Source organism: uncultured Erythrobacter sp. (genome assembly GCF_947492365.1).
Taxonomy (GTDB): domain Bacteria; phylum Pseudomonadota; class Alphaproteobacteria; order Sphingomonadales; family Sphingomonadaceae; genus Erythrobacter.
On record NZ_CANLMB010000002.1, the window covers coordinates 619,715 to 677,385 of the forward strand.

At 60.0% G+C, this 57,671-nt stretch carries 48 protein-coding genes and 1 tRNA gene (2 of these 49 running past the window's edge); 29 read left to right on the top strand and 20 right to left on the bottom strand.

What is annotated here, in order from left to right; translation table 11 throughout:
• A protein-coding gene (locus tag Q0887_RS14260; protein WP_299196536.1) for a TonB-dependent receptor crosses the window boundary here: on the top strand, positions 1–441 show its final stretch. Its footprint begins 3,027 nt before the window's first position; the window shows 441 of its 3,468 coding nt (coding positions 3,028–3,468); its start codon lies off the left edge, out of view; its stop codon occupies positions 439–441.
• 90 nt (positions 442–531) lie between these two features.
• Here Q0887_RS14260 and Q0887_RS14265 read toward each other — a convergent pair whose 3' ends face one another.
• Positions 532–3,804 carry an ATP-binding protein gene (locus Q0887_RS14265; RefSeq protein ID WP_299196537.1) on the bottom strand — a complete coding sequence of 1,091 codons (3,273 nt, stop codon included), beginning with the start codon at positions 3,802–3,804 and terminating at the stop codon, positions 532–534.
• A 119-nt stretch (positions 3,805–3,923) separates the two neighbouring features.
• On the opposite strand from Q0887_RS14265, the gene Q0887_RS14270 reads away from it, so the two are divergent.
• From Q0887_RS14270 to Q0887_RS14280, 3 genes are all read left to right on the top strand, one after another.
• Positions 3,924–4,643, top strand: a complete 720-nt coding sequence (locus tag Q0887_RS14270; RefSeq protein WP_299196539.1) for a hypothetical protein — start codon at positions 3,924–3,926, stop codon at positions 4,641–4,643.
• 92 nt (positions 4,644–4,735) lie between these two features.
• Positions 4,736–5,776 carry a sugar phosphate nucleotidyltransferase gene (locus Q0887_RS14275; RefSeq protein WP_299196540.1) on the top strand — a complete coding sequence of 347 codons (1,041 nt, stop codon included), beginning with the start codon at positions 4,736–4,738 and terminating at the stop codon, positions 5,774–5,776.
• Positions 5,773–6,582 (top strand): class I mannose-6-phosphate isomerase, encoded by an 810-nt coding sequence (locus tag Q0887_RS14280; protein WP_299196541.1) that lies wholly within the window; start codon positions 5,773–5,775, stop codon positions 6,580–6,582. The genes Q0887_RS14275 and Q0887_RS14280 overlap by 4 nt, the downstream gene beginning before the upstream one ends.
• 11 nt (positions 6,583–6,593) lie before the next feature.
• Here Q0887_RS14280 and Q0887_RS14285 read toward each other — a convergent pair whose 3' ends face one another.
• The 3 genes from Q0887_RS14285 to Q0887_RS14295 are packed head-to-tail and all read right to left on the bottom strand — an operon-like array spanning position 6,594 to position 8,976.
• A complete protein-coding gene (locus tag Q0887_RS14285) occupies positions 6,594–6,896 on the bottom strand; it encodes a polyhydroxyalkanoic acid system family protein (RefSeq protein ID WP_299196542.1) in 303 nt (100 codons plus the stop codon).
• An 11-nt stretch (positions 6,897–6,907) separates the two neighbouring features.
• Positions 6,908–7,732 carry a hypothetical protein gene (locus Q0887_RS14290; protein WP_299196543.1) on the bottom strand — a complete coding sequence of 275 codons (825 nt, stop codon included), beginning with the start codon at positions 7,730–7,732 and terminating at the stop codon, positions 6,908–6,910.
• Positions 7,732–8,976, bottom strand: a complete 1,245-nt coding sequence (locus Q0887_RS14295; RefSeq protein WP_299196545.1) for a toxic anion resistance protein — start codon at positions 8,974–8,976, stop codon at positions 7,732–7,734. Before Q0887_RS14295 ends, Q0887_RS14290 begins: the two co-directional genes overlap by 1 nt.
• Positions 8,977–9,211: 235 nt before the next feature.
• Here Q0887_RS14295 and Q0887_RS14300 point away from each other — a divergent pair, with 235 nt between their 5' ends.
• A complete protein-coding gene (locus Q0887_RS14300; RefSeq protein ID WP_299196546.1) occupies positions 9,212–10,777 on the top strand; it encodes a DUF389 domain-containing protein in 1,566 nt (521 codons plus the stop codon).
• Positions 10,778–10,807: 30 nt separating this feature from the next.
• Here the strand turns inward: Q0887_RS14300 and Q0887_RS14305 are convergent, their stop codons facing one another.
• Positions 10,808–11,320: a hypothetical protein gene (locus Q0887_RS14305; protein WP_299196547.1), complete on the bottom strand. Its 513-nt coding sequence runs from the start codon at positions 11,318–11,320 to the stop codon at positions 10,808–10,810.
• A 182-nt stretch (positions 11,321–11,502) separates the two neighbouring features.
• Here Q0887_RS14305 and Q0887_RS14310 point away from each other — a divergent pair, with 182 nt between their 5' ends.
• On the top strand, positions 11,503–12,396 hold the full coding sequence (locus Q0887_RS14310; RefSeq protein WP_299196549.1) for a hypothetical protein: 894 nt from the start codon (positions 11,503–11,505) through the stop codon (positions 12,394–12,396).
• 3 nt (positions 12,397–12,399) lie between these two features.
• On the opposite strand, the gene Q0887_RS14315 is transcribed toward Q0887_RS14310, so the two are convergent.
• Positions 12,400–14,166 carry a fatty acyl-AMP ligase gene (locus tag Q0887_RS14315; RefSeq protein ID WP_299196550.1) on the bottom strand — a complete coding sequence of 589 codons (1,767 nt, stop codon included), beginning with the start codon at positions 14,164–14,166 and terminating at the stop codon, positions 12,400–12,402.
• Positions 14,167–14,342: 176 nt separating this feature from the next.
• Here Q0887_RS14315 and Q0887_RS14320 point away from each other — a divergent pair, with 176 nt between their 5' ends.
• The 4 genes from Q0887_RS14320 to Q0887_RS14335 all read left to right on the top strand — a co-directional run bounded on the left by Q0887_RS14320 (position 14,343) and on the right by Q0887_RS14335 (position 16,726).
• Positions 14,343–14,957 carry a RecX family transcriptional regulator gene (locus Q0887_RS14320; protein ID WP_299196552.1) on the top strand — a complete coding sequence of 205 codons (615 nt, stop codon included), beginning with the start codon at positions 14,343–14,345 and terminating at the stop codon, positions 14,955–14,957.
• Positions 14,941–15,474, top strand: a complete 534-nt coding sequence (locus Q0887_RS14325) for a DUF192 domain-containing protein (RefSeq protein ID WP_299196554.1) — start codon at positions 14,941–14,943, stop codon at positions 15,472–15,474. The genes Q0887_RS14320 and Q0887_RS14325 overlap by 17 nt, the downstream gene beginning before the upstream one ends.
• 296 nt (positions 15,475–15,770) lie before the next feature.
• Positions 15,771–16,202: an NADH:ubiquinone oxidoreductase subunit NDUFA12 gene (locus tag Q0887_RS14330; protein WP_299196555.1), complete on the top strand. Its 432-nt coding sequence runs from the start codon at positions 15,771–15,773 to the stop codon at positions 16,200–16,202.
• Positions 16,203–16,213: 11 nt separating this feature from the next.
• On the top strand, positions 16,214–16,726 hold the full coding sequence (locus Q0887_RS14335) for a DUF2155 domain-containing protein (RefSeq protein ID WP_299196557.1): 513 nt from the start codon (positions 16,214–16,216) through the stop codon (positions 16,724–16,726).
• Here Q0887_RS14335 and aat read toward each other — a convergent pair.
• Positions 16,675–17,391: a leucyl/phenylalanyl-tRNA--protein transferase gene (aat, locus tag Q0887_RS14340; RefSeq protein WP_299196558.1), complete on the bottom strand. Its 717-nt coding sequence runs from the start codon at positions 17,389–17,391 to the stop codon at positions 16,675–16,677. The two genes, Q0887_RS14335 and aat, sit on opposite strands and share 52 nt — an antisense overlap.
• Before the next feature lie 170 nt (positions 17,392–17,561).
• Here aat and Q0887_RS14345 point away from each other — a divergent pair.
• The 3 genes from Q0887_RS14345 to Q0887_RS14355 all read left to right on the top strand — a co-directional run bounded on the left by Q0887_RS14345 (position 17,562) and on the right by Q0887_RS14355 (position 18,202).
• Positions 17,562–17,637 (top strand) — tRNA-Trp (locus Q0887_RS14345).
• Positions 17,638–17,764: 127 nt separating this feature from the next.
• Complete coding sequence (locus Q0887_RS14350) at positions 17,765–17,914, top strand: hypothetical protein (protein WP_299196559.1); 150 nt, start codon at positions 17,765–17,767, stop codon at positions 17,912–17,914.
• Between the two features lie 138 nt (positions 17,915–18,052).
• Positions 18,053–18,202, top strand: coding sequence for a hypothetical protein (locus Q0887_RS14355; RefSeq protein ID WP_299196561.1), 150 nt, complete (start codon positions 18,053–18,055; stop codon positions 18,200–18,202).
• Positions 18,203–18,259: 57 nt separating this feature from the next.
• On the opposite strand, the gene Q0887_RS14360 is transcribed toward Q0887_RS14355, so the two are convergent.
• Positions 18,260–19,777 carry an amino acid carrier protein gene (locus Q0887_RS14360; protein WP_299196562.1) on the bottom strand — a complete coding sequence of 506 codons (1,518 nt, stop codon included), beginning with the start codon at positions 19,775–19,777 and terminating at the stop codon, positions 18,260–18,262.
• Positions 19,778–20,025: 248 nt separating this feature from the next.
• On the opposite strand from Q0887_RS14360, the gene secE reads away from it, so the two are divergent.
• The 5 genes from secE (at position 20,026) to rplA (ending at position 24,045) form a co-directional block, all read left to right on the top strand.
• Positions 20,026–20,262: a preprotein translocase subunit SecE gene (gene secE / locus Q0887_RS14365; protein ID WP_299196563.1), complete on the top strand. Its 237-nt coding sequence runs from the start codon at positions 20,026–20,028 to the stop codon at positions 20,260–20,262.
• 56 nt (positions 20,263–20,318) lie between these two features.
• On the top strand, positions 20,319–20,855 hold the full coding sequence (nusG, locus tag Q0887_RS14370) for a transcription termination/antitermination protein NusG (protein ID WP_299196564.1): 537 nt from the start codon (positions 20,319–20,321) through the stop codon (positions 20,853–20,855).
• Positions 20,856–21,047: 192 nt separating this feature from the next.
• On the top strand, positions 21,048–22,637 hold the full coding sequence (locus tag Q0887_RS14375) for a hypothetical protein (protein WP_299196565.1): 1,590 nt from the start codon (positions 21,048–21,050) through the stop codon (positions 22,635–22,637).
• 279 nt (positions 22,638–22,916) lie between these two features.
• On the top strand, positions 22,917–23,348 hold the full coding sequence (gene rplK / locus Q0887_RS14380; protein WP_299196566.1) for a 50S ribosomal protein L11: 432 nt from the start codon (positions 22,917–22,919) through the stop codon (positions 23,346–23,348).
• A 4-nt stretch (positions 23,349–23,352) separates the two neighbouring features.
• The gene (gene rplA, locus Q0887_RS14385) at positions 23,353–24,045 is read left to right on the top strand and encodes a 50S ribosomal protein L1 (protein ID WP_299196567.1); all 693 of its coding nucleotides are present in this window, start codon (positions 23,353–23,355) and stop codon (positions 24,043–24,045) included.
• A 452-nt stretch (positions 24,046–24,497) separates the two neighbouring features.
• Here the strand turns inward: rplA and Q0887_RS14390 are convergent, their stop codons facing one another.
• Positions 24,498–25,262, bottom strand: coding sequence for a competence/damage-inducible protein A (locus Q0887_RS14390; protein ID WP_299196569.1), 765 nt, complete (start codon positions 25,260–25,262; stop codon positions 24,498–24,500).
• A 203-nt stretch (positions 25,263–25,465) separates the two neighbouring features.
• Positions 25,466–26,974 (bottom strand): NAD(P)/FAD-dependent oxidoreductase, encoded by a 1,509-nt coding sequence (locus Q0887_RS14395; protein WP_299196571.1) that lies wholly within the window; start codon positions 26,972–26,974, stop codon positions 25,466–25,468.
• 141 nt (positions 26,975–27,115) lie between these two features.
• Here Q0887_RS14395 and Q0887_RS14400 point away from each other — a divergent pair, with 141 nt between their 5' ends.
• Together Q0887_RS14400 and Q0887_RS14405 are read left to right on the top strand one after the other, a co-directional pair.
• Complete coding sequence (locus tag Q0887_RS14400; protein WP_299196574.1) at positions 27,116–29,146, top strand: TonB-dependent receptor; 2,031 nt, start codon at positions 27,116–27,118, stop codon at positions 29,144–29,146.
• Between the two features lie 206 nt (positions 29,147–29,352).
• Entirely contained in the window at positions 29,353–31,875 is a 2,523-nt protein-coding gene (locus tag Q0887_RS14405) for a TonB-dependent receptor (protein ID WP_299196576.1), read from the top strand.
• A 308-nt stretch (positions 31,876–32,183) separates the two neighbouring features.
• Here Q0887_RS14405 and Q0887_RS14410 read toward each other — a convergent pair whose 3' ends face one another.
• Positions 32,184–33,347, bottom strand: a complete 1,164-nt coding sequence (locus Q0887_RS14410; RefSeq protein WP_299196578.1) for an acyl-CoA dehydrogenase family protein — start codon at positions 33,345–33,347, stop codon at positions 32,184–32,186.
• A 1-nt stretch (position 33,348) separates the two neighbouring features.
• Positions 33,349–34,116: a crotonase/enoyl-CoA hydratase family protein gene (locus Q0887_RS14415; protein WP_299196580.1), complete on the bottom strand. Its 768-nt coding sequence runs from the start codon at positions 34,114–34,116 to the stop codon at positions 33,349–33,351.
• A gap of 144 nt (positions 34,117–34,260) precedes the next feature.
• Here Q0887_RS14415 and Q0887_RS14420 point away from each other — a divergent pair, with 144 nt between their 5' ends.
• Together Q0887_RS14420 and Q0887_RS14425 are read left to right on the top strand one after the other, a co-directional pair.
• On the top strand, positions 34,261–35,529 hold the full coding sequence (locus tag Q0887_RS14420; RefSeq protein ID WP_299196582.1) for an acetyl-CoA C-acetyltransferase: 1,269 nt from the start codon (positions 34,261–34,263) through the stop codon (positions 35,527–35,529).
• A complete protein-coding gene (locus tag Q0887_RS14425) occupies positions 35,522–37,066 on the top strand; it encodes an acetyl-CoA acetyltransferase (protein ID WP_299196583.1) in 1,545 nt (514 codons plus the stop codon). Before Q0887_RS14420 ends, Q0887_RS14425 begins: the two co-directional genes overlap by 8 nt.
• Here Q0887_RS14425 and Q0887_RS14430 read toward each other — a convergent pair.
• Entirely contained in the window at positions 37,063–37,680 is a 618-nt protein-coding gene (locus Q0887_RS14430; RefSeq protein WP_299196584.1) for a carboxymuconolactone decarboxylase family protein, read from the bottom strand. The two genes, Q0887_RS14425 and Q0887_RS14430, sit on opposite strands and share 4 nt — an antisense overlap.
• Before the next feature lies 1 nt (position 37,681).
• On the bottom strand, positions 37,682–38,206 hold the full coding sequence (locus Q0887_RS14435; protein WP_299196585.1) for a VOC family protein: 525 nt from the start codon (positions 38,204–38,206) through the stop codon (positions 37,682–37,684).
• Positions 38,207–38,380: 174 nt separating this feature from the next.
• Here Q0887_RS14435 and hppD point away from each other — a divergent pair, with 174 nt between their 5' ends.
• Positions 38,381–39,502: a 4-hydroxyphenylpyruvate dioxygenase gene (gene hppD / locus Q0887_RS14440; RefSeq protein WP_299196586.1), complete on the top strand. Its 1,122-nt coding sequence runs from the start codon at positions 38,381–38,383 to the stop codon at positions 39,500–39,502.
• Positions 39,499–40,071 carry a VOC family protein gene (locus Q0887_RS14445; protein WP_299196588.1) on the top strand — a complete coding sequence of 191 codons (573 nt, stop codon included), beginning with the start codon at positions 39,499–39,501 and terminating at the stop codon, positions 40,069–40,071. Before hppD ends, Q0887_RS14445 begins: the two co-directional genes overlap by 4 nt.
• A gap of 79 nt (positions 40,072–40,150) precedes the next feature.
• Here the strand turns inward: Q0887_RS14445 and Q0887_RS14450 are convergent, their stop codons facing one another.
• Positions 40,151–43,444, bottom strand: a complete 3,294-nt coding sequence (locus tag Q0887_RS14450) for a TonB-dependent receptor (RefSeq protein ID WP_299196589.1) — start codon at positions 43,442–43,444, stop codon at positions 40,151–40,153.
• Between the two features lie 262 nt (positions 43,445–43,706).
• Between Q0887_RS14450 and Q0887_RS14455 the strand changes: the two genes are divergently transcribed.
• A complete protein-coding gene (locus Q0887_RS14455) occupies positions 43,707–46,331 on the top strand; it encodes a M14 family metallopeptidase (RefSeq protein WP_299196590.1) in 2,625 nt (874 codons plus the stop codon).
• Between the two features lie 7 nt (positions 46,332–46,338).
• Here Q0887_RS14455 and Q0887_RS14460 read toward each other — a convergent pair whose 3' ends face one another.
• The 5 genes from Q0887_RS14460 to Q0887_RS14480 all read right to left on the bottom strand — a co-directional run bounded on the left by Q0887_RS14460 (position 46,339) and on the right by Q0887_RS14480 (position 53,943).
• Positions 46,339–47,790 carry a DUF1501 domain-containing protein gene (locus tag Q0887_RS14460; protein WP_299196592.1) on the bottom strand — a complete coding sequence of 484 codons (1,452 nt, stop codon included), beginning with the start codon at positions 47,788–47,790 and terminating at the stop codon, positions 46,339–46,341.
• A gap of 10 nt (positions 47,791–47,800) precedes the next feature.
• Positions 47,801–49,657, bottom strand: coding sequence for a DUF1800 family protein (locus Q0887_RS14465; RefSeq protein ID WP_299196593.1), 1,857 nt, complete (start codon positions 49,655–49,657; stop codon positions 47,801–47,803).
• Positions 49,658–49,814: 157 nt separating this feature from the next.
• Positions 49,815–50,210: a response regulator gene (locus Q0887_RS14470; RefSeq protein WP_299196594.1), complete on the bottom strand. Its 396-nt coding sequence runs from the start codon at positions 50,208–50,210 to the stop codon at positions 49,815–49,817.
• Positions 50,211–50,223: 13 nt separating this feature from the next.
• Complete coding sequence (locus Q0887_RS14475; RefSeq protein ID WP_363317685.1) at positions 50,224–52,722, bottom strand: PAS domain-containing protein; 2,499 nt, start codon at positions 52,720–52,722, stop codon at positions 50,224–50,226.
• A gap of 459 nt (positions 52,723–53,181) precedes the next feature.
• Entirely contained in the window at positions 53,182–53,943 is a 762-nt protein-coding gene (locus Q0887_RS14480) for an AraC family transcriptional regulator (RefSeq protein WP_299196596.1), read from the bottom strand.
• Positions 53,944–54,079: 136 nt separating this feature from the next.
• Here Q0887_RS14480 and Q0887_RS14485 point away from each other — a divergent pair, with 136 nt between their 5' ends.
• The 4 genes in view from Q0887_RS14485 to Q0887_RS14500 are tightly spaced (at most 37 nt apart) and all read left to right on the top strand, a layout consistent with a single transcriptional unit that may run on beyond the window.
• Positions 54,080–54,991, top strand: a complete 912-nt coding sequence (locus Q0887_RS14485; RefSeq protein ID WP_299196786.1) for a dihydrodipicolinate synthase family protein — start codon at positions 54,080–54,082, stop codon at positions 54,989–54,991.
• 15 nt (positions 54,992–55,006) lie between these two features.
• Positions 55,007–55,936 (top strand): proline racemase family protein, encoded by a 930-nt coding sequence (locus tag Q0887_RS14490; RefSeq protein WP_299196598.1) that lies wholly within the window; start codon positions 55,007–55,009, stop codon positions 55,934–55,936.
• Positions 55,936–57,195, top strand: coding sequence for an FAD-dependent oxidoreductase (locus tag Q0887_RS14495; protein ID WP_299196600.1), 1,260 nt, complete (start codon positions 55,936–55,938; stop codon positions 57,193–57,195). The genes Q0887_RS14490 and Q0887_RS14495 overlap by 1 nt, the downstream gene beginning before the upstream one ends.
• Positions 57,196–57,232: 37 nt before the next feature.
• A protein-coding gene (locus Q0887_RS14500; protein WP_299196602.1) for an aldehyde dehydrogenase family protein crosses the window boundary here: on the top strand, positions 57,233–57,671 show its 5' portion. The gene runs 998 nt beyond the window's last position; only the first 439 of its 1,437 coding nucleotides appear in the window; the start codon lies at positions 57,233–57,235; the stop codon falls past the right edge of the window.

Here is a 57,671-nt window from a genome sequence, read left to right on the forward strand (position 1 = left end):
TTGTCGCCTAGCAGCGATCCTGCGGCGGTCACTGCTTTGCTTGCTGCTCTTAATGACGGCACCGGCATTGTCAGCAACCTGAACTGCAAGTTCACGCCGGGCCAGACGGTCGAGCGTAACCAGTGCCGTAATGGCTGGTCGTTCGATATGGACATGCGGTTCAGCCAGGAACTTCCGTTCATCGGCAGCCTTACCGGCATCACCGAAGACCGGATCGAACTGTTCGTCGACTTCGACAACTTCCTGAACCTGCTCGACGCTGGCTGGAACTCCCAGCGCGCGCTGGGCGGCTTTGACGGCCGTGTCGATCTGGTCGACGGCGCATTCGACGACGAAGGGCGCTATATCATCAGGAACTTCAATCCGGGCTCTGGTGAAGCGAATACTTTCGAATCCTCCACCGCATGGCGGATCCAGATCGGTGCGCGTTACGAATTCTAATTCGTCGCGACCGAGTGACCAAAAGCGAGCGGCGGGGCCTTCGGGCTCCGCCGTTTGCGTTTGGGATGGGTATTAGATTGGACTACCGCCTTAACCGCGAGCGCGTGTGTCGATCGGATCGTCTGCCACGCTGAGCAATTCGAATGCCAACGCTTCTCTGACTTCGCCGGACATGTTCATGCGCAGCGCGCGCTCGAACGCGGTGGCCTGATCGCCAAGCTCGGGTTCGCCAAAGATTGCTGCGGTTCCGGCCAGCTTGTGCACCAACCTGGCAAGGTCCTGCGCGCTTTCTTCATCGCCGCCCAGTTCGCCAAGCTTACCCGATTGCAGCGCCAGTCGCACAGCCTCGACCGCCTCGCTGCGCCGCTCGGTCCAGCGGCTGAGCAGGTCGGGGGAGTGCGATTGCAGACTGCCGCCTGTCTCGGATTGCGGAGGGGACGGCGCAGGACGTTTGGAGGGCATTGCGCTCTTGGATTCGTATCGGGGCTGGCCTTCAAATTGCGCGGTGTCGTGTGCGGATACCAACTCGTCACCCTGATCTGCCAGGTGGTCCTTCATGTCCGGCGCGTAACCGGCTTGAGCGTGATCCAGAGCATTGACCCGGCCATATTGCGGCATGTCAGCCTGAGACGTGATGTCGCCAAAATCATCGGATTCTTCGCCCGCGTCGGCCTCGATAATGCGGGTGGGCAGCCATCGCCCCAGCGCGCGAGCGAGATCGGCAAAGACCAGCGGCTTGGCCAGATGCGCCTGCATCCCGGCGTCGCGCGCGGCGGAGATATCCTCGGGGAAAGCGTTGGCGGTGAGCGCGACGATCGGCATGACATCGGGGGTGATCCCCTCAGCCCGAATGGCGCGGGTCGCGGCATAGCCGTCGCAGCCGGGCATCTGAATATCCATCAGCACCAGATCATAGGGCTTGCCGCGCATCACGCTGTCGATGACCATCGCGATGGCTTCATTCCCGTCATGCGCAATTGCAACAGACTGCCCGCACCTTTCGAGCATTTCTGTGCCCAGCAGCCGGTTGACGTCATGGTCCTCGACCAGCAACACGCGCGCCGATTGCGGCAGGTCTTGCGGCTCGACAATGGGCACCAGGCGCTCGGGCCGTTCTTCAGGTTCGGCATAAGTCGCGGGCAATGTCAGACGGAAGGTCGATCCCTTGCCCGGGTCGCTTTCGACTGTGATCGTGCCGCCGAGCAATTCTGCGAGTTGGCGCGAGATTGTCAGACCGAGTCCAGTCCCGCCAAAGCGGCGCGCCGTGTCGCTTTCCGCCTGCGTGAACGGGGCAAAGACCGTGTCGATCCGTGATTTGCTGATCCCGATCCCGGTGTCGCGCACCTCTAGGCAGAATTCCTCCGCATCGGCCCAATAGGAAACCTCAACTTCGCCGCGCTCGGTGAATTTGACTGCATTGCCGATCAGGTTGAGCGAGATCTGCCGCAAGCGCAGCGCATCGGTGACAACCCAGGGATGTTCGTCGAGATCAGTGCTTCGGTCTGAATCGGGTGCATCGCGCCGCTCAAACTCGATTCGCAGGCCCTTTTTCTCCGCCGCAGCACGGTGCAGCGCGGCGCATTCGGACAAAGTTGCATGAAGATCAACTGGGGTCTGGTCGATGTCGATCTGTCCCGCCTCGATCTTGGAAAGGTCGAGAATGTCGTTGAGCAGCATCATCATCGAGCGGCCGGACTGGACAATCATCTCGGTATGGCGGCGATGGTCTGGGGTCAGCTCGTCCTGCAGGATCAATTCGGCAAACCCGAGCACGCCGTTCATCGGTGTGCGGATCTCGTGGCTCATATTGGCGAGGAATTCCGATTTGGCACGAGCGGCGTTTTCGGCATGGCGACGGGCACGGGTCAGCAGCAGTTCCAGCTCGACCCGGTCGGTCACATCGCGGGCGGAAACCACAAAGCCAGCCCGCTCGCTGGTCTTTGGATCATAGGCGACCGCGCATTCAGCCTCGATAAAAACCGGTGTGCCGTCCTCTGCATCGTGCAGGCGGCGATAAGTGAAGCGTTGATGGTCTGCCAATCCGGCCTGCAGCTTGCCCAAAACCTGCGCAATCTTGTCAGACGAATCCTCATGCGGGCGGTCGGTTACTCGGTCGCCGATCATAGCATTCGGATCGCGGCCAAGCACTTTTTTGACCGAAGGCGAGGCATAGGTGATGACCCCGTCCAGATCGAGCTTGAACACGGCATCGGTGACATTGTCGGCCAGCAGGGCAAGTTCACGCCGCCCGGCGATCATGGCGTCGGCGATCCGTTCGCGTCCGGCCAGGATCGCGGCGATTGGCAGTCCGCTGAGGAAATTGGCCGCGACAAAGCTCTGCAGCACGAAAATCTCGCTTGCTGCGATGGTGCCTCTCTCAGCAAGCGGGCCATAGCCGCTGAAGTTCATCCAGCTGCCGACAATGGCAATACCCGGAACGAACAAAGCGGTCCCAAGTCCTCCGACCCGGAACGCGATCAGCAGGGTCACCGGCGGAATCAGAAAGAGCAGCGGATATGTGGGCTGGCGAAAGACCAGATAGGTCGCGATCAATCCGCCGATCATCATGACGCTGCGTTCAAGCACTTCGGCGCCGGTCGGCCGGACTTCGGAGCGCAGCGAAGCTACGATCAGCAAGAGCGCCGGAACGATCAGGATCATGCCGAGCGAGTCCGCGATAAACCACGCTGCCGGAGCCTGTGCTAGAGCAGAAGTGCCAGGCACTAACGCGGTTGCAGCAATCAAGGTCGACGCTGCCGGACCGACAATCCCGCCAATCAGCAAGAAGCGGCCCAGGTCCGACAGGTCGTTCATGTCGGGAATGGATTCGCAGGCTCGCCGCATCAGCAAGGTGATAAGCAAGACCTCGATCGTATTGGCTGCAGTGAAGACGAGCGACAAGTTCAGCGAATTGCCTGCCAGCAGATTGGCTCCGACGCTGCCAGCCGCAATAGCCGCGAAGAAGGCGATTTCGCTGCGCACCCGCACCAGCATCAGTGCGGCCACAGCCGCTGCATTGGGCATCCACAGGCTCGCCAGCGCCATGTCAAAGCGCGACAGGGCAAGGCACATGGAGGCGATCAGAAAGAAGCCCGTCCCCCCGGCAATCGCGAAGATCAAGCTGCGCAGATCGAGCGGTGCTACGGCCAAGGTTCCCAAGACCGATTGCGACCGCTCGGGTGCGAGGTCAGCCGGCGTCGTCCAGCCCGTTTCCGCTTCGGGCACGGCCATTGCGGCACCATCTTTCTCGGCCCTGTCGATGGCGGCCTGCGCAATTGCGGCAACAGCGTCGGGATTGTCTCGTGCGCTTGAGATAACGCGCTCCATCGCAAAAATTGAAAACGCTGCTAAGATTGCGGGCATGAAGGCACCCGCAATGCTGACAAGCCGCGCCGGCCGGGTAACGTTCAGATCATTATGGTTTCGATCTTCACGCACGCGACCTTGAGGAAACTCATCATCTCCCTGCCACAGGTTACATTATGAACGCGCAACGCCGCTATCAGGGAAAACCGAAGGGTCTGCGCTGGCCGTTGGTGCTGGCGATCGTGCTGATGCACCTCGTCGTGCTCTATGGATTGACGCGTGCACTGGCGCCCGATTTCACCGCTTCTGTCGAGAATGAAGTGGTGGGTGCCTTCACTGTCACCATCACCGCACCCGAGGAGCCCGAGACCCCGCCAGAGCCCGATGAAGGCGCGGCCGGTGCCCCCGGAGAAGACGCGGTGCCGCAGCCGGTGAGCGCGCCCAGTCCGCGGATCGAGCGCACGCCCGATCCGGTCCCGCAAGCCTCATCCACCGGCACCGCGACCCGATCGGGCGCGCGCGAGGCGGGCGATGGCACAGGGGCCGAGGGCGAGGGCGCAGGCACAGGCAGCGGCAATCAGGGCAGCGGGCAGGGCAACGGTGTGGCAGTGCGGCCCAGCGTCGCTTCGGGCAGGCTCGATCCGCGCCGCGACTTTCCCATTCCCGAAGGCGGGCGCGAGGTGCGCTTTGGCACTTCGGTCACGGTGGTTTTCACCGTGCAAACCGACGGCAGGGCGCGCAATTGCTCGGTCGCGCAGACCAGTGCCGATGCCGAGACGACGGCGCTTGTGTGCGGGCTTGTGATCGAGAAAATCCGGTTTAACCCGGCGCGCAACCGTGCGGGCGACGCGATCGAGGCGCGCTATGGCTACCGCGTCGATTTCCGTGCGCGCTAGAGGGCAGGGCCTGAGAGATGCCGCCACAATGGCGGCGGTTCGCCTACGCGTCTTAGCTGGAAATAAACCGCCGCGCTGCTAAGGATCGAGCCATGTCGAAGGCTCGCATCATCCATCCGGTCATCCTGTGCGGCGGCAGCGGGACGCGGCTTTGGCCCGTCAGCCGCAAGGCTCGCCCCAAGCCTTTCCTGCCATTGGTGGGTGAGGAAACGCTGTTTGAACAAGCGGTTAGCCGTGTGGCGGGGGATGATCGCTTTGCTGCGCCAATCGTGGTTGCAGGCGCAAGCCATGGCGATTTGATCGAGGCGCAGATGCACGGCGCGCCGCATCGCCTGATTGTCGAACCGGCCGCCCGAAACACCGCGCCTGCGATTGCGCTCGCGGCGGCTCTGATCCCCGAAGACGATATCATGCTGGTCTGCCCCAGCGACCACCACATCGCCGATCCGGCGGCCTTTCGCAGCGCAGGTTTGGCAGCAGCGGCGCTGGCGGCTGAGGACTATCTCGTCTCCTTTGGCATCGCGGCTGACCGGCCCGAAACCGGCTATGGCTATCTCCATCGCGGCAAGGCTTTGCCCGGCGGCTTTGCCATCGCAAAATTCGTCGAAAAGCCGGACCGCGCGCGCGCGCAGGCCTATCTGGACAGCGGCGAATACAGCTGGAATGGCGGTATCTTCGCCTTTCGCGCGGGCGCTTTGCTGGCCGAACTGGCGCGGCATCGTCCCGCGATGGCGGCAGCGGTGCGCGCCTCGGTGGACAAGGGCCGCGAAGAGGGCACGCGCTTCCACCCAGATGCAGACAGTTTTGCCGCGATTGAAGGCGATTCCATTGACTATGCGGTGATGGAAAACACCGCGCGCGCAGCGATGGTGCCCGCCGATATGGGCTGGTCCGACATTGGCAATTGGGCGGCTTTGCACGATGCCTTGGAGCGCGATGGGCGGGGCAACGCGGTGCGCGGCGAGGCGGACCTTGCCGATTGCTCCAACGTTTTGGCGATGAGCGACGGCCCGCGCATCTCTGCTGTCGGCCTAGAGGATGTGTGCATCATCGTGTCGGACGGCGAAGTGCTGGTCACCACCCGCGATGGCGCGCAGGCGGTGGGCAAACTGCCCGGAGCCTCCAATCAGTGAGCGAAGCCGTGCGCCAATTGCCGACCAAGCTGGTCGAAAAAGTCTGGGGGCGCACCCGCCTGCCTGACCCTTTCACCGCGCCTGATGGCAAGCGGATCGGTGAGATCTGGTTCGAGCCTCCGGCAGAACTGCCGCAATTGCTCGTCAAATACCTCTTCACCAGTGAGAAACTCTCAGTGCAGGTCCACCCCTCGGGCGCCAATGCTCTGGCAGGCGAGGATGGCAAAGAGGAATGCTGGCTGGTGCTCGATGCCGAGCCGGGCGCGAGACTGGCCATCGGCTTTGATAACGAACTGTCATCTGAGGCGGTCGAGAAAGCCGCGCGCGACGGCTCTATCGAAGAGCTGCTGACCTGGCACGAAGTCGCGCCCGGCGATGTCTATTACTTGCCCCCCGGCACGGTTCACGCGATCGGCCCCGGCCTCTCGCTGGTCGAAGTGCAGCAGAACTCCGACACCACATTCCGCCTCTATGATTACGGGCGCGACCGGGCGCTGCATCTGGAACGGGCGCTGGCAGTGGCCGATTGCGGGCCCTATCCACGCGCGCATCACGGCACTGCGCAGGAACGCGGCACCACGCTGATCGACGCACCGCATTTCCGCATGGACCGGATCGAGGGCGAGCCTGATGCGGCGACGCGCGCGGCCTACACGGCCCCGCTTCTGGCGCTGCCGCTGGGCGGAGAACTGCGCAGCGCGGATGGAACCGCCAGCGCGGCGGCAGGCGAATGTCTTTATGCGGAAAGTCTGGATGCGCTCGATTTCAAACGCGCAGAGACAACGCTGCTGACGCGCCCGAACTAAAGACCCAAACTTCAGCCCTTTTCGAGCAGACGGCCGCCATGCTTGCGCACTGCGCCTTCGATCGTGCCGCGCAGAAAACTGAGCATCGCGGGCAGGTCCATTTCGATCACCACATTGTCTTCGGTGATGTCGATCCCGCCCTTGATCCGCTGACCCATGGCGTTGACGAGCAATTCCATCCGGTCGTCATCGGGCCAGCTGGTTTCCACGCTGGCCATGCCTGCGGGGAAGTGGTCGGCAATCTCGTGGCCGTGTTCGTGCATGCGTCGGCGCACTTCTTCCTTGCCGAGCGAATGGGGTAGCGAAACGCGCATCGGGATTGGTCCTATCTGGTCTTTTGCGGAGCGAGGTCGAGATCGGGCAGCGGCACGCCTGAGCCCTGCTCGCCTCCCTCACCCTGTAAATCGGCAAGCAATTCATCGCCGCCATAACGATATTCGAGATAGCGCGACTTGATCGCGAGATCGTCGAGCGCGCCTTCGGCAAGCCTGCGGGTCACGCGGTCAACCTCGCCCGAGATTTTGGTCAGGCTTTCGGTCAGGCGGGCATCAGCGGTGCCTCCCGCATGCTCCTCCTGCCGCAGATGCGCGGGGATTTTGCGGTAATTGTCGATCGTCTCGGGGATATACTCGCCCACCAGCTCGCGCACTTCCCTCATCGCGGGATGTGCGTCGTCGAGGGTTTCGAGCTGCACGCCAAGCGCGTCGAGCTGCACGCCCAGCTGATCGACAATCGCCGCAGCTGGAGCGGGCAGAGCATCGCGCTGCGCTTCGAGCCACAGCTCGGTGCGCGCGACCATCTGCTTGGGATTGCCTTGCTTGAGCTCGGAGCGTTTGGGGGGCTTGGGCTTGGGAGCAAGCACAAAGACCGCAATCGCAATCATCACCGCAAGGCCCAGAGCCATGACGCCCCATGTGCCGATTCCGCCGATAATCCCGCCGATAATGCCAGTCCCGACAAACAGCGCGAAGATCGCTGCGACAAGATAGGCACCGCGTTTGAGCCAGTGCCGCATCTTGGCCTGAGCCGAGCCGCGCCCGATGCTCTTGCTAACCGGCCCCGGACGATGCGTGCCGCCGTCCCGCTGGGTCACCAGCGAGGTCTTGGCTGCATGCATGATCCGGTCGGATTCGCGGGTCGTGTCGCTCATCAGCTATCCAGCGCCAGCAGTGAAGGATTGGCGGCGACCTTGGCCTGTGCCTGCGCCTGACCTTCGGCCCGCGCAATATAGCCCTTCGACTTCTCGACCTCGTCGGTGAGGACGTTGACGGTCTGCTTCATGCTCGCCAGCGCGCGCACCTTGAAATCGTCGACCTCGTCCATCGTGTCGTAGATGTTCTGGAAGGCGCGTTGCAGCGTCTCCAGCGGGATCGTCGAAGCGGCAGCCTGCTCGTGGATCTGCGCGGTCTGTTCGCGCAGCAGCGTGCTGGTCGAATCGATGATATTGGTGGTGGTCTCGTTCAGCGACGTGATCTGCTGGAGCACAAGCTTCTGGTTGGTCATCGCCTGCGCCACCGTCACCGCCGTGCGCAGCGCGCCGACTGTGGTGGTGCTGGCGCGGTCGACGCCTTTGACCAGCTCGACATTGTTCTTCTTGACCAGATCGAGCGCGAGATAGCCCTGAACGCTCACCGCCATCTGGGTGAGCAAGTCCTGCGTGCGCTGACGAACATAGAAGAGCGCGCTTTCACGCAAGGCCTTGGCCTTTTCCGGATCGCTGGAATCGAGTTCGAGCGCCTTTGCTTCAAGCCGCTCGTCGAGCGTTTTGGCGATGTGGATCATCTGCTCCAGCTCGCCCATCGCTTCCCACAATTTCGCGCGTTCGGTGTCGATCGCGGCATTGTCGAGATGCAGTTCCTTCTTGCCGCCCTCAAGCCTCTCGAGGATCGCCTGAATGTGGCCCTGCGCGGATGTGTAGCTGTCGAAATAGTTCTTCAGCTTGTTGCCGAAGGGGATGATGCCGAACAGCTTGCGCGGGGCCAGCAGCTTGTTCTTGCGGCCCGGATCGAGGTCTTCGACCGTGCGGCGCAGTTCGGCGAGATCGCTGCCCACGCTGCTGTCTGCGTCCATCGCGCGCACCGGACGGTCGAGGAAGCGGTTGGAATGCGCAGCAGCAGCGCGGATCTGTTCCTGACCCATACGCGTGATCTGATCGACCTTCTCGCCAAAGGCAGGCGAATTGGAATCGGTAGAGACAAGGTCAGTGACAAAAGCGTCCACCTTGGTGTCGAGCTTGGATCGCTGCTCGGTCGAAACCGGGACGAGGCCAGCGGCCTTTTCGGGCGCAACCTCGGGCACGGGCGCGGGCGGCGTCAGTTCAAAGTCGCCAGCCGTCTTGGTGGCCGTCTTGGTGGCGGTTTCGGTTGCTTTCTCAGGTGTCATCTCGGTGCTCATGCGGCGTATTTGCTCCCTGATCCGCCGGGCAGGGCCATTCCCCGCCCCAGCAGATTTGATCCTTGGTGCTCTTTGATACTGTATTAGTGATCTAAAACACACCTTTCAAGATAGCAGGAAACTGGCGCGAATGCCTCGTGCTTTTGCAATTGCCGCGCCTGCGCGCGATGCGCCGGTGGGTTCCCCTGCGGTGCGAAAGCCAGTAAATGGGTGTTTCATTCGGGGTATTAGACACTTGCCAGACGAAAACACACCGCCGCTCGCACCCTCCAGTTCGGGCTACAAACCCATTCCTTCCAAGGCCGCGACCGATACGTCCAGCGAGGGCATGTCGGCGTCACGCATCCTGTTCAGCGTGCGCCGCTGGTGGCGCGAGGACGTGGTCGGCACCGTCGATCAGGCGCAGGTGATCGAGAAACGCCGCGCCGAATGCTCACTGTCCGAACGGTATCTGTTCATGACCGCGATGAGCGCCGGGATCGCGGTGCTCGGCCTGCTGTTGTCCTCGCCTGCCGTTGTGATCGGCGCGATGTTGCTCTCGCCGCTGATGGACCCGATTATGGGCCTCGGCTTTGCGCTGGCGATTGGCGATTATGACTGGCTGAAGAAATCCGCGCGCAGCCTCGCCTGGGGTACGGCGATAGCCATCGGACTGACCGGCGCGCTTGTCTATCTCTCGCCGATCCAGACGATCACGCCAGAGATTGCCGCGCGGACCCAGCCCAACCTGTTCGACCTGTTTGTAGCGCTGTTTTCCGCACTCGCAGGCGCCTATGCGATGATCCGCGGGCGAGAGGGCACAATCGTCGGCGTGGCAATTGCGACCGCCTTGATGCCGCCGCTTGCAACGGTGGGCTTTGGCCTTGCGACGTGGAATTGGACGGTCTTTTCCGGCGCGCTGCTGCTCTATGTGACCAACCTGATTACCATCGCGCTTACCGCATGGGGTATGGCGCGGCTTTACGGGTTCCAGACAAACCTGTCGGCGCGCAACACCGCGTTTCAGAATATCGCGATTGTGACGGTGTTTGTGGGCCTCGCCATCCCGCTGGCATTGTCGCTGCAGAACATTGCGTGGCAAGCCAATGCCCAGCGGATCGTGCGCGCGGAGATTGTCGAGAAATTCGATTCCGATTCGCGCCTCAACGCGGTCGAGATCGAGTTCAAGGCTGATCCGGTGGCGATTGCTGCGACCGTGTTCACCCCGCGTCCCAATATCGATGCCGAGGCCGAGATCGAGCGCGCGCTAGCTGCGCGGCTAGAGCGTCCGGTCGAACTGACCCTGACGCAGTATCAGGTCCCGACCGGCGCGAGCGCGGCCGAGCAGGCCCAGCTTTCACAAGCCCGCGCGAGCGAGGAGGCTGCCGAGCTTGAACGGGCCGAGACATTGGCGACCCGACTTGCGCTGGTGGCCGGCGTCAGCGAGGATGACGTCACCGTCGACCGCACCCGCCGCCGCGCCACTGTGCGGGCAGAGCGGCTCGATGGCGCGACACTCGCCGCCTATCGCGCGCTGGAAATGCGCATCGCCGCGACCGAGCCGGACTGGACGATCGAACTGCTCCCGCCGATTGGCGAACTGCCTGCCGAAATCACCTTTGGCGAAGATGGCCCCACACCCGAAGGCGCGCAGGCGCTTGCAGTGATCGAATGGGCCTCCAAACGGATCGACCTGCCGATTGTGTTGATCGGCACGCCAGAGGAATCCACCCAGGCCGCCGAGCTGCTCGCCCGGCGCGGCGTGAGCGTGACCGTCCGCAATGCTGGCGGCGTGCTGCGCGCGGAGTGGGGCGGGAGTTAGCGTCGATCGTATCAAACGATCGAACGATATCTAGTCGCTCGCATACGCTGCTTTAGCCGCTTCAACCTGTGCCTCCTTCGCGTTTTTGACGATCGGCCGAATTGCGCGAAGTGAGCCGTCGTTCAATCTCGACTGCAGCAACCTATACGTTTCAAGAAGAACGCCGCGACGTTGCGCTACTGACCTTGGGGCATTCTGACCCATTGCATAGCGATTGACGGTATTCTCGTCGCACCCCAACGATGCCGCAAGCTCAGTCTGCCTGAGCCCCAGACCGATCATCAATGCCATCAGAACACTGAATTCGGCTTTGGTTGAAAGATCGACGTTCAGAATGGCGTCCTGAAGATCGGCGATCCAGTTCCGAATCATGCAAAGCGAGGGGGAAGTGTCACTATCGCTGGCCGATCGAACCCGGTCGTGAATCAGGCGTGTCGATTCGAGGCGAGAGACTTCTTCCGCCAGATCTGGAAAGCCGGAATCTCGCCTGTTAGCGCAGTTTATCGATTCGACCGAATTGGCTACGGATAGATGGTTTGGCATAAAAACTCCCAAGTTCAGTATGTTGTATGATTTCAGCGCTTGATAAAGCACTTTAATCGGATTTTCGCAAGGTATTTATCACGATTGATGTAGACAAATCTACTTGGAGATGTGTAAGTAGACACCACTAACGGGGGCTAATGGCATTGAAGTGACAACCTGATTCGAAATTGGAGTAAGATATGACCAAGAAGTTCGAGATTGGTCTCGCTGGAGAGGCCGCCGGAAAGCGACACAATGCGATTGAGCTTGCTGCCGACGTTCGAGCTTGCCGAAAAGTCGCCCTGGAAGCCGGAAGTTGTTACCTGCTGCCGGAAACTGTCCACGGAATTGAAGAAGCCGTTCTTTCGCGCACTGCCCATGTAAGCAGGACCGATGGCGACGTGGACGGAATTTGTTTTCATAACCTGATCGATGTGACTCATCGCCGTTACGGGTCAGGATTGATCGAAACCTATCGCCTGAATGAGCTGCGCGGCCTAACCGTCCTCCCGTCTGAACGTCGGCGTGAAACTGCGCACCGTTTGGTCCGTAGCGCACAATTTAAGGGTACAATCCTGTCACACATGAAACCCAATGCCTTTGCGCTGCGGGCCGTTGCGACCGTCGGCGCAATTCATCGAGAAAACATTGCAGCGCTTAATCTGGCGAAGCGGATGGGTGCGATTATCACCCCGCCGGAAGGTCCCGTGGTGGATTCATCGCCTGCGCTGCGTGCATATTCTCAAGTGATCTACGAGCGTGTTCAGCGCATGAGTGTACCGATACCATTCCGCATCGCAGTTTTCCGCAATATCGACCTGGTCGAAGCAGCGCGGCTGCACCACATGGGGAGAGAAGAAGCCAACGTCTTTGGATACGGACAGCATACCGCCGTCGCATATGAACCCTCTGCAGACCTCTCGGACTGGCTCGACACGGCAGCCACCAGCTTGGCGCTTTCGGGTACGAATTACGGCATTGACGATCAGTGGCTGTCGCGACTGGGCATCGACGATTGCGCCGACACCCGAGGCGAAGGCAACATATTCTTTGGGCGCATCACGCGCGAAATGAAGTACCATCTCGCAGCCTGATAATCAGGCTGCCAACTCCAGCGGCACGATCTCGCCTGCCAGATAGAGCTTCTTTGCCTTGGCGCGGCTGAGTTTGCCTGAGCTGGTGCGCGGCAATGTGCGTGGGGGAACCAGTTCGACCACGCAGCTCATGCCGGTGACCGAGCGGACCTTGTCAGAGATCTGTTCGCGCAGTTTGACGCGCTCTATGGGATCGGAAACGCGGCAATGGACCAGCACGGCAGGCGCTTCTTCGCCGCCTTCTGTCTCGACCGCAAAGGCGGCAATATCGCCGTGGTTGAAGCCGGGCAGCTGCTCGACCGCCCATTCGATATCTTGCGGCCAGTGGTTCTTGCCGTTGATGATGATCATGTCCTTCGCGCGGCCCACGATGAACAGATATCCGTCCGCGACATAGCCCATATCGCCGGTGTCGAGCCAGTCGCCCTTACCTTCTTCAGTGCTTGGGACGAGGCAGGCTTCGGTCGCTTCCTCGTCGCGGAAATAGGAGTGCATCACACTAGGCCCGCGGCACCAGACCTTGCCGATCTGATGGTCGCCGCGCGCGGGGCCAACGCCCTCTTCCTCGGGTCCGCAAATGCGCACTTCCATATCGGGCAGCGGCTTGCCGCAATTGACGATCGCGCGGTAGCGGGCCGGGCGCGAGATATCGCGCGGCGTGCCGGAGAGGCGCTCTTCCTCAACCAGCTCGACGCGGATGCCTTCGCCCGGCGGCATGACCGTGACGGCCAGAACCGCTTCGGCCAGACCATAGGAAGGGGTGAAGGCCGAAGCCTTGAAGCCCGCAGGTGCAAAAGCGTTGACGAAGCTTTGCATGACGTCGGGCCGGATCATGTCCGCGCCGTTGCCCGCAAGCCGCCAACGCGACAGGTCGAAGCGTTCAGCCACATTGCTCTGGCTGGAAATGCGGCGCGCGCAAATGTCATAGCCGAAGGTCGGCGAGTAGCTGGCGGTGTTGCCCTTGTTGCGGCTGATCATGTCGAGCCATGCCAGCGGACGGCGGGCAAAGGCGTCGGGTTTCAGATAATCGACCGAGAACTGGTTGGCGATCAGCGACAGGAAACAGCCGACCAGTCCCATATCATGATAGAGCGGCAACCAGCTGACGCAGCGGTCATTCTCTTTCAAATCCATCGATACGGCATGGCCATAGAGATTGTGCAGCAAAGCCTCATGCGTGACCGCGACCCCGGTGGGGAAACGGGTCGAGCCGGAGGAATATTGCAGATAGCAAATGTCGTCGGGCTTGGTTTCGGGCAGGTCGACCTGCGGAGCGGCGCGTTTGGCAAAGTCCTGCCAGCTTTCGCCTGCACAGCCCTGTTTTGCAGCCGCAGAGGCAGCCATTTCGCCAATCTCTTCAGGATAGATCAGGATCGCCGGATCGGAGCTGTTGAGCTGCACCGCGAGCTGATCGATATAGCTTTCCTTGCCGCCGAATGTGGTCGGCAAAGGCAGCGGCACCGGCCAAGCACCGGCATAGACGCAGCCGCAGAACAAAGCGGCAAAGTCGGCGCAAGTCTCTGCGACCAGCGCGATCCGGTCCCCCGGCTTGATCCCGTATTCGATCAGGCGATAGGCCATTTCAATGCCGTCTTCGCGCATTTCAGAATAAGGGTACACACGCTCAAGCTGTCCACGCATATCGTGGAAATTGAGCCCCTTTTCGCTGCGGGCGGCGTAGTCAATGGCTTCGTTGAAGGTCGCAAACTGGGCGCGGATGCGCGGCAATTCGCAATCATTCGGCGTCGGCGTCAATGCGGCGTCGGTCATATTGTTCAGCGATACCCGTATGTTAATGCGTAAGCTGTCACGCTTTTAGACATCCCTTGTGGGATAGGCCAAACGGGCCGTCTCCCCTCATATCTTTTCCCATTTGATAAGGACTGTGGCACGAATAAGGCGAAATGGTGGCAGGTAAAGGCAAATCCTTCTCGCAAGAGCGCGAAATGCGGCGTTCCGAGCGCGGCAAAAAGGGCGCTCGAAAGGAGCGCAAGTCACGTCCGCTTGACGAGACGAGCCTGCGCGATCTGGCATTGTCCTATGTTGCGCGCTTTTCCACGACGGGGGCCAAGCTCGAACAATATCTCGCGCGCAAAATCCGCGAGCGGGGTGTGGCTGAAGACGAAGACGGCCGCGCCCGCGATCTGGACGTAACCGGCACCGTCACGCGCTTTATCGAGCTGGGCTATATCGACGACGATGCCTATGCGCGCGGTCGCAGCCGTGATCTCACCGCGCGCGGATATGGCGCAAGGCGGGTCGAGCAGGCGCTCTGGGCTGCGGGTGTCGAGGAGCAGGTGCGCAGCGACAACGCCCCTGCCGAAGCCGAATGCCGCCGCGCGGCGGCTCTGCTGGCCAAGAAACGCCGCTTTGGGCCCTTCGCAATTGCGCAGGATGAAGACATGCCATCCGATCAGCGCCACAAGCAGCGCGAAAAACAGGTTGCCGCCATGCTGCGCGCTGGCCATCTATACGAGCATGTGCGGTTCATCCTTGATGCATCCGCCGAGGACGAGATTGAGGAATGGCTTGAGGAGGCCGAAGATGATGGCGATTTTTGACGCTTTGCTGCGGCGACCCGGCCTGCCGATATTCGCGCCGATTGTGCTGTTCGCTGCTGCCTGCGCCCCTTCCGGCAGCGCGGGTGAGCCTTCTCCTGTTCCGGTCGCTCAAAACGAAGCGGCGACCCATTCAGAATCAGGCCTTCGCTTGATCGACGTCACTGTGGTGAGCGGCGAGACGCGCCATTCCTTCGTCACCGAGCTTGCCGATACCAACGAAGCGCAGGCGCGCGGCATGATGTTCCGCACCGAAATGGGAGACGGGGAAGGAATGCTGTTCCCCTCCTACACTCCGCAAGCGCGCAGTTTCTGGATGAAGAACACCCCGCTGCCGCTCGACATCATCTTTATCGGCCCCGATTACCGGATCACCAATATCGAGGCGGGTGTGCCCTATTCGACCGACAGCGTGTATTCCGACGGGCTCTCGATTGCAGTGTTCGAGATTCGCGGCGGGCGGTCGGAAGAGCTTGGGATCAGCGCAGGCGATCTGGTCGAGTTTGAATTGGAAGATTAGCTTTTCGCTCCCACCTCCGTGGGCCGGGTGGGCCTTCGGCCCGTCTTCGACTCCCTCGCTAGACGTCCTTCGCTTCGCTACGGACCCGCTGCGGGCGGGCGGTCGCCCTTTGACTGCCGTGACCAAGGTTCTGGATTGGGATGGTTGCGAGCCGGAGGCGAGCCAGCGCGCGACCGCGCGCCGCCGCTTATGCGGCGAAGCCAAGCGGGCCGGACGGCCCGCGCCCGGCGTCTGAGGGGGCAACAAACACACTAACCACGCTTGAAGCCAGTCTCGAAACCCACTATCCGCGCCCGATGGCTATATTCGGCAAAATCTTCACTTGGTGGGATGGCGGGACGCTCGGCACCCATTGGTGGTCCACCCGCGTTGGCGGCGAGCATGTCGGCACCGATGCGCAAGGCAACAAATATTACCGTGCCAAAGGGCGCGGCGGGCCGAACAATGGCTCCTACACGCAGAAAGAGCGCCGCTGGGTGATCTATAACGGCCCCAATGACGCCAGCCGCGTGCCCGCTGAGTGGCACGGATGGCTCCACGGATCGTTCGACGATGTGCCCGAAAGCTTTCTCCCACCTGCAAAGATATGGGAAGCGGATTACACCCCCAACGCCACCGGCACGCCGCAGGCTTACCGCCCCCAAGGCGCGCTGGAACGCGGCGGCAAACGCGCCTCTGCGGACGGCGATTACGAGGCTTGGGATCCTCTTGGGGAGCCGGAAGGCTAAGCACTATCTCTATGCGCGCACGCCTTGCCCTCATTCCGCTTGCGAGCGTGCTGGTCTTGGCCGCTTGCGGCGAGACCGAGGCTGATCCCGATGCGGAGGCTGTGGCTGTCCCGCTCGATGACGCGGCGCCGGAGCCTGCCGAAGGCGCAGGTGAGGGCGCAGGTGAGGGCGGGGTCACCGAAGTCGAAGGCGCAACCCCGATTGCCGAGCGCGTGGCCACGATCGGCCTGCTCAACAAGCGCAACAATGTCAGTCAGGATTTCGAGATCAGGACCGGCGAGACGATCGAGCAAGGTCCGGTGATCGTGCGGCTTGAAAACTGTGAGCGCACAGCGCCGCATGAATTCCCGCAGGAAACGGGCGCTTTCGTTCAGGTCGACGTGCTCGAACGCGGCGCGGACGAGCACACGCGCATATTCTCAGGCTGGCTGTTCAAGGAAAATCCCAGCCTCAATATCGTCGAGCACCCGGTCTATGATGTCTGGGTCAAAGACTGCGCGATGAGCTTTCCCGGGGAAGAGTGATTCTCCGCTGAGCTGAACCGGCGATGCGCGGCATCGAGCCACAATTCGGGCTTCCCCCGCGCCTTTGCCAGCAAATCCAGATAGTCCGCCTGCGGCATCTCCACCGCGCCCATAGAGGCGAGGTGATCGGTCATGAACTGGCAATCGAGCAGGCTGAAACCCGCCTCGCGCAGCATCGCCACCAGCCAGCACAGCGCGACCTTGCTGGCATTGTCGGCGAGGGAGAACATGCTCTCCCCGCAAAACACCGAATCGAAGGCGACCCCGTAAAGCCCGCCGACGAGCAGGAGATTGCCCTGTTCCTCGATCCAGCATTCGACCGAATGGGCATGGCCGGCGCGGTGCAGCTGGACATAGCTCGCCACAATCCTTTCGCTGATCCAGCTTTCCGGATGGCCCGGGCGCGGGGCAGAGCAGGCGCGGATCACATCATCAAAGGCGGTGTCGAGCGTGACGATAAAGCGGTCCGCGCGCAGCACTTTGCGAAGGCTCTTCGACACGCGCAGGCCATCGAGGGGGATAATGGCACGGTCGCGCGGCTCGACCCAGAAGACGTCTTCATCCTCGCGCGTATCGGCCATCGGGAAAATCCCGCTGCGATAGGCGAGCAGCAGCGTTTCCACCGGAATTGCGTTGCGCGAGGCCGGGTTGATGGGCGAGTGCATGGCGGCGGTTTTACCAGACCGTGCCCGCGCGGCTAGTAACGAAACGACGAGGGGTGCTCCAGACATGGCCGGAACCCATGGCGGAATTGCTATTCGCCGCGCTCTGTTGGGTGAGAAGCAATGGATGGTTGCCTATTGCGCAGCGCTCCGATAAAGCGCGCTCCTCCTGCAGGGGTGTAGCTCAGTTGGTAGAGCATCGGTCTCCAAAACCGAGGGCCACGGGTTCGAATCCTGTCACCCCTGCCATTTTCTTTGATCTTTGGTGACTCCGGCTGGCCCCATGAGGGCAAACCCGCAGTATTGCGGTCGAGAATTCTCGACTTTGCGCGGCGCATGATGCGCGTTGCAGCGAAAGGTCTTCGGAGAATTGCCCATGAACGGATCGAGTCACCACACAGCTCGCAGCGCGCGATGTTCGAAACAGTCGCAGGCAGTGGATGCCTTGCTGCGTCGTCAGAAATACGGCCCGATCCGTCCGATGCATGAGCCCAGCTTTGTCGAAAGATTGCTGCGCCGCTGGTGACGCTTGTTCACATTAAGATACGTTTAGCTGAACATTAGCTAAATTGCGCGCTCAGCTTTGCGCCAGCCATTCGGGTGCAGAGCGGACCTCTAGCCGGGCGGCCACCTCTCTTTTCGCCGCCCGAACAGGAGGAAAATTATGAGCCACTATTCCTATCGCAGTTCGCGGCCTGACCAATGGTCCAGCCCGCGCCCTTATTCAGACCCGAGCCTGCGCGCACTCGCCTATGGCCCGGTGCGGCCTATGCACGAACCATCATGGCTGGAGCGTCTGCTTGGGCGGTATTGAGGGTGAGGGTGAGGGGGAGCCGCCGGCAGCAGGCCGGATCGACTCCCCCCAATCCCATCAATACTCGTTCGGCTCTTCGGGAGTGTCTTCCCGATGGTCCGGTCCGGCATCCTTGATGCCTTGAGCAAGCTTGAAGACCACGCCCGAAAGCAGCAGCAGCGCCAACAAGTTGGGCAATGCCATTGCGGCGTTGGAAATGTCGCCCAAACGCCAGACCAGCTCGGAAGGCTGGGCCGCTGCGAGGAAAATCACCAGACACCAAAGCACGCGCCAGATGATGTGGAGCACCTTCTCGCCGCCGCGGGTCGAGCCGGGGAAGCGGTCATAGATGAAGGTGATCGCCCGCTCGCCATAATAGGACCACGTCAGCAATGTCGTGAACACGAACAGGATGAGCGCGATCGAGGCGACCAGGGTGCCGATTGCGACGCCCGCAAGCTCAACCGGGAAAGCCGCTGCGAATGCACCGCTGGTCATTTCAAAACCAACACGGTCCGATTGCCACGCATAGCTGACAGCCTCGGTTCCCGCCATGAAGTCGCCGCGAACCGTCAGGATCACCAGCGCCGTCATGGTGCAAATCACGATCGTGTCGATAAAGGTGCCAAGCATCGCCATCCGGCCCTGCGCTTCGGGATCGTTGGTCTGTGCCACAGCGTGGGCAATGGCAGTGGAACCTTGACCCGCCTCGTTAGAGAAGAGACCGCGTGCAACGCCCGCCCGGATCGCAAGCATGATGATGCCGCCAGCGAAGCCGCCAGCCGCCGCATCGAAGCCAAACGCGTTTTTGAAGATGAGCATGAAAGTCGCGCCCAGATCACCGAAGTTCAATATCAGCGCGAAAACCGCCATGATGACATAAGCGCCCGCCATGAACGGGATGACTTTTTCCGCGACGCTGCCGATCGACTTGATCCCGCCGATAATCACGACGAATACAAGCACCGCGACAATCGCGCCGCCCAGCCATTCCTCGATCCCGAATAGCTCGTTGAGCCCGTCTGCAACCGCGTTGGCCTGGATCGAATTGCCCGTCACCAGCGCGCTGAACAGCGTGCCGAGACAGAAGACGATCGCTAGCCATGTCCACTTTTTGCCCAGGCCCATCATGATGTAGGTCATCGGTCCGCCGCGCAGAACACCATCGCTGGTACGCTCACGATAGCGGATCGCCAGCGCGCCTTCGGCAAACGCCAGAGCCATGCCGAACAGCGCCGTGATCCACATCCAGAAAATCGCACCCGGTCCGCCAAGCGCGATTGCGGTTGCGACACCTGCTAGGTTGCCCGTGCCGACTTGCCCAGAAAGCGCAGTCGAGAGTGCGGCAAAAGGTGAGATTTCGCCGTCACCTTGGCTCTTGCGACCGGCAAACAAGCCCTTGAACGCGCTGCCTAGATTGCGCAGCGGATAGAATTTGAGGCCGACCATGATCCACAGGCCGATGCCCAATAGGGCGATCGTCATCGGCGGGAAGGGTATAACCTCCACCCCGTCCCAGGTGCCGCCCCAGATAAAGTCTGAAACATTGGTAATTGGTTCGATCCAGGCTTCTGCGCCTGATACGTCTGCAGCCATGTTTGGCTATCCCCTCTTATGTGTCCCCGAAGGTAAAGCGCGCACGCTAGAGCCGAGCGGTGCAAATGACTAGTCCCGATTCCGCCCTCTTCTTTCTTGCCATCCCCGCGAATCCCCCTTATCTGCACCTCCAATTCCGACATTGGTAAGACGTAAAGCCCAGCCGCGACCTTGTCCCGGAGGGCGACGGACCCTACCTGAAAGCCGGATGAAATACGCACACTCACGCGAAGGCGAGCACACGAGACATGGCTGACGAACAAAAGGCCCCACCGGCCAAGGCCGAGAAAAAGCGCAAGACCTCGATTCCCGAATTCGTGAATCAGGTCCGCACCGAAACCAGCAAGGTCGTGTGGCCGACGCGCGAGGAAACCGTGCGCACCGCGATCTTCGTCTTCATTTTCATGGTGCTGCTGTCGCTGTTCTTCTTCGGCGTCGACTCGCTGTTCAAATTCATCGTCAATTTCCTGCTGACGCTCGCCTGATCGGCCTCTCGCCGACCGCCGCTGCGCACACGCATAGAACTCCCAAGGATTAGCCCATGGCCCGCTGGTACATCATCCACGCTTATTCCGGTTTCGAAAACAAGGTGAAGGAAGCGATCATTTCCGAAGCCGAACGCCTTGGCCTGTCCGAAGGCGTTGAGGAAATCGAGGTTCCGACCGAAACCGTGACCGAAGTGAAGCGCGGCAAGAAGGTTCAGGTCGAGCGCAAGTTCATGCCCGGCTATGTCCTCGCCAAGCTGCGGATGAATGACGACATCTATCACCTCGTCAAGAACACGCCCAAAGTGACCGGCTTCCTCGGCAACAACAACAAGCCGCAGCCGATCTCCGAGAAAGAGGCCGCGCGCTATTTCGGCGGTGTCGAAGAAGCCAAGTCCGCCCCCAAGACCCAGATCAGCGTCGATTACGAAATCGGCGATCAGGTCAAGGTGCTCGACGGTCCCTTCGCCAGCTTCAACGGCGTTGTCGAAGAGCTCGATTTCGACAAGGCGAAGGTCAAGGTCAGCGTCTCGATCTTCGGCCGCGCAACGCCTGTGGAACTCGATTTCGAACAGGTCGAACTGGTCAAGTAAGCAGCTTCAGGCCTGCGAAAAACAAAAGGGCGCCGGTCTGGGATCGGCGCCCTTTTTGTTTGTGCGCGGCCATCCGGCACGTGGCGTGTTCTTCCAAGCCCTGAACATCCGCTACGTGTACGGATGATTGGATGTCGCGATCGGACCGGGTGCAAACGCGAAGAGCGGGCGCCGGATCTCTTGGAGGCGAAAATGCACTTACGATCCGTTTTTCTGACGCTTTTTCTGCTGGCCGCAGCAATGCAGCCGCAAAAGGCATTCGCGCAGACAACCGATCCATCGGCGGAGGACGTTTGCAGGGACTTCAGCTGGCTGGTCGGGACGTGGCAATCCTACAGTCCATGGGACGATCAGAGTGAACCAACCGGCGGAACGCTGGTCTTCAGCTATGACGGCGGCAGCATTGTGGGCCGGATCGGCAGCGTCAATAATTACATGGAAGAGAACGACTATTCTTCCGGCACAATCGTGTTTCGCGGTTTCACCGAAGTCCGCAGCTATGGCCCGGATGGAACCACGCGCTTTGAGTCTTTCGGGGGCGAGTATTACCAGCTCGACGATGGCGAAGGGCAATGGCGCGAAGAGTCAATCGGGGTACGGCAAAACGGCGAACTTTATATCTCGCCTCCTGCCATTTCCCGCCTGTCAGGCCACGGCCCGTTTCGCAAATCGTCCAGCGTCCAGCCAGGTGGAGATTGCACGACGGTACAAGAGCCAGCAGCAGAGACTGTCCCCGCACAAGTGAGCCGGACTGCGTTGCTGCGCGAGATATTGGAGCAGGAAGACTATCTGCCGCCTGTCATCCTGAGCCCGGATCCCTGTTCCGACAATTTCGATGGCCGCGAAGGGCTCGGCGAGGCGATGCAGGATTGGGAAGGCGACCTCGAGAGATTACAGGAACTGGAAGCGGATCGGGCATCAGATCCCACTACGCGCTCTTTTCGCGAATTCATGGACGCGGTGATCATCGGAAACCTGTTCGGCAATTCTACGGACCCGCAAGATTTGCCGGTTTCTCCGGTAAGTGAGGGCGCGCAAGAGAGCGCGGCGGACCCATGCATCAATCCGCGTGGAGACGTGATTCTGGACCTTCGAAACCGCATGTCTCAGCTGACTGGCGACGAAGCATCTGACGCCGGATCTCCCGCAGAACCGCAAAAACCTTCGCTCACTGGGGGTATGGCAGAAATCGCGCCGCCGGTGCTGTCAAACGAGTATGACCCCGAGTTGCAGGTTGTCTCGGTTCGCGGCGATGTGCAGGGAATTGTTCCCGGGCTCTTTTACGGTGAAACTGAGGATGATCGGGTCGCGAACTTACGCGATCTCGCCGAAAGGCTCGAAACGATAGATGCCGCCGATCCGTTGCGTGCAGAGTTTCAGCGCAATTTCGACTTGCGCTTTGACCGGTTGGAGCAGGAATATCTCGCCACACAGGCATTGTTGCGCCAGCCCGACCTTACCGAAGAACAGCGCAGCAATTACAGCGCAAAGCTTGATCGCCTGTCTGAACAATATGATGAATTCGGCGGGGGTATCAGCGCCGACAGAGCGGCACGGTCTCTCATTCGCTACGAGCTTGATAAAGCGGAAAACGGTGATTTGAGCGACATATTCGCGCCGGGCGTCGAAGCCGGCAGAACGCAGGGGCGGACTGCCGAAGAGCTGGCCGGATCACGGGCCGGAATGCGTTTGCAATCCGCGCTCGACCGGGCGTTCCCCGAAGGCTGGTCTTACGACAGTGACTCCAGCCAGATTGTCCCCAGAGGCGGATCGCCCGAATAGCGCGTTGGGAGAAGGCCTGCGGCTGTTTGCGATTGCCGGTGTGGCGGCGGCAATCTCGCTGGCCAGACAGGCAGGGCCAGCGGAGCGCGGGCACCGCCAGACAGTCCCTCCGACGCGCGCTTCCAGCTTGCAATACGCGCCAGACTCGCTATGTGCGCCGCTTCCCATCAAACAGGCGGGAAATCCGTGCGGGAGGTCTGTTCGAAAACAGGCCGCTGGACCGCTTAACATGAGCCGGGTTGGAAACAGCGCGGCAACAGTGAGAAAAGGAGGCCTCTCATGGCCAAGAAAATCGAGGGCTATATCAAGCTCCAGGTGCCCGCGGGCACTGCCAACCCTTCACCCCCGATCGGCCCGGCGCTGGGTCAGCGCGGCGTCAACATCATGGAATTCTGCAAGGCCTTCAACGCGGCCACGCAGGACCTTGAAAAGAGCGCTCCGATCCCGACCACGATCACGGTCTATGCCGACCGTTCGTTCACATTCACCTTCAAGAGCCCGCCGGCGAGCTACATGCTCAAGAAAGCCGCCAAGCTGAAGTCAGGCTCGAGCGAGCCGGGCAAGGTTTCGGCCGGCACGATCAAGCAGAGCGCAGTGAAGGAAATCGCGGAAGCCAAGATGGCTGACCTCAACGCGAATTCTATCGATCAGGCAATGAAGATCATCGAAGGCTCCGCGCGTTCGATGGGCCTCGAAGTGGTGGAGGGCTGAACCAATGGCTAAACTCACGAAAAAGCAGAAGGTCGTTGCCGAGCTCGACGCAGAGAAGCTCTACAGCATCGACGAAGCAATCACCGTATTGCGCGAGCACAAGGCGAAGTTTGACGAAACCGTCGAACTGGCCATGAACCTGGGTGTTGACCCGCGTCACGCTGACCAGATGGTTCGCGGCATGGTCTCGCTGCCTTCGGGCACGGGCAAGGACGTCAAGGTTGCGGTCTTCGCGCGCGGCGACAATGCCGACAAGGCTACCGCTGCTGGTGCTGACAAGGTCGGCGCTGAAGACCTGATGGAAGACATGCAGAACGGCAATCTCGACTATGACCGCGTGATCGCCACGCCGGACATGATGGGCGTTGTCGGCCGTCTGGGTAAGGTGCTTGGTCCCAAGGGCCTGATGCCGAACCCCAAGCTCGGCACTGTCACCCCGAACGTGGAACAGGCCGTAAAGGACGCCAAGGGCGGCCAGGTCGAATTTCGCGTCGAGAAGATGGGCATCATCCACTCCGGCATCGGCAAGCTGTCGTTCAAGGATGCTGACATCAAGGCGAATTTTGAAGCGCTCACTCAGGCTGTGGTGAAAGCCAAGCCGTCGGGTTCAAAGGGCAAGTATGTCCAGAAGGTCTCGCTGACCTCGACCATGGGCCCCGGTCTGAAGATCGACGTGTCTGGAATTGAGGGCGCGTAACGCTTTCCTACATCGTCTGACGATGACATGAGGGGCTGGAAGCTTGGTGCTTCCGGCCCCTTTTGTGTTCAGCGTTTGAGCTTCGCGCGGGCGGTTGCCACCGAGAAATAGACTAACGCGTTCCCGTCGATGGATAGGAGGAAGCACCATTGCGACGGCGTTGGTGGCTCGAAAGAGCTAATGCTGCGACTGAGTTGCTTAGTGGTGGGAGGGTGTGGTTACGCTCCACTCCCCTTTGCAGGGATCGGATTTACAGTCCGATTGCCAGAACTACTGACTTTACCCTCCCACAGGGAAGGCAAGTCGCGGATCAGAATGTTAGCTGATCGCACGCCTCGCAGGCGCGCGGATGCGCGCCGTTAAGCGGCGTAAGGATATCGGTGAAGGTTGGTCACGATATTGTGCATGGCGGGCCAGCTAGGCGTCTTGGACTTGTTGGTCAAGCGCTCGCTTTAAATACCCCCGGGCGTGAAATCGTATCCGTGGGTCGCAAGCCCGTCTGTCAGGCTGTCGACGCAGCTGGAGAGGTCTTCCTGACGGGTTGAGCGGATCACGAAATTCGCGCCCACCTTACCTTCGCGGAAGAAGGGGTAGGAGCCGATCTGGCAGTTCTCATGCGCCTTTTCGACTTCGCGCAGCAGGTTGGCGACTTCGCTTTCGGCGATCCAGCAGCCGATCGTTTCCGCGATCAGCGGCGCGCCGCCTTCCAGCTTGCCGGTCAGCGCATCGAGCATGCCAGCGGTGATATGCGGGACGCCCGCCATCAGGATCACATTGCCGCGCCGGATACCGGGTGCGCCGGTCTTGCGGTTGGGGATGAGCTCGGCGCCTTCGGGCACGCGGGCCATGCGCAGCCGCGCGTCGGTCAGCCCGCCGGGCTTGTCGGCGTAATATCTCTCAAGGATCGCGCGCGCTTCGGGATGGACGACAACCGGCACACCGAGCGCCGCAGAAACAGCATCGACGGTGATGTCGTCATGGGTCGGCCCGATCCCGCCGGTGGTGAAGAGATAGTCGTTGGCCGCGCGAAGAGCGTTGACTGCCTCGACAATGCGGTCCTCGACATCGGCCACCACGCGCACTTCGGACAGGCGGATGCCCTGCACCTGAAGCCAGCTCGCGATCTGCGCGATATTCTTGTCATGGGTGCGGCCGGACAGGATTTCATCGCCGATAATGACGAGCCCTGCGGTCCAGATTTTGTCGGAAGAGGTCATGCGAAGCGGGTTAGGCGAGATGACTATCGGCCTCAAGCTTCAACCTGAATTCTGCTCGTGAATTCGGCTGCAGAGCAGCCGCAAGGCCACGCGGCCGCCCCCCTTCGGCTGACTGGTAAGCCAGCCGCTCAGGATAAACTTCGCGGGCGCAGCTTTGCTGCGCGTCTAGCGAGGACGCTCGCCCGGAGGGGCGAGCGCAACAACTACTCAGCCGCTTCGAGCTGTTCCTCTGCGGATTGCGCATTCGCACCAGCGCGGGTGAAGGTCAGCAGGCCGTCATCCACCGGGTCTTTTGCCATGCGCTTGCGGTCGAGCACATATTCCTGATTGAGCCGCCACGGGTAATCGACCGAATTGCGCGGCATGATGTGTTTGCCGCGTTGGATATAGCCGCTTGAGAAGTCGAAAATATCGTCTTCTTCAATTGCGGCTTCTGCCTCAGGCGTCAGCACCGGATTGGCGATGTCGGTGCCGGTTTCGCGCATATGGTTGAGCACGCGGCAGACGTAGTCGGAATTGATATCAGCGCGCAGCGTCCAGCTCGCATTGAGATATCCGAACACGACCGCAAGGTTGGGCAGGTTCGAGAACATGCAGCCTTTGTAATAGAAACGCTCGGCAAAAGTCACCGGATCGCCATTGACGCGCACATCGATCTTGCCCGCAACCGCCAGTTTGAGGCCGGTTGCCGTCACGATGATGTCCGCTTCCAGCAGTTCGCCCGATTTCAGACGGATACCCTTGGCTTCGAAAGCCTCGATATGCCCGGTCTTGATGCTCGCATCGCCGGACTTCAGCGCTTTGAACATGTCGTCGTCGGGGACGAGGCAAAGCCGTTCCTCCCACGGATTGTAAGGCACGTCGAAATCGGCCTTGTTGTAGTCAGGGCCCATCGCCTTTTCATAGCCTTTGCGCAGAGCCTGCTTGGCCTTCTCGGGCTTCTTGCGGGCCGCCTTGAAGATGAAATCCTGCATCCGGATATTTTTGAACCGGGTGATCGAGTAGGCGAGGCTTTCCGGCAGGATCTTGCGCAAGAAATTGGCAAATCCGTCTTTCGCAGGCCGTCCTGCCATCCAGGTCGGCGTGCGCTGGAGCATGGTGACATGCGCCGCGTCCTTGGCCATCGAAGGCACAATGGTCACGGCTGTCGCGCCCGAGCCGATCACCACGACCTTCTTGCCAGTGTAGTCGAGATCGTCGGGCCAGAATTGCGGATGCAGCACTTGCCCTTCAAATTCGCCGAGCTGGAAGCCGGGATCATAGGGCTCGTCGTAATCGTAATAGCCGGAGCCGAGATAGATGAAGTTGGCGGTGACATGCGTGCGCGAACCGTCCTCGCGCTCCATTTCGACATGCCAGCGCGCTTCGTCTTCGCGGAAATCGGCAGAGATGACTTTCTGCCCGAACTGGATGCGCTCGCGGATGCCGCGCTCGTCCACAATACGGTTGAGATATTCGATGATCGCAGGCGCATCAGCGATGGATTTTTCGTGCCGCCACGGCTCAAAATCAAATCCGAGCGTGTGCATGTCGCTGTCCGACCGGATGCCAGGATAGCGGAAGAGGTCCCACGTCCCGCCCAGATTGTCGCGCCGCTCGACAATGGTGAAGGAGTGGTGCGGCGCTTTCATCCGCATATGCGCCGCCATTCCGATACCGGATATGCCTGCGCCGACGATCAGCACATCGAAATCAGGGGGTGTGGCTAGCATTGGGTCTCTCTCTTCCCGGTATTGCCCCCGGTATCGGCAGGCCTTGTTGACAGCAATGTAAACACACCGCCGCACGAAAAGCGAGTCTTGATAGCAATTTGAAACTGACTTGGGCTGGCAAAGCCGCTAGCGCGCATTCCTATGAAATTCGCAACCCACCTCGCCGCCTCTGTCTTTGCTCTTTCGCTCTCAGCTCCTGCCATTGCGCAGAGTGAAGCCGCGGGGGAGGACGCCAGCGAAGAACCCGAGATCGTGGTCACGGGCGAGGGGCTTGAGCCTGCGCTCTCCAACATCGTCTATTCGACGGTCACACTCGAGCGCGAAGCCATCGTGTCGAGCGGGTCGGGGCGGATTGAGGATGCGCTCTCCAACGTTGCGGGTTTCCAGCAATTTCGCCGTTCGGACAGCCGCTCATCCAACCCCAGCGCCCAAGGCGTCACTTTGCGCGCCCTGGGCGGCAATGCGACGAGCCGCGCGCTGGTGCTGCTGGACGGGGTGCCGATCAATGATCCGTTCTTCGGCTATATCCCGCTCTCCTCGATTGCGCCCGAAACGCTCGCGCGCATCCGCGTGACGCGCGGCGGCGGGTCGGGACCGTTTGGTGCAGGCTCGCTCGCAGGCACAATCGAGCTGGAAAGCGCGGGGCCTGATGCTCTTGGGCCGGTGGCGGCAAGCCTGCTCATCAATGACCGCGAGGAAACCGAAGCCAGCGGCGTGGTGACGCAGCGGCTGGGCGGAGGCTTTGCGCAAGCGAGCGGGCGCTGGGATCGCGGGCAGGGCTTTTTCACAACACCAGCCGGCCAGCGCGTTCCGGCGAGCGCGCGGGCTGCGTTTGACAGCTGGCAAGTCGGCCTGCGCGCTGTCGCTCCGGTCAGCGACGATGTTGAGCTGCAAGCGCGCGTAAGCCTGTTCGACGATCGCCGAACCTTGCGTTTTGACGGCGCGGATTCCAGCCATGAGGGGCAGGATGCGAGCCTGCGGATCGTCGGACGCGGAGAATGGGCATTTGACGCGCTCGCTTATGTGCAGGCGCGCAATTTCTCCAATGAAGTCATCAGCTCGACGCGGTTTGTGCGCGTGCTCGACCAGCGCAACACGCCTTCGACCGGGCTTGGCGCGAAGTTTGAACTGCGCCCTCCGATTGCCGAGGGGCATGATGTGCGGATCGGAGCGGATTACCGCCGGTCTTCGGGCGAGTTGCAGGAGGAGGCATACAGCGCCTTCACCACTCTGCTGCGCGAGCGCCGCCGTGCGGGCGGGACCAACAGCAATCTCGGCTTCTTCGTCGAGGATGACTGGCAGATCGGTCCGCTGGTGCTGACCGGAGGCCTGCGCGCCGACTATACGCGGATCGAGGACGGGTTCTTCCGCGCGGTGAACGCCAATGGTCAGCTGGTGAGTGAGACGATTGCTGCTGACCGATCCGACTGGGCGGTGAGCTGGCGCGCGGGCGCGAGCTTCTATGCCACGCGCCGTCTGGACCTGCGCGCGGCGGCCTATACCAGCCTGCGCCTGCCAACGCTCAACGAGCTTTACCGGCCCTTTGTGGTCTTCCCGGTTGTGACACAGGCCAATGCGGCGCTTGAGAATGAGCGGCTGGAAGGCTTCGAAATCGGCCTCAACTGGCAGCCCGTAAACGAAGTGGTGCTGTCGCTGACCGCGTTCGACAACGAAGTCGAGAACGCGATTGCCAATGTCACGCTCCAGCCCAATCTGCGCCAGCGGCAGAACCTGCCCGCCATCGATGCGCGCGGGGTCGAAGGCGCGGTCGCGGCGCAATTCGGTGCAGTCAGCTTTGATGCCTCGCTTGCCTTCACCGATGCCGAGATTGCGGGAGAGGGCGTATCTTTGGCGCTCGATGGCAATCGCCCGCCGCAAGTGCCCGAATTCTCCGCCTCGGCGACATTGGCGTGGCAACCGGCGGAAGGCTGGCGGCTTGCGAGCACATTGCGCCATGTCGGCGCGCAGTTCGAAGATGATCAGGAAACCGACATCCTGCCTGCCGCCACGACTTTGGACCTGTTCGCGCAGGCGCCGATTGCTGGTCGCTTCTCGGTGATTGCCCGCGCTGAGAATGTGTTCGATGAGACAATTGTAACGCGCAATTCGCGCGGGGCGATTGACCTCGGCGTGCCGCAGACATTCTGGCTGGGCCTGCGTTACGGCTTTTGATCGAAAGGGCGGCTATTGGCATAAACCGAGCCAATACTGATACTTACCCCTGATCCGCGCAGGGTGAGCCAGACTAGTTGCATTTATGCTACTAGCTTTGACCAACCGCCCAACGGCACTTGGCAGAATGTAAACAACTGATAGTCTCACCGACCGGTAAGACGCACCGGCAATAAATGCCGGGCGGAATGTGGAGAGACGATCTTATGACACGCAAGTTTGCAGCCTATGCGGCTGGCCTTATGGCCTGTTCTGCCTTCACGGCACCTGCCTTTGCGCAGGACAACGACACGGTCGCGACGCCTGATGAGAATGACGGCGTCATCATCGTGACGGCAACCCGCCGCGCGCAGGACATTCAGGATGTTCCAATCGCGGTGACGGCAGTCGGCGGCGAACAGCTCGACAAGCAGGGCGTCGTCAACGTTCAGAACATCACTCAGGTTTCGCCCAGCTTCTCGACCTCGAACGCGCAGATCGCTTCGGGTTCGGTCGTGCTGCGTATTCGCGGCGTCGGCACCACGTCGAACAATATCGGCTTTGAAAGCGCGGTCGGCATCTTCGTCGATGGCGCTTACCAGTCGCGCCCCGGTGTGGCCCTGTCCGAATTTGTCGATGTTGAACGCGTCGAAGTTCTTCGCGGACCGCAAGGCACTCTGTTCGGCCGCAACACTTCGGCCGGTGCGCTCAACATCACCAACAAGCGTCCGGATCTCAACGAATTCGGCGGCTTCGCCAATGCGACTTACGGCAATTACGATCTGATGAGCGTGCAAGGCGCGATCAACGCTCCGATTGTCGAGGACACGCTCGCTGTCCGCCTGACCGGCGCCTATCGTGAGCGTGACGGTTATATCGATGTGGTCGATGAAACCGGCACGAAGATCGGCGAATCCAACACGATCGACCAATTCCTCCTTCGCGGGCAGCTTGGTTACGAAAGCGAAGGCGGCGTGCGTGGCCGCTTGATCTTCGATTATACGGAAAGCTCCAACCAGTGCTGTGCAGCGGTTGAAATGCTCGCTGCATCCCCGCTCGAAGCGACCTTGGTGGCGCTCGGCGCTCCGCCGCGTGGCGGCATGGCGGCTCCGTTTGTATCGACGTCACCGTTCGATCAGGAAGCGGGCCAGCAAGTGCTCGACAACCTGACAGCGACTTCAAACCGTCTGCCGCTGGCAGAGGTTGAGCAATGGGGCGTAACCGGTGAATTTGAATTCCCGCTGGGTGACAGCGCGGACCTTATCATCATCGGTTCGTATCGCGACTTCCAGGCTAACGAGAATTACGATTCCGACTTCTCGGGGCTTGAAGTGTTCGATGTGGATCGCCTCGACACCAATATCGAGACTTTCACGGCAGAAGTCCGCATTCAGGGCGATGCCATGGACGGCGCGCTCGAATGGCTGGTCGGCGGCTACTACGCTGACGAGCAGATCAACGCCTCGATCGATTTCTCGCTTGGCAATGATTACGACCTGCTGATCGGCGGCCTGTTTGGCGGCGCGCTCGGCCCGGCTCCGCTGACGCTGCTGACCGACCTGATCGTGGACGGTATTCCCAATGGCAACGGCGTTAGCCCTGCCGGGACCACCGCGACCAACGTCTATGCGCAGAGCAGCGAAAGCTGGTCGATCTTCACGCATAACACGCTCAACATCACGGACAGCCTCGGCCTGACAATTGGCCTGCGCTATTCGGATGAGAGCAAGACTGGCGGCTTTACCCAGACCGCGAGCAACAATCCGACATGTCTGACGCTGCTTGGCGGTGTGCCGACAATCGCGGCGACCGTCGGCCCGGCTCTGGTCCCGACCGTTCTGGGCACCGGCTGCTTTGCCTTCACCGCGCCAGCGATTGGCACGGACGCAACGCCGTTCCTGCCGCGTGAGTTCAACGTTCCGTTCTCTGACAGTGAGTTGATCTATACCGGTAAGCTCACTTATGAGTTCGCCGCGCCGATCAACGCCTATGCGAGCTTCACCCACGGCTATAAGTCGGGCGGTATCAACCTCGACATTACAGCCAATTCGGGCGGTGCGGATCCGACCTTCCTTTCCGAAGAAGTCGATGCCTATGAGATCGGCGTAAAGGGCCGCTTCCTCGATGGCGCGGTGACAGCCAACATGGCGGTCTTCCACGAGGAGTTCACCAACTTCCAGGTTCTCGAATTTACCGGTGCGCAGTTCACCACGTTCAACGTGGCGAGTGCGAAGTCGACCGGACTTGAACTGGAAACGGTGATCCGTCCTGATGACTATCTGACGATCAACGCTGGCCTGACCTACACCAATGCCCGTTATCCGGGGAATTGTGATGGTGACGCGCCGTCGCTCAACGTGACCTCGCTGTGCGGTAATGAACTGACCAACGCACCGCAGATCGTGGCGATCATGGGCTTCAACTATGACCGTGATATCAGCAACTCGCTGCGCGGGTTCCTGACCGGGCAAGTGCGGACAGAAAGCGATCGCCGGACCTCGACCCAGGCGGTCATTCTGGCGACCCAGGGTGCCAACCCGTATGACATCCAGGACGGCAATACGAAGATCAATCTTCGCGCCGGCATCGGTTCGATTGACGATACGTGGACGCTGGAAGTCTGGGGCAACAACATCACCGATCAGGTGACGCGCGGTGTGACGTTCAACACCGTGCTGCGTAGCACCTCGCGCTCTGCATTCCCGCAGCAGCCGGCAACCTACGGTGTGACACTGCGCACCCAGTTCTGATCCGAAAGGGTTAGCGACACAAAAAGGCGCCTCGGGAAACCGGGGCGCCTTTTTTGTTTTGCGTTGATTTGTTTGCGCCCTCAAACGCCGGGCGCGGGCCGTCCGGCCCGCTTGGCTTCCTCGCATAAGCTCGGGCGGCCGGTCGGCCTTGCGACGCCTACGGCGTCGTACCATCCCAAGTTATCCAACGTGTCGCGGAGCACGGTCCGCGCCCAGCGGACCGCGAGCGCACGCGCGCGAGCCGCAGGTGCACCGTAGCGAAGCGGAGGAGCTGCACCGAGGACGCACCCGCGGAGGCGGGTGCGAAACTACATACTTCTCGCGATCAGCATTTTCATGACTTCGTTCGAGCCGCCAAAGATGCGGCTGATGCGGCTGTCGCGGTACATCTTTGCGATCGGGTAGTCGTTGATATAGCCCGCGCCGCCATGCAGCTGGAGGCACTTGTCGACCACTTCGCTTTGCAGCTCGGTTACCCAATATTTCGCCATGGCGGCGGTTGCGACGTCCAGCTCGCCCTTGAGCAGCTTTGCGATGCAATCATTGACGAAGATGCGCGCTGCTGTGCCCTTGGCTTTGAGGTCGGCCAGCACGAACTGGGTGTTCTGGAAGTCCCAGATGGTCTGCCCGAAAGCTTTGCGCTGTTTGACATATTCGATGGTGGTATCGAGCGCTTTCTCGATCCCCGTCGCAGCGCCCATGGCGATCACCAGCCGCTCCTGCGCAAGCTCGCCCATCAGCTGGTAAAAGCCCTTGCCTTCAACCCCGCCAAGCACGTTCTCAGCAGGCACGAACACGTCGTCAAAGAACAGCTCGGACGTGTCCGCCGCGTCGAGGCCGATCTTGTCGAGCTTCTTGCCGCGCTGGAACCCTTCCGCGCCCTCGGTTTCGAGCAGCATCAGCGAGATGCCCTTGGCGCGCTCATTCGGGTCGGTCTTGGCGACGACCACGATGAAGTCTGCGGTCTGCCCGTTGGAGATATAGGTCTTGGCCCCGTTGATCCGGTAGCCATTGCCATCTTTGAGCGCGGTGGTGGTGATCGCCTGCAGATCGCTGCCAACGCCCGGCTCAGTCATCGCAATCGCGCTGACGAGTTCGCCGGAGACGAGTTTGGGCAGATATTTCTGCTTCTGCTCTTCGGTGCCGTGGCGCACGATATAAGGCAGGATGATCGTGTTGTGCAGGCTCGCCGCGAAGCCATCGACTCCGTGTTTCGCCTGCTGGTCGAGGATCACCATGTCATGCCGGAAATCGCCGCCATGCCCGCCATATTCCTCCGGCACCGAAACGCCGAGCAGACCTGCCGCTCCCGCCTCGTTCCAAAACTCGCGCTCGACCTGGCCGTCTTCGCGCCACTGGGCGACGCGTTTTTCGGGCGCGTGCTGGTTGAAGAATTTGCCCACGGCATCGGCGAAGATCGAAATCTCCTCGTCATCCATGAACTCGGGCTGGGGTACGTCGATTACGGGCATCTTACTTTCCCTTCCAGTTCGGGGCGCGCTTTTCGGCAAAGGCGGCTGCGCCTTCGCGGGCGTCTTCGGAAACGAAGACCGGGGCGATCAACTTGCCCTGATTGGTGTAGCGATCTTCCATCGCCCAGCCGCGCGATTCCTTCATCACTTGCTTCGATACGCGCACTGCCAGCGGCCCGTTGGCAGCGATCTTCGCAGCCAGTGCGAGCGCGCCGTCTAGCGCAGGCCCGTCGGTGACAGTGTTGATGAGGCCCAACTCGTAAGCGCGGCCCGCATCGATAAAGTCACCGGTCAGCGCGAGTTCCATCGCGATCCGCTCTGGGATCTGGTCAGGCAGCATCATCACCCCGCCAGCGGCAGCGACAAGGCCGCGCTTGGCTTCGGGAATACCGAATTTCGCGCCCGAATTGGCCACCACCAGATCGCATGCGATCATCAGCTCAAGCCCGCCCGCGAGCGCATAGCCTTCAACCGCAGCGATCAGCGGCTTGGCCGGAGGCGCCTGCACAACGCCGCCAAAACCGCGACCCTCAACGCTGGGGCTTTCGCCGCGCAGGAAGCCCTTCAAATCCATACCCGAACAGAATGTCCCGCCAGCGCCGGTCAGGATGCCCACGCGCAGATCGTCTTCGCCGTCGAGCCGGTCCATCGCCGCGGCAATCGCTTCGGAGGCCGCTTTGGTCATGGCGTTCTTCGCTTCGGGCCGGTTGATCGTGACAATCAACACGCCGTCGCGGACTTCCGTCAGCACTTCTTGAGTATCGGACAAGGTTCTCTCTCCCAGATAGGTTGGCCCAAATTTCCGGCCTAGCTAAATTGCCATTGCGAATTGCAACTGAATTCTTGTGTGAGTGGTGCAGGCGGTTTACGGATACGTCAACCGCAATTTCGATAATCGGCGAAAGAGGACATCATGGGCGAAGCATATATCATCGACGCAGTGCGCACTCCGCGAGGGATCGGCAAACAGGGCAAGGGCGCTCTGGCCGAGCAGCACCCGCAGCATCTCGCCGCGACTGTTCTGAAGGCAATCGCTGAGCGCAACAGCCTCGACACCTCGACCGTTGACGATGTGATCTGGTCGGTATCGACGCAAGACGGCATGCAGGCGGGCGATATGGGCCGGATGGCTGCGCTCGATGCGGGCTATGACGTCACCTCGTCGGGCACCACGCTCGACCGTTTCTGCGGCGGCGGGATCACTTCGGTGAACCTTGCGGCTGCGCAGGTGATGAGCGGCATGGAAGACTGCATCGTTGCAGGCGGGACCGAGATGATGAGCCTCACCGCCGCCATGTCGAAAGCCAAGATGCAGGCCGGGATCAAGCCGCCAATGATGGGCAGTTACAATGAGCGCCTGCAAGCCGTTCACCCGCAATCGCATCAGGGTGTCTGCGGCGATGCGATCGCCACAATCGAAGGCTTCACCCGCGAAGAACTCGACGAGGTGGGCTACCGCTCGCAGCAGCGCGCTGCCGAAGCTATTGAAGCGGGGCGGTTCGCAAAATCGGTCATACCGGTGAAGCTGGATGACGGGACCGTCGTGCTCGACCATGACGAATATCCCCGTCCGCAGACCACGCGTGAGGGGCTGGCGCAGCTTGAGCCGGCCTTTACCAAGATCGCTGACGTGCCGCTCGATGCGAATGGCACGACCTTCCGCGGGCTGGTCAATCAGAAATATCCCGATGTCGAAATCCAGCACTTCCACCATGCGGGCAACAGCTCGGGCGTGGTCGATGGCGCGGCGGCTGTGCTCGTCTGCTCCAAGGAATATGCAAAGAAGCACGGTCTCAAGCCGCGCGCGCGGATCGTCCAGACGGCCAATATGGGCGATGATCCCACTTTGATGCTCAACGCGCCTGTCCCCGCAGCGAAGAAGGTGCTCGAAAAAGCGGGCATGTCCATCGACGATATCGACCTGTTCGAGATCAACGAGGCGTTCGCTGTCGTCGCGGCCAAGTTTGTGCGCGACCTTGATCTCGATTGGGACAAGGTCAACGTCAATGGCGGCTCAATCGCGCTGGGCCACCCGATTGGGGCGACCGGATCGATCCTGATCGGCACGATCATCGACGAACTCGAACGCCGCGACCTCAAGACCGGCCTTGTCACCATGTGTGCAGCGGGCGGCATGGCTCCGGCGATCATTGTCGAGCGGGTGGACGATTTCGTTGACTGAAATCGCAGATAACACTCCGGTTATCATCGGGGTTGGCCAATATTCGGAACGCGTGGGTGAGCCGGATTATGAGGCGCTCTCCTATATGGATCTGGGCGGGCGGGCGCTGGCAGCTGCGCTCGCCGATACCGGTGCGAATGCTCCGGTTGCGCCTGCAATCGACACGCTCGCGGCAATTCGCGCGTTTGAAAATTCGCGCCCCGACCGCGAGCCGCCCTTTGGCGGGTCGAACAATGTGCCGCGCAGCTTTGCCAAGCGCGTTGGTGCCGATCCAGCGCGGGCGATCCTCTCGACCACCGGCGGGCAGTACAATCAGAAGCTGGTGGGCGAGTTCGCCGCTGATATCGCGGCAGGGCGCAACCAATGCGCCGCCATAGTCGGGTCGGAAGCGATCTCCACTGTGCTTGCGCTGTCAGCCAAAGGCGAGAAGCCCGACTGGTCAGAAGAGGTCGAGGGCAGCTTAGAAGATCGCGGCTTTGGCCTCGACGGGATGCTCGAACCAGCTTTGTTTGCGCACGGCGCGACCGGGGCGATCCCGCTTTACGCGATTGCCGAAAATGCCCGCCGGGCAAAGCTGGGCAAGGGACTGGATGAGTATCGCCGCGACATTGGCGAACTGTTTGAACCCTTTACAAAGGTCGCTGCGAGCAACCCCCATGCCGCCGCCCCAAAACATCGCAGCGCCGGGGAACTCGCGACAATCACTGAGCGCAACCGCGTGGTCGCCGAACCCTATGCCCGCATGACAGTCGCGCGCGATCAGGTGAACCAGGCCGCCGCAATCCTGATTGCCAGCGCAGGGAAGGCGCGCGAACTGGGTGTTCCGCAAGACAAGTGGGTGCATATCCACGGCGTCACCTCGGCAACCGAGCTGGAACTGTCCGAGCGTCCCGATCTTGCCGCCAACCCTGCCTCCATCGCCTCGGTCGAGCGCGCGCTGGAGCTTGCGGGGAAAGGCATGGACGACATGCATTTCCTCGATTTCTATTCGTGCTTTGCGATCCCCGTCTTCTGCCAGTGCGACCATTTCGGGCTTTCGGTGGATGATCCGCGCGGGCTGACGCTGACCGGCGGACTGCCTTTCTTTGGCGGGGCGGGGAACAATTACTCCGCCCATGCGATCTGCGAAGCGGTTGAACGGGTCCGCGCGAGCGCGGACAGCTATGCCTTGGTCGGAGCGAATGGCGGGTGGATGAGCAAATATGCGACCGGCATCTATTCAGCCGATCCGGCAGATTGGAGCGGGGAGGGGCGCGTGGTCGAAATTTCCAAAGCCACCAATGGCGTGAAGCGCTCGGATCAGCCTTTCCAGAATGCCACGGTCGAAAGCTACACCATCAATCACGGCAGGGCGGGCAGTGACGCGGTGTTTATCGGCCGTAACGAGGCTGGCGAGCGGGTGGTCGGCAATGCGGACCTTTCGCATGAACCAACGCGGGCGCTGTTCGAGGGCGGAGAGCCTTTCGGGGCCAAGCTGAACGTGAACCGCGCCGAAAATGGCCGCAATATCGGACGCGTGGCAGGCAAACCGACTTAGATAGTGTTCGAACCGCCTTCGGGCGCGGGCACTTCGACCACCGGATCAGCGCGATCATCGAATTCGAGCCGCAATGCGCGCGCCATCACCGCATGCATGAAATAGGTGCAGGTGATGTAGGTAAACTCGAGGATCTCCTCATCGGAGAAATGCGCCTTCAACTCGCCAAACAGCGCATCGGGCACGCGGCCATTGTGGCGCACGAGCCGGTCCGCATAGGCAAGCGCCGCCCGCTCGCGCGGATCGAAGCAGGCCGCGGTCTGCCAGACGGGCAGCGCGGTGATCTTCTCCTGCGAAACGCCCAGTCCGCGCAGGCTCTTGCAGTGTTGCGAGAAGACGAACTGGCTGCCGGTCGCCCAGCCTGCCCATGTCTGGCCCAGCTCGCGGATCACCGGATCGATCTTGCGCTCCGGACTGCGGTAATAGGCAAAGGTGCGCGCGGCGTCTTTGAGCGTGTCGGGCGAATTGGCAAAGACCGTCCACCAATCGCCCGGCGTGCCGGTTGCGGTGCCGGGTTCTGCGACCGGATCGCGCTCGCCGAACATCATGGTGTAGAGCGGCTGTGCGACATCGGGATCGGCTTCGGATTTGGGCAGTTGTTTGAGGCGGGGCATGTCAGTTTGCCTCCGCGCTGGCCGGGGCGTGTGCGACATCCTCGGGACCGAACGCTTTGGTCGTTGCGGCGAATTCGAGCATGATGCCGTTGGGGTCGGTGAAATAGACCGAGCGCACGAACACGCCTTCATGCTTTTCGCGGGCAATGCCGGCGCGGCTGTCATCGTGGTTCACAACCGCGTGGGTGTGCTCGACGCCTGCTTCCTCAAGCCGGTCGAGCGCGGCTTCGAGTTCGGATTCCTCCATGTTGAAGGCGAGGTGGTTCATCGATCCGATGGCTGTTTTGGCGTCGAGCGGGAATTTCCTGACCGAGGCCACTCCGGGGGCGGCTGGCGGGCCGTCCTTCCACCAGAAGAACGCCACCGCATTGCCGCCGCCGCAATCGAAGAAGAAATGCTGCCCGCCGCCCGGCAGTTCGACCGTCTTGAACAGGGGCATGTTGAGGATGCCGGTGTAGAACTCCACCGTCTCCTTCATGTCGCGGCAGACGAGCGCGATGTGGTTGATGCCCTGGGTGCGGATCATGGCTCTCTCCTTGTGTGCGCAAGAGTGCACTTTGCGCGGCGGCTTTTCAATTGGCGATGCTGCGCGAGAGGCTTTGACAAAAGTGGACGGCTCGCGTAGATAGTTACAAACGTAACTAAATTCGCACATGTCGGGGGCCGCCTCCGAATGTGTTTCATCAACAAGAGGCAATCCATGACCATCCACCCCGGCGACCTTTTCGAAAACCCAGCAGGCCTCGACGGATTTGAATTCGTCGAATTCTGCGCTCCTGAAAAGGGTGTGCTTGAACCGGTTTTCGAAGCGATGGGCTTCACGCTGGTTGCCAAGCACCGTTCGAAAGACGTGCATCTGTGGCGCCAGGGCGGGATCAACCTGATCGCCAATTACGAACCGAAAAGCGCCGCTTGGTACTTTGCGCGCGAGCATGGCCCGAGCGCCTGCGGCATGGCCTTCCGCGTCCGTGACGCCGCCAAGGCCTATGAGCACCTGATCGAAGCGGGTGCAGAACCGGTCGCCAATGAGCCAGGGCCGATGGAACTGCGCATCCCCGCGATCCGCGGCATTGGCGGCGCAATCATCTATCTGGTTGACCGTTACTCCGATCAGGCTGGCGACGGTCTGTCGATCTACGACATCGATTTCGAGTATCTCCCCGGCGTCGACAGGCACCCTGAGGGCTGCGGCTTTCAGCTGATCGATCACCTCACTCACAATGTCTATGGCGGGCGCATGGCCTATTGGGCCGACTTCTATGAGAAGCTCTTCAACTTTCAGGAAATCCGCTATTTCGACATCAAGGGCGAGTATACCGGCCTCACTTCCAAGGCGCTGACCGCGCCCGACGGCAAAATCCGCATTCCGCTCAACGAAGAGGGCGAGAACGGCAAGGGCCAGATCGAGGAATATCTGCGCGAATATAACGGCGAAGGCATTCAGCACATCGCATTGATCTGTGATGATATCGTCGCAGCTTGGGACAAGCTCAAGGCGCTCGACGTGCCGTTCATGACCGCGCCTCCTGAAACCTATTATGAAATGCTGTCGGAGCGCTTGCCCGGCCATGGCCGCGATGAGGCAGCGTTGAAATCGCGCGGAATTCTGCTCGATGGAACGACCGAAGGCGGTAGCCCGCGCCTGCTGCTTCAGATCTTTGCAGAACCGCGCATCGGCCCTGTTTTCTTCGAGTTCATCCAGCGCGTTGGCGACTACAAAGACGGCTTTGGCGAAGGCAATTTCAAGGCGCTTTTCGAAAGCATCGAGCGTGACCAGATCGCGCGCGGCGTGCTCGACGTGGAAGCGGAGCCTGCGCAATGACCCCCACGACAACCAGCGCACCCAATCTCGCAGGGGTCCACCACGCCGCCTATCGCTGCAAAGACGCGAAGGAGACGGTCGAGTGGTACGCCAATGTGCTCGGCATGGAATACACAACTGCCTTTGCTGAGGATCATGTTCCCTCAACGGGCGAATATGATCCCTACATGCACGTCTTCCTTGATGCGGGGAACGGCAACATCCTCGCCTTTTTCGAGCTGCCGAACCAACCCGATATGGGCCGTGACGAAAACACGCCGCAATGGGTCCAGCACCTGGCCTTCCGCGTGCCGGACGAGGCCGCGCTGCTGGCTGCAAAGGACCACATTACCGGCCTCGGCATCGACGTGCTTGGCCCCACGCATCACGGCATTTTCAAATCGATCTATTTCTTCGATCCCAATGGTCACCGCGTTGAACTCGCGGCGGATATCGGGACAGAAGAGCAATATGCCGAGTTGAAACGCGTAGCGCCAATGATGCTCGACGACTGGAGCAAGACCAAGACCGCACCGCGCCATGCCGATTGGCTGCACGAGATTGCGCGAGCCGAACACGGCAACGGCTAGCGAATTCAACACGACAAAGAAAAGGGGCGCGAAGGTGAAAACCTTCGCGCCCCTTTTCGCGTTTGGCTGTGAGCCGTCCTTACATGGTGAGCGTTGCACCAAGGAAGAACAGCGTGCCAACCGGGCTAACCGGATAGGCTTGCTCGGTCACGAACGGCTTACGGTTGAAGACGTTGTTCACCCCGCCATACAGATCGATGTTGTCAGTCGCTTCAAAGCTGAACGTGATGTCGTGGATGAAGACATCGCTGGCGATACCGTTGGCGAAGGAATAGGTGTCCGCGCCAGTATTGCCGACCGTCTCGATCTCAACAGCACGCAGGCCCATCTCGTCGAGATAAGTAGTGCCCCAGGTCAGGCTGAAGCTCTGATACTCCGCCGTGAGCGAAGCACGACCAGCCCATTCGGGACGCTGCAATTCGCCAAGCTCGGGATCAACCAGCGTTGGATCAGCCGGATCGAAGAAGTTGTTGAGCTTGTCGACCCAGGTGCCGCTTGCATTGAAGGTGAAGTCCAGCGGACCTGCGCCAAAGCGATACTGCATCGAAGCTTCGACACCGGCAGTTTCCTGACGCGCGAAGTTCAATGAGCTCTGACGCAGGAAGGTGAAGCCGCCATTGGCACCGCGATCAACCAGCGTACAGAACGCGTTGTCGATCGTCGCAGAATCGACGCAATTGTCGACGATATCCTGAGCGCTAACCGCGTTGATCGCGTCTTCAATCTCGATGTTGTAATAATCAATACTGAAGACGAAGCCGGGAAGGAAACGCGGTGTGATCTGAGCGCCGACTGTCCATGTAGTGGCAGTTTCTTCTTGAAGATCAGGGTTGCCGCTGATCGAACCGGAGAAACGAGCCGTCAAAGGATCAACATAGGAATACGTTCCAGTACCGAGCGTCGGATCAAAGCCAAGGTCCGCGAACAAAGCCTCGCAGTTCGCCTGACGCAAAGCCGGATCGGCACCCGAAACGAGGTTACCCGCATCGCACGGATCGACCGGACGGAAGAACGCACCCTGAGCCGGGTTGAACAGCTCATTGATGTTCGGTGCACGCACCGCCTGTGCATAGGTGCCGCGGAATAGAATGTCCTCGCTCGGCGCCCAAAGACCACTGACATTCCAGGTGAAGGTGTCACCTACCGTCGAGTAGCTCGAGAGGCGCGCTGCGCCGCTCAGTTCAAGCGTTTCGGCAAAAGGAACACCGGAAAGGATCGGCAGACGAACCTCGGTAAAAATGTCATAGACATTGAAATCGCCGCCGGCATTGTTGATCACCGAAGCCGGATCGAAAACCAGCGAATTCTGAGCAAAGCCGAGATTTCGGAGCAGGTCGCCTTGATTCGCGTCCGGCGTGGTCACCGGAATGACACCAAGCACCAACGGATCGAATACCGATTCCGAACGCTCCTCGCGGTATTCCATACCGAATGCGAAACCAACCGGACCACCGGGCAGTTCGAAGAAGGCGCCGGTGTCACCGGTAAAGAATGCGCTGAAGACCAGCTGTTCAAGCTGGAATTCATTCACAACCGTGGTCGTGATGAAGTCGATCGCATCCTGACTGATCGCACCGACACCGCCAAGCACGTTGGCAGGACGGCATGAACCGTCACCTGGGTTAAAGGTGAAGAAGCCAGGATCGCCTGCAGGAATACCGAACGGCGTGGTGGCAGGCGCAGTTGGGTCGATATCCGAACGACAGATCGGATTGCCAGCTGCATCGCTGGTTACGTCGATCGCCGCGAAGAAACGGTCCATGATAACCCGGTTGGCGTCATTCACAGTCTGTGTTGAGCGACCATAATTGGCCGAAACCTCGTAGGAGAAATGATCCGAGGTTTCTCCGCGCACACCGCCAACGAAGCGATAGGTTTCGAACTCGTTGCGATTGCGGTTTGGACCGAGGTCCGCCGGGTCGCGCGTGAGGTAGAAGCCTTCATCAGTGCCGTTGCCGAAAAACAGCGGCGCGACATATTGCTGCAGATCCGGCGTGATAAACGGATTGTCCGCACGGATGGTCAGAAGATCGTAGAAGGTGTTCGGCTGTGCCTGGAATTCGGCATAGCTCGATACATATTTGCCTTCAGCAAAGATCGTCGCAGCAGGCGAAATCTCATAGGTCAGCATTGCGTTGACCGACCAACGCTCGGTCTCCGGGATCAGCGAGTTCACATCGAAGTTGTTCTGGATGCCGTCACCGCCGAACTGATTGAACAGGCCGGTGATCTGACCATCCTGATAGACGCTCAGCGTACCATCGGGATTGATGACTGCACAACCGCCGGCAAGGCCGAATGCGCCGGCATTGAAGGTGCTGTTGAAGCCGACCGCCGATTCAAGGCAATCGGGTGTGCCATTGCCATTGATATCTGGACCATCGCTCAACCCGATATCACCCGGTGCGACAATACCGCCAGCCGAAGACAGCGAGAAACGCGGATCGCCTGCGATAAAGCGGCGAGGGGCGTTGAGCGAGCGGTTGATTAAAGCCTGCTCAGCCGCTGTCGGGGTGAAGCCGCTCGTATCGGTAGGGATCAGCCCGCCCAGTACGGCGCCATTGGCGATGAAGTTCGGGGTATCGGTTGCATTGAGCTCACCGGTCTGGAGACGAAGCGCGGGGTTTGCCGCATCGTCGAAGATGCCGTTATTGCGAGAGAAGGAGCGCTCGCCGAACTGCAGTTCGTCATTGCGTGCATATTCGCCGGTAACAACAAAGTTACCGCGGCCATCGGCGAAGTTCGTGCCCCAGGTCAGATCGCCATTGATGCGCCATGCATCGCCTTCCGACGAGATGCCCGACTGGACGTTGGCCTGAAGGCCTTCGAAATCGTCCTTGAGCACGAAGTTGACCACGCCGGTAACAGCGTCGGAACCATAAAGCGCTGAAGCACCGCCGGTCAAAGTCTCAACCCGTTCGATCAGCGCGGTCGGGATCGAGTTGATGTCAACCGCTTGTTGTCCAGCGATACCCGAAACGTGGCGACGACCATTGACGAGAACCAGTGTCCTGTTTTCGCCCAAGCCGCGCAGATTAAGCACAGACTGTCCGACTTGAACATTGCCTGAGAAGACGCCGTCGATGGACCCTTCCGAAGTGGTAGAGGTCGACAGTGCGGGAACATCGCGCAAGACATCGACGACATCGCTACCGCCGGTTTGCGTGAGTGCTTCGGCATCGAGCGAGATAACCGGAGCGGGCGCACCGATATTGGGGTCACGCGAGATGCGCGAGCCGATAACGACGATGCGTTGTTCCTCTTCGGCTTCGGGCGCGTCCGCGTCAGTGTTATCTTGCGCCTGAGCTGCGAATGGCATCGCGCTGGCGGCGGCAAGGAGGATGGCCTGGGCCGAAAGTTTGAAAGGTCTCATGGAGGGTTCCCGTTCAGTGATTAAGACTGTTGCAGCGCAAAATGATCTCGACAGGGTGCAAAAGTGTCAAGTTGATTTCAGTCGAATCTATCGATTGTGCCCCCAGCGTTGCAATTTTGTTGCGCTCGGCTTTGGGATATGACGCGTTAACTGGCTAGGTCTGCGCTTACTCGATGAACTTCGCATATGGCTTGACCAGCGCCTGCGATTGCCGGACACCAACGTCTTACACCAATTTGGTAGCAGCACATCGGGGAAAGACGTGATCCGCAAAGCAATCGCTCAAATCGTTCTATTTTTGTCAGCAGTGCTTACTCTGCCAGCAACGGGCCAGGCGCAATCTTTCCTTCAGGCCGAGTTTGATCCGGCAATTCCGACGCTTACAGAGGTCGCGGGGCACGCTCCCGGTGAGCGGATTACATCGCCAGACGAAGCCAACCGCTACCTGCGCGCTTTGGTCGAAGCGGCTCCTGACAGGGTTCGGATGGTGCAATATGCCACCAGCTGGGAAGGACGCCCGCTGCACTATCTGGTGTTCACCTCGCGCGAAAATATAGCGGCGCTGGATGCGATCCAAAGCGACCTTGCCAATATCGCTGCGGGCCGTGCTGGCAATGGCTCGGCGCTGCCGGTCACATGGCTAGCCTATGGTGTCCACGGCAACGAGATTTCTTCGACCGATGCCGCGCTGATGCTGGCCTATCACTTGCTGGCAGCGCGCCGTGATGAGCGAGTCGATCAGATCCTGTCGCAAAGCATTGTGGTGCTCGACCCGATGCAGAACCCCGACGGGCGAGCGCGCTTCGTCAATCACTTCCGCACTGCAACCGGGATCGCGCCGTCAGGCGACCGGCAAGCGGCGGAACATGATGAGACTTGGCCGAGCGGGCGCGTGAACCATTACATGTTCGATCTCAACCGCGACTGGTTCACGCTCAGCCAGCCCGAAACCCGCGGCAAGGTCGCCGCGATCCGCCAGTGGAACCCGGTCGTGGTTGTCGACGTCCACGAAATGAGCGGGGATGACAGCTATTTCTTCTCCCCCGCCGCGCAGCCGATCAACCCGAACATCACCGCATCCCAGCGCCTCGCCTACGAAATCATCGGACGAAACAACGCCGCGTGGTTTGACCAGATGGGCGAGCCCTACTTCACCCGCGAGGTCTATGACCTTTTCTACCCCGGCTACGGCGACACGTGGAACACCCATCAAGGCGCAATTGGCAGCACTTACGAGCAAGGTTCCGCACGCGGACTGGTGTGGGAGCGTCGCGACGGAACCGAGCTGACCTATGCAGACAGCGTGCGCAATCACTTCATTGCCAGTTTCTCAACAGCAGAGGCCGTTGCGCTGAACGCTGATGGTTTCCTCTCCGATTATGCCAATTACCGCGCCGCCAATGCGCGCGGTAGCGCCGGGAGCGGCACCTATGTCATCGACCTTGCAAGCCGCCGCTGGAATGCAGAGAGCCTCGGGCGCAGATTGGCCGCGCAAGGGATCGAAGTGCGCCGCCGCGATGGTCCGGTGAGCGCTTGCGGGCGGAGTTATCCGGCCGGCTATCTGGCAGTGCCGCAGGCCCAACCCGCTGCGCGATTGGTGCGTAGCTTGCTTGACCGCGACACTCCGCTTCCGCGTGATTTCGTGGTCGATCAGGAACAGCGCCGCTCCGAAGACTTGCCGCATGAGCTCTACGATGTGACCGCTTGGTCGGTCGGTCTGATGTCGGGGGTCGAAGTAAATCTGTGTGGCAGCGCGGTTTCGGGCGATCCGCTTAGCGGAGATGAACCCATCGCACCGCTTGCAAGTGGATCGGGTAACTTCGGAATTGCCGTGCCGTGGACCGATAGCGGCCAGGCACGGTTGGTCACACTCGCTCTGCGCGAAGGGATCGAGGCGCGCGTTACTGACGAGGCGTTCATCAAGGACGGCCGAACTTATCCCCGCGGAACCGTTATCTTCCCGGCCGCAGCAAATGACGATGCCAAGATGGAACGTGTGCGTTCGCTGGCAGGAGAGATCGGGGCAGAGCTGGTTATCCTGCCGTCGAGCTGGGTCGAAGACGGGCCCAATCTGGGCAGCGAGGCCTTTGTGCGCCTAACCCTGCCGCGTGTGGCGATCGCTTGGGATGACGGCATCTCGCAATTGAGTGCTGGCGCGATGCGTTATGTGCTCGAACGGCGGCTTGGTCTGCCGGTCACGCCGATCCGTACATACCGTTTCGGCGGAGCGGATCTATCTGACTATGACGTCGTGCTGGTGCCCGAAGGGTCGCCAGGCCGAGCATTCGGGGAAGGCGGTGTGGCGACGCTGCGAACCTTTGTCGAAAATGGCGGAGTGCTGGTCACGGTCGGACGCAGCCTTTCAACCTTCACCGGCGGCGACAATCCCTTGCTCTCGGTTCAGCGCGAAGCGGCGCTCGGGCGCGATCCAGCCAGCGGTCAGGGCGAAGCGGTATCGCTCGCCACGGCGCGTGAGATTACCAGCGACAGCGAGTATCGCGATCTAATCGCCGATCAGGGTGCATTGCCGGACACTTTGCCCGGCGCGCTGCTCAACACGGTAGCAGACCGCGAACACTTCCTCTCCGCAGGCTATGATGGCGGCGCGGTTGTGCTCGCGACCGGTTCGCAGATTTTCACCCCGTTGGATCGCTCGGACGGTGTCAATGTGATGCGCTTCGAGGCCGCCGACGAGTTGATCGCAAGCGGCTATGTCTGGGATGAGAACCGGCGGCAGCTCGCATTCAAGCCCTATCTGATGGCGCAGCCCACAGGGCGCGGACTGACCATTGCCTTCGCGCATGATCCGGCAACCCGCGCCTATCTCGACGGGTTGGATCTATTGATTGCTAATGCGGTGATCGTCGCCCCCTCGCGGGTACGATAATGGAGGATCAGGCGCTTGTAATCGCCTGCTGACTCACATCGCGCAAGAAACCAAGATCGGGAGAATTGAAGTTGCCGATATTGGGCGAGACGATGGGGATTTCTCCAGGCGAAACGCCGAGCCACTTCGCCAATGTCGCCGAATATTCGTCAACCGAAGTGGTCGGGAGCAACCTGCCCCGGCCAACCTGATCGTCCGAATCCACCGAGATTTCCGGCGCTGTCCCATAGAATTGCCCGCCATTGACCGCGCCGCCGAGCACGAAATGGTGCCCGCCCCAGCCATGGTCGGAACCATCGCCATTTGATGCCAGCGTCCTGCCGAAATCGGATGCGGTGAAGGTCGTCACGCGGTCGGCCACGCCGACCTCCAGCATTGCGCTGTAAAAGGCATCCAGAGCGAAATCGACGCCTGCCAGCAAGTTTTCGTGTGTTCCGATCAAACCATCGTGATTATCAAACCCGCCGGTCGCGACGAGGAACACCTGACGCGTAACGCCCAGCTGGTTTCGGGCCGCAATCAATTGCGCGACGATCTCCAGCTGCTGCGCCAAGCCGTTGCCGTTACCGAAATCGGTCGCAAGGTTCACATTCTGGAGCGCGTCATTGATAAAACCTGAAAACTGGATCGAGCGCGCATTGGCCATCGCATAATCGTTCTCGAAAATGTGATTGGTCCCATTGGTCAGCAATGCATTGAGCGCCTGACTGGCCGCGCTCGAACTGTAGAGGTTGCGCCTCAAAGCGGCGATCTCGATCGCTCCGGCGGAGGATATGCCGTAGGGCTGGGTCTGATCGCCCGAGAGGAACACCGCATTGCCGGTCGCGTTAATCGCGGTGAACATCGAGTTCGTGTTGCTGCTCGCCGCAAGATCGCCAATACGTCCGCCCCAGCCCGAAACAGAGCCTTCGGGCGAACCCGATTGCCAGGTCGATTGCTGGTCGTTGTGCGAAAACAGTTTGGCTGGGCGCGGGAACATCGAATTGTTGCCGCTGTCGAATTGCTGGCGCGTGATCGGCGTGATCAGCGGTCCGACATTGAGCACCGGAGCCAGCGCACCTTGATCAAACCGGGCTTTCAGACGCGGCATAGTCGGCGCAAGCGCAAGCTGTATATCATCGGTCAGAGTTTGCGGCTGGAGCGGGTTGAGCACTTGGCTTGCCAGCGCACTGCGATCAATCGCAATCCCGCCAGCAGCAGGAAGCCCGCCGCGAATGGTGCTGTAGCGATTATAGTTGGGACTATCGAATGGGATCAGCGTGTTCGCATGATCGTTCCCGCCCAGCAGAAAGACGCAAACCAGCGCCTTGTACCCGCCACCTGTTTCGAATGCTGCGGCATCGCTAAGGCCGGCAAGGCCCATAGCATAGCCCGATGCCGCCCCCATGACCGCAAGCTGGCTCGATCGCTGCATGAAGGCGCGGCGCGAGATTTCGTTGGCTTTTCCGATGTGAAACATTTGCCGCCTCCTATTTCTGGATCAGATAATCGTTGGCGGCCATCACGAGCATTACCGCCCGATAGATTTGCCTGAGCTTGGCGTCATTACCTGCGGATTGCGCGACCGGCGTGGCGTCGAGCGCGCCCGCAATCGTGTCCCGCGCGAATTGCGACAATTGGTTCGCGGTCAGCAGCAGGTCGAGCCGGTCGATCAGCGCGGCGGTGTCATGGGCGATCTGAAGCTCTTCGGCATAGGTCGCCTTGATGTCGAACATCCACCCGCCTCGCCCGTCTATCGTTCGCTCCATGAAGTTGATGTAGCTCGCGGCCGTCGTCTCGTTGACCAGCTGGAATTCCGGTGCGAGCAGATCATTCGCAGCGGCCTGCGAATTGGACGGCGTGTATCCCGGTCGGAAGAAGTTGAAGACCGATGGCGATCGCAAGGGAGATTGGCTGAGACGGTTGGAACGCTCAGACAGGTTTTGCATCAGCCAGAAGCCCGAAGTCGATTCCGCGCCAAAGGTCCGCCCCCATTGGGCAAAGCGCAGCATCGGCTCGCGCAATTTGCCAAAGCGCGGGTCGTCGAGCGAGCTATCCGATAGCGCTTCCGGATCCAGCAACACCGCTTTGAAAACGGTGCGCAGGTCGCCGCGAACGCCGGAACCATTGTTGTTGAACGCCTCGGCCACCCTCCGGACATAGGCTGGTGAAGGATTGCTGGTCACTAGCCGCTGGATCATCTGCTTGCCGAAAAACGGGCCGACGTTCGGATGGTTGAACAGGGTGTCGAGCGCGATCCGCAATGTCTCATCCGGACCAGTTCCAGCGGGAATAGTGGTGCCAAGGAAGCTCTTCTCCTCCGGCGAGTGCGTATCCTGCCCAAAGGGCGGCCGCAGCGCGGGATTGGCTGTCATCGGATTGCGCAGCAGCCGCGCCTCGGGAATATCGAGATTGGGCTGGGACGGGGGCGAGGAAAACTGGATATCGCCCGAAAAATTGTAGTGAAATCCGGTGAAGACCTTAGCGATCCCGGTCACGTCATCATTGGTATAAGTTTCGACAGGATCGCCCGCGCCGTCAGTGACTACAGTCCCGTCAATATTGAGCTCGAACAGCCCGATCGAAAACAGCTGCATCACCTCACGCCCGTAATTCTCATCGGGAACGCGGCCAGTGGCAGGGTCAGCCTTTTGGTTGCCAAGCGTATTGAGGAAAATTCCCATCGCGGCGTTGAGCGTGATTTCTTCAAGCAGTTCGCGGAAATTGCCGAACGCGTTGCTTTTGAGGATGTCCCAATAGGCACCGATTGCAGTGCTGGGCCAAAGCTGCAGATTGTTGAGCGACACGACGAAGAATTCCGACAGTGCGAGCGCGACGCGTTTCCGCACTGAATTGCGACCGGTCAGCAGTTGGTTCCAGATCATGTAATCGGCAGGATCGCTCCTGAAGAACCAGCGGTCGTCGTTGATTTCCTCGAAACCGAGGCTGGAGAGGAACTGCTCCGCGCTGCGCTCAATCCCTTGGTTGATCTCGCGGTCTAGCCATGGCTCGTAGCCGATCGAGCGCATCTCCGAAATGTCACCGGTTGAAACCGAAAGGCCTGCGCGAAGGGCAAATCGCGCTGCTTGTGCATCGCTTTGCGGAGTGAGCACAGTTGGGGTGGACGTGCCTCCGCCTGTTACTGGCCCTCCGCCTGTTGTGCCGCCACCTCCACCACCGCAAGCCGCAGTAGCGAGTGCCAAAACCGAAGCCGCAGTCGCCGCGATTGGGTTGGATCCGGACGCGCCAAGGTCATCGGTTTCGAGAGCGTCGGAGAACTCGGCGGTATGATCGTCCAATTCTTCGAGGTCAGTCCCGTTTTCCGGAAGCGAAACGCAGTTTTCCAATGAACTTCTCCCCGCAGCCCACCAATCCGCCCTGACAGATGCAGCTTGGGGGTTGCGGATCGACGAGTCAAATGGTCGCGCCAGGCACTTGGCAATCAGTCAGGGTTCGGCCGCCGGTTATCGTCCAACCTATTCGGCAGATTCTGGCAGAACAGAGTCAGTTCAGAAGCCGCGCGACGGTGCCAATTAACTCGCCCATATCGACAGGCTTTGTGAAATGCGTGTCACTACTGTGTTCGGTCAATGCGCTTTTGCTGCGCTCGCGTGCAGCCTCAAGGCTAATGCCTGAAATGGAGACAATGGGGGTTTGGCGGACCGCCGGATCTCGATGGGATCTGATATGATTGATCAGCGCAAAACCGTCTATAGTGTCGCTGCTATCCGCATCGAAGATGTCGGTAACCAACAGATCAACCGTGTCCGGGCTGTCGATATGGGCAATTGCTGCGCTTGCAGTATGTGTAATCGCCGTCTCGTGCCCCTCAATCTCCAGAAGATCGGCAAGCATCAGGGCCTGAATCGTGCAATCTTCCATCACAAGGATCTTTGCCATCTTCCTCCCTTTCCTATTTCGCGGCCCCGTCGAGGACGGTTCTGATTAGCGAGGAAGTTACGCTGGGCGAAGAAGGCTTGGGGAGAAGTGGCGCAACAACAGTGCCCATCTCTTCGTCCGAAAATCCAGTGTAACCCGACATATAGATGATCGGCATTGCAGGGAATTTCGCGCGTGCAATCCGCGCCAGTTCAAAGCCGCCGATGCCGCCTGGCATAACGATATCGGTGAGGATCAAGTCGGGCTTTGCGCCCTGTGCGATGAGCGTGCTTGCTTCCTGTCCCGAAGCTGCTCCGATGGTCTGGTAGTTTAGCTCCTTGAGCAATTCATCTATCTGCTCGAGGAGATACTCCTCATCCTCGACAATCATCACAGTTTCCCCCCTGCCGATGCAGAGAGGAGCAGGCGCAGTCGGCGCCTCGATCCCCGACGCATGATCACCGCGCGGCAGGAACAGCCGGACAGTGGTGCCCTGACCTTCCTCTGTGTAGATGCGCAATTCGCCATCAGATTGCTGGACAAAGCCATAGACCATCGAGAGTCCGAGGCCCGTCCCCGAGTTCACTCCCTTGGTTGTGAAAAACGGATCGAGCGCGCGCGCAGCAATCGCTTTGGACATGCCGGGACCATTGTCCGAAATCGCGATTTCGACATAGCGTTGGGTGTGACCATCCTTGCGGTCTAAATCGGCCTCTTGCTGGATCGTCCGTCCTTCACTGCTGTGCCGAGAGGGGTCGCGTAGATTGGATGGACTGTCGGCGGGCAGAGAATCGACTGCCTTTGCGGCAATAGTGATGAGATGCCCTTTGCCTTGCTGCATGATCGCATCGCGGCTGTTGAGAATCAGATTAAGCACGGCATTCTGCAGCTGCCCCTGATCGCAAAAAACCAGCAGATCGTCGTCGAGCGGCGCAAACTCGACCGTGACCGAGGCTTCGATCGAAGGGGCGACCAATGCGCCTAGTTCAGCAAATGTCTCCTGTATCGAACGTGCAGCTGCGCGCTCCGGCTGCCGCTTGGCAAAGGCGAGAAGGCGATTGGTCAGCTCAGATCCGCGGCTGATCGAGTTCAGCGCCGCAGCAGCAGAGCGCTGTCCGCGCTCGCTCAATTCCTCACGGCCGATCAGCTCGATCGCATATTGCATCGTGTTGAGCAGATTGTTGAAATCGTGGGCGATACCGCCGGTTAGCTGGCCCAAGGCGTCGAGCCGAGATTGGCGTTCGATCTGCTGGCGGTTGTGTTCGGCCTCGGACACGTCGTCGAGGACGATCACGCTTCGCAGGGGCGATGATTTGCTTTGTACCAGCCTCGACGTCACTCTGACATAGCGCGACTCCGCCGATGACTTGCGGGTCATCAAATGAACCTCGCCGCCGATTTCGAAGCCGTTCAATGCGCGCGCGACCGGGTCATGCGTTGCTTCGAGTGGGCGCATGTCTTCGGGGTCGAGAAACCCGATCTCGGAGGGCCAATCGAAGGGCGTTTCGATAGTTGGCACGGCCAGAATGTGCCTCCCGGCATTGTTGATCATCAACACCTGTCGGTCTTCGGTCAGCCCCACCACAGCACCCGAGACCGCGTTGAAGACCGTGTTCAGCAATTCCAGCGACCATTCATTCTCGCGTCGCACCGCTGCGAGCTCGGTAATGTCTCTGCCAATGCCGAGTACGAATTTGCTGCCTCGCTGGTCTTCGAAGCGGACCTTGCGGGTCAGCAATTCGCGGCGTGTTCCATCGGGGAAGTCGATGCTCTCTTCGATTTCGGTGAAACCATCGCGCAGAGCGATTCGGTCCTGTTTGAGAAAAGCGTCGCGTTCTTCCTCATTGTATTGCTCGATCGTGGTGGTTCCGATCACGCCGTCGCGCATATCCTCCGGATAGACGCTGAGGAATTGCGCGTTAGCCTGAATGATCCGGAATTCCTCGTCCTTCACAAAGACGAGATCGGGCATGTGCCGAAACATCAAACTCTGGAATTCATGCGCTTCATTGAGCCGGCGCTCGATATCGCGCGTGCTTGTAATGTCGCGTGCGATTCCAAGCAGGAAAGGTTGTCCGTCCTGACCTTCAAACCGGAATTTCTGCGTCTGGAATGTCCGTGATTGCGACCCGCGGATCGTTACCTGCTCGACATCTGTCGAGCTGCCATTTTCCAGAGCCTCTCGGTCCTTTGCCTGATAGGCCTCAACTTCGTGAGGTTCGAAATCTTCTGCTCCCGTCGCGCCTATGACACGGTCGCGGTCATCTTCGGGGAATAGGTCGAAGAACGCTTTGTTACCCCAGACATGTCGGAAATCGGCGTCTTTTACGAACACTACATCCGACATATTTTCAAACACGAACTCGAGCGATATCGACGCGCCGGCAAATGCATCTCCCAGGCTTACATGTGTGCATGGTTCTAGACCGGATGCATTGGTCTCGCTCTGAGCAACACCTTCATTTGCCGTCGTGGCTCCCGATCCTTTTTCGCCCTCTGCCAAGCTTTCACCTCGTATTGTGCAGTACCGCATCCCATGGCAGCGAGGATTATTGGGGTCAAGCGATGCGCCTAGGTAAAAATCCCTGGGCAATGGCGTGAGTGGTACTTCTATATCAATACAGATTAATGCATATAAAGTAATAACTTGATAGAGAACCCGTCGATCCTGATGGTTCTAAGTCACCCATTTGAAGCACGCTGTGCTTTTGCTGTAGGATGACCAAGAAAAGCGAGCCGATGCGGCTCACATCGGCTGGCTCACATGGCAAGCCTCAGCCGCGCGGCCAAAGTTGCGATAACGGTTAATCACCGCAACATATTCCCATCGCTGCGGCATTGGGTGCAAAACTCTAGCAAAGCAGCTGGGTTGGAGCGTAACCCGCCGTTGGCCACTTCAAACCCGATCCCATCAACCGAAGGTCAGCTTGCTTGGCGGCGTAGACCTCCATTACTAAGCATGCGTGATCTACAGCTTTTCAATGGTGGTGCGTCATACCGCGATCATTCGAAACTTTCGGGGGGTCAGATTTGTTGCTTGTCTGAACTGGCGGGTGAAAGCGCTTTGATCGCTATATCCGGCGCGTAGAGCGATATCGACAATTGGTAGATCGGTGGTGCGAAGCAGCTTTTGCGCCATGTCGATGCGCTGCTTGATGATCCATTGCCCGACATTGAGCCCAAATATCTGCCGGAAACGGCGGTTCAACTTGAATTGCGACAATCCCGTTTGTTCGGCCAATTGCTTGACCGTCGGAATGTCCGTGAAATTGACCAACACGCGCCTTATCGCGCCGGCCACCTCGTCATATTCGCTGCGCGACGTATTGGGCAATTGCAGATCCTTCGAAATGCCAACGACGCCTGCAACAAGGCCCCTGTCATCGAAGGTCGGAAGCTTGGCAGTAAGGCACCAGCCAACTGTCTTGTTTGGATAGACATGCATTTCCAGCCTTTGTTCAATCGGCAGTCCTGTTTGAACAACCGATCGATCTTGCTTCTCATAACTGCTGCCAAGCTCCTTGCCCAAAATCTCTGAAGGCAGGCGCCCGATCAATTGAGCTTTGTCTGTCAAACCCGATCGCTCGACGAGCGTCGCATTCACAGCTTTATACCGACCTGCGATATCCTTCTTGAAAAAGACAACATTGGGCAATTGGTCGAAAAGCCCTGTGACAATGCCTAAAGAAAGTGCCTCGTACATGCCAATCGTTTGCTCAAGAATATACCAAAATTCAAGTTCGCAGTTTCGCATCCGGCAAGACCAGAACGTTCGGTCGGTCTAGAAAACGGCATCATCATCTGCCGAGGCTTGGCGGATCTGGCGTAGGATTTGTGCAAGTTGGGAGAGCGGGAGCATGACACAGACAGACAAAGTTTTTTCGGGTTGCATGCCGGCCCTCATGACACCGTGCGACGCCAATGGAGCGGTGGATTTCGATGCCCTGGTTCGCAAGGGCAGTGAGCTGATCGCTGCGGGCATGGACGCGGTTATCTATTGCGGATCGATGGGTGACTGGCCGCTGCTCAGCGATGAACAGCGTATGGAAGGCGTCGCACGGCTTTGTGCAGCGGGCGTGCCTGTGATCGTCGGTACCGGCGCGCAGAACCCCGCCCGCGCGGTGGCCTTGGCGCGTCACGCACAGGAAGTTGGCGCAGCCGGGTTGATGGTAATTCCAAGGGTGCTCTCGCGCGGTATATCGCCGGCGGCGCAGCATGCGCATTTCTCTGACATACTCAACGCAGCGCCTGACATTCCGGCGGTGATCTATAACAGCCCCTATTACGGGTTTGAAACCAAGGCCGACTTGTTCTTTTCGCTGCGAGGCGAGCATCCGAATCTGGTCGGCTTCAAGGAGTTCGGCGGCGCGGAATCGATGCGCTATGCAGCCGAGAATATCGCTTCAGCTGATCCTGACATTGCATTGATGGTCGGTGTCGATACGCAAGCCTTTCATGGCTTTGTGAATTGCGGGGCAGACGGGGCTATTACCGGTATAGGCAATGCTCTGCCACGCGAAGTCTTGCGGTTGGTCGAATTGTGTAAACGAGCCGCAGCGGGCGATGCCGAGGCTCGCGCTCTGGCGTGGGAGCTCGACAAGGCGCTGCATGTCCTTGCGACCTTCGATGAAAGCCCCGATCTCGTGCTCTATTACAAGCATCTTATGGTGCTCGAAGGATGCACCGAATATGCGCATCACATCCACGCGTCAGATCAGCTTAGCCCACCGCAAAAGGCGTACCTGGAAGCGCAGTGGAAACTGTTCCGCGATTGGTGGGATAGCTGGCCGGGAGCGGTTTAAGCGGGAACTGCCAAGATGCGTGTCATCGACTCACATACTTGCGGGCAGCCAACCCGGGTCATCGTAACTGGTGGACCTGATCTAGGCGCCGGCCCCTTGTCTGAACGCCGCGAACTGCTTGCCCGCGAACATGACGAGTTGCGCCGGAAGTCCATTCTGGAGCCCAAATGTTCCGAGGCGATGGTTGGCGCACTTTTGTGCGATTCGCCCAATCCAGAATGCGCCGCCGGGGTGATCTTCTTCAACAACACCGGGTATCTCGGGATGTGCGGCCACGGCACAATCGGGCTTGCCGTTACGCTTGCCTATCTCGGCAAGCTTGGCCCCGGGACTCACTTGATCGATACGCCAAGCGGAGTTGTCCGGGTCGGTTTGGACGGCCCGAACAATGTCTCTGTCGAAAATGTCCCGAGCTACTGTTTCCGCCAGAATGTGGAGCTCCAGGTTGAAGGCCTCGGTACGGTCAGCGGATCTATAGCCTGGGGCGGAAACTGGTTTTTTCTAGTAGATCAATCGCCGTGCGAACTGTCGCGCGCCAACATCCCGCAGCTCACCGACGCGGCCATCAGGATCAAGCGTGCGCTTGTGGAGCAGGCGATCTTTGGTGCTGATGGGGCAGAGATCGATCACATCGAGTTCTTCGGTCTCGGCCAAAGCCCCGACGCTGATAGCCAGAACTTCGTACTGTGCCCGGGTCTGGCTTATGATCGGTCGCCCTGCGGAACGGGGACCAGCGCAAAGATTGCCTGTCTCGCCGAGCGTGGACAGCTCGCACCGGGGCAGGAGTGGGTTCAGGAAAGTATCATGGGCAGCCGCTTTCGCGGGTCTTACAGGCTCGATGATGCAGGCCGAGTCATCCCGACGATTGCCGGCACCGCCTATGTGTTCGCTGATGCCAGTCTGGTTGATCAGGCCGGTGATCCCTTCGCGCAAGGTTTTGGCTGATGGCAGGTCAGGAAACGGATAAAGTGATCGTAATTGGCGGCGGTGTGATCGGGATCGCCTGTGCTCATTACCTCAACCAAGCGGGCTATGCGGTTACCGTGCTGGAAAGTGGCAGCCTTGCAGCGGCCTGTTCCCATGGGAATTGCGGCTATATCTGCCCCAGCCATGTCTTGCCGCTGACAACGCCGGGTGCGCTGCGCGAGGGGCTGAAGTCGCTGTTGAACCCATCCGCATCATTCCGCATCAAGCCTCGCCTTGAACCGGCGTTCATTCGCTGGCTCTGGCAATTCTCTCGCCGGTGTTCGGCCCGCCAGATGCTCGAAACGGCAAAGCATCTCAACGCAATTCTGGAATCCTCAGCGGCTGAGTATCGCCGCCTGTTGACTGGAGAGATCGATGGGGCGGAATACCGCCAATCTGGACTTCTTTACGTCTTCGGAACTGCCGAGGCTGCGGAAGTTTTCTCGGCGAACGAGCGGGCTGTGTCCGCTCGCCATGGCGTGCGGTCAGACTGGATCGAGGGCGCTGACCTGAGGGACTTCGATGGCGCGCTGAAGCCAGACCTTGCTGGGGGTGTTCTGTTTCCCGACGATGCCAGCCTGCGGCCCGATCAATTGACCGCGCAATGGGCCGCGCTGCTTAAAGGCAGGGGCGTAACATTTCGCGAAGGCGTTCGGTTTGAGAATGTCGAGCGTTCAGGACGGATGATCAGCGCGATCAAGACTTCAGCCGGAGCGATGCAAGCGGACCATTATGTCCTGGCGGCAGGTGCGATCAGTGGGCGTTTGGCCGGTTATTTTGGCAGAGCTATGCCAATCGAACCGGGTAAAGGTTATTCCATCACCCTAGACCGGCCCAAGCAAACGCCGCGTGTGCCCATGCTCTTTCCCGAGCATCACGTTGGCATTACCCCATTTGACAGCGGCTTCCGGATTGGATCGATGATGGAATTTGCCGGTTTCGACAGCGCGATCCCGCAGCGCAGACTGCAACAATTGCGCAGGTCGGTAGCGCATTATCTGGTCGATGATTTGCCCAAGAACAATATCGAAGAATGGTACGGCTGGCGCCCAATGACTTGGGACAGCCTGCCGATTATCGGCGCCATGCCCGACACGGACAATGTCTGTCTAGCAACCGGACACAATATGCTTGGCATGACTCTGGCTCCGGCTACCGGAAAACTCGTTGCCGAACATATCCAAGGTCAAATCGCGCATATCGATCCCACCCCGTTTTCGCCCGCCCGATTTAACTGAAGCGCGCAGCTGCGGTTTTCGAAGAAAGAGATTTCGTATGTCAGTTCACAACAATTTCATCGCCGGTGAATGGATCGGCTCTGCTGATCAGATTGCCAACATCAACCCTTCCGATACGAAGGACATTATCGGCGAGTACGCGCAGGCAAACCGCGATCAAGTGGAGCAAGCAATCGAAGCGGCCCATATCGCGGCTCCAGACTGGGAGCGAAGCGGAATCCAGCAACGTTTCGAATGTCTCGATGTTATTGGAAGCGAGGTCCTCGCGCGCAAGCAGGAATTGGGCACACTGTTGTCTCGCGAAGAGGGCAAAACACTTGCCGAAGGGATCGGAGAGGTCACGCGCGCAGGCCAGATTTTCAAGTTCTTCGCTGGCGAAACGCTGCGTAATGCAGGTGAACTGCTGCCTTCGGTGCGGCCCGGTCTGAGCGTGGAAATCTCGCGCGAAGCGGTGGGCCCGCTCGCTATCATCACAC

What these genes read in the sequence shown, in the direction of transcription:
- Q0887_RS14265 (WP_299196537.1), bottom strand. Translation starts at nt 3,804, where the DNA reads ATGCCCGCAATCTTAGCAGCGTTTTCAATTTTTGCGATGGAGCGCGTT.
- Q0887_RS14270 (WP_299196539.1), top strand. Translation starts at nt 3,924, where the DNA reads ATGAACGCGCAACGCCGCTATCAGGGAAAACCGAAGGGTCTGCGCTGG.
- Q0887_RS14275 (WP_299196540.1), top strand. Translation starts at nt 4,736, where the DNA reads ATGTCGAAGGCTCGCATCATCCATCCGGTCATCCTGTGCGGCGGCAGC.
- Q0887_RS14285 (WP_299196542.1), bottom strand. Translation starts at nt 6,896, where the DNA reads ATGCGCGTTTCGCTACCCCATTCGCTCGGCAAGGAAGAAGTGCGCCGA.
- Q0887_RS14290 (WP_299196543.1), bottom strand. Translation starts at nt 7,732, where the DNA reads ATGAGCGACACGACCCGCGAATCCGACCGGATCATGCATGCAGCCAAG.
- Q0887_RS14295 (WP_299196545.1), bottom strand. Translation starts at nt 8,976, where the DNA reads ATGAGCACCGAGATGACACCTGAGAAAGCAACCGAAACCGCCACCAAG.
- Q0887_RS14305 (WP_299196547.1), bottom strand. Translation starts at nt 11,320, where the DNA reads ATGCCAAACCATCTATCCGTAGCCAATTCGGTCGAATCGATAAACTGC.
- Q0887_RS14310 (WP_299196549.1), top strand. Translation starts at nt 11,503, where the DNA reads ATGACCAAGAAGTTCGAGATTGGTCTCGCTGGAGAGGCCGCCGGAAAG.
- Q0887_RS14315 (WP_299196550.1), bottom strand. Translation starts at nt 14,166, where the DNA reads ATGACCGACGCCGCATTGACGCCGACGCCGAATGATTGCGAATTGCCG.
- Q0887_RS14320 (WP_299196552.1), top strand. Translation starts at nt 14,343, where the DNA reads ATGCGGCGTTCCGAGCGCGGCAAAAAGGGCGCTCGAAAGGAGCGCAAG.
- Q0887_RS14325 (WP_299196554.1), top strand. Translation starts at nt 14,941, where the DNA reads ATGATGGCGATTTTTGACGCTTTGCTGCGGCGACCCGGCCTGCCGATA.
- Q0887_RS14330 (WP_299196555.1), top strand. Translation starts at nt 15,771, where the DNA reads ATGGCTATATTCGGCAAAATCTTCACTTGGTGGGATGGCGGGACGCTC.
- Q0887_RS14335 (WP_299196557.1), top strand. Translation starts at nt 16,214, where the DNA reads ATGCGCGCACGCCTTGCCCTCATTCCGCTTGCGAGCGTGCTGGTCTTG.
- aat (WP_299196558.1), bottom strand. Translation starts at nt 17,391, where the DNA reads ATGCACTCGCCCATCAACCCGGCCTCGCGCAACGCAATTCCGGTGGAA.
- Q0887_RS14350 (WP_299196559.1), top strand. Translation starts at nt 17,765, where the DNA reads ATGAACGGATCGAGTCACCACACAGCTCGCAGCGCGCGATGTTCGAAA.
- Q0887_RS14355 (WP_299196561.1), top strand. Translation starts at nt 18,053, where the DNA reads ATGAGCCACTATTCCTATCGCAGTTCGCGGCCTGACCAATGGTCCAGC.
- Q0887_RS14360 (WP_299196562.1), bottom strand. Translation starts at nt 19,777, where the DNA reads ATGGCTGCAGACGTATCAGGCGCAGAAGCCTGGATCGAACCAATTACC.
- secE (WP_299196563.1), top strand. Translation starts at nt 20,026, where the DNA reads ATGGCTGACGAACAAAAGGCCCCACCGGCCAAGGCCGAGAAAAAGCGC.
- nusG (WP_299196564.1), top strand. Translation starts at nt 20,319, where the DNA reads ATGGCCCGCTGGTACATCATCCACGCTTATTCCGGTTTCGAAAACAAG.
- Q0887_RS14375 (WP_299196565.1), top strand. Translation starts at nt 21,048, where the DNA reads ATGCACTTACGATCCGTTTTTCTGACGCTTTTTCTGCTGGCCGCAGCA.
- rplK (WP_299196566.1), top strand. Translation starts at nt 22,917, where the DNA reads ATGGCCAAGAAAATCGAGGGCTATATCAAGCTCCAGGTGCCCGCGGGC.
- rplA (WP_299196567.1), top strand. Translation starts at nt 23,353, where the DNA reads ATGGCTAAACTCACGAAAAAGCAGAAGGTCGTTGCCGAGCTCGACGCA.
- Q0887_RS14390 (WP_299196569.1), bottom strand. Translation starts at nt 25,262, where the DNA reads ATGACCTCTTCCGACAAAATCTGGACCGCAGGGCTCGTCATTATCGGC.
- Q0887_RS14395 (WP_299196571.1), bottom strand. Translation starts at nt 26,974, where the DNA reads ATGCTAGCCACACCCCCTGATTTCGATGTGCTGATCGTCGGCGCAGGC.
- Q0887_RS14400 (WP_299196574.1), top strand. Translation starts at nt 27,116, where the DNA reads ATGAAATTCGCAACCCACCTCGCCGCCTCTGTCTTTGCTCTTTCGCTC.
- Q0887_RS14405 (WP_299196576.1), top strand. Translation starts at nt 29,353, where the DNA reads ATGACACGCAAGTTTGCAGCCTATGCGGCTGGCCTTATGGCCTGTTCT.
- Q0887_RS14410 (WP_299196578.1), bottom strand. Translation starts at nt 33,347, where the DNA reads ATGCCCGTAATCGACGTACCCCAGCCCGAGTTCATGGATGACGAGGAG.
- Q0887_RS14420 (WP_299196582.1), top strand. Translation starts at nt 34,261, where the DNA reads ATGGGCGAAGCATATATCATCGACGCAGTGCGCACTCCGCGAGGGATC.
- Q0887_RS14430 (WP_299196584.1), bottom strand. Translation starts at nt 37,680, where the DNA reads ATGCCCCGCCTCAAACAACTGCCCAAATCCGAAGCCGATCCCGATGTC.
- Q0887_RS14435 (WP_299196585.1), bottom strand. Translation starts at nt 38,206, where the DNA reads ATGATCCGCACCCAGGGCATCAACCACATCGCGCTCGTCTGCCGCGAC.
- hppD (WP_299196586.1), top strand. Translation starts at nt 38,381, where the DNA reads ATGACCATCCACCCCGGCGACCTTTTCGAAAACCCAGCAGGCCTCGAC.
- Q0887_RS14445 (WP_299196588.1), top strand. Translation starts at nt 39,499, where the DNA reads ATGACCCCCACGACAACCAGCGCACCCAATCTCGCAGGGGTCCACCAC.
- Q0887_RS14450 (WP_299196589.1), bottom strand. Translation starts at nt 43,444, where the DNA reads ATGAGACCTTTCAAACTTTCGGCCCAGGCCATCCTCCTTGCCGCCGCC.
- Q0887_RS14460 (WP_299196592.1), bottom strand. Translation starts at nt 47,790, where the DNA reads ATGTTTCACATCGGAAAAGCCAACGAAATCTCGCGCCGCGCCTTCATG.
- Q0887_RS14470 (WP_299196594.1), bottom strand. Translation starts at nt 50,210, where the DNA reads ATGGCAAAGATCCTTGTGATGGAAGATTGCACGATTCAGGCCCTGATG.
- Q0887_RS14475 (WP_363317685.1), bottom strand. Translation starts at nt 52,722, where the DNA reads ATGCGGTACTGCACAATACGAGGTGAAAGCTTGGCAGAGGGCGAAAAA.
- Q0887_RS14480 (WP_299196596.1), bottom strand. Translation starts at nt 53,943, where the DNA reads ATGCGAAACTGCGAACTTGAATTTTGGTATATTCTTGAGCAAACGATT.
- Q0887_RS14485 (WP_299196786.1), top strand. Translation starts at nt 54,080, where the DNA reads ATGCCGGCCCTCATGACACCGTGCGACGCCAATGGAGCGGTGGATTTC.
- Q0887_RS14490 (WP_299196598.1), top strand. Translation starts at nt 55,007, where the DNA reads ATGCGTGTCATCGACTCACATACTTGCGGGCAGCCAACCCGGGTCATC.
- Q0887_RS14495 (WP_299196600.1), top strand. Translation starts at nt 55,936, where the DNA reads ATGGCAGGTCAGGAAACGGATAAAGTGATCGTAATTGGCGGCGGTGTG.